This window comes from Euzebyales bacterium (genome assembly GCA_035461305.1).
Classification (GTDB): domain Bacteria; phylum Actinomycetota; class Nitriliruptoria; order Euzebyales; family JAHELV01; genus JAHELV01.
Genome location: DATHVN010000050.1, coordinates 1 through 56,634, shown reverse-complemented (window position 1 = coordinate 56,634; position 56,634 = coordinate 1). Strand labels below are relative to the sequence as shown.

58 protein-coding genes, 1 tRNA gene and 1 pseudogene (1 of these 60 only partly in view) are annotated in these 56,634 nt (G+C 71.9%); 25 read left to right on the top strand and 35 right to left on the bottom strand.

Annotated elements, in window-relative coordinates; translation table 11 throughout:
* The 5 genes and pseudogenes from VK923_04840 to VK923_04820 all read right to left on the bottom strand — a co-directional run.
* Positions 1–432 carry the beginning of a thiamine pyrophosphate-dependent dehydrogenase E1 component subunit alpha gene (locus VK923_04840; GenBank protein HSJ43994.1) on the bottom strand. 606 nt of this gene lie to the left of the window's left edge, so only the first 432 of its 1,038 coding nucleotides appear in the window; it begins with the start codon at positions 430–432; its stop codon lies beyond the left edge, outside the window.
* Positions 433–522: 90 nt separating this feature from the next.
* Complete coding sequence (locus tag VK923_04835; protein ID HSJ43993.1) at positions 523–1,773, bottom strand: Xaa-Pro peptidase family protein; 1,251 nt, start codon at positions 1,771–1,773, stop codon at positions 523–525.
* A 60-nt stretch (positions 1,774–1,833) separates the two neighbouring features.
* On the bottom strand, positions 1,834–2,844 hold the full coding sequence (locus tag VK923_04830) for a LacI family DNA-binding transcriptional regulator (GenBank protein HSJ43992.1): 1,011 nt from the start codon (positions 2,842–2,844) through the stop codon (positions 1,834–1,836).
* Between the two features lie 120 nt (positions 2,845–2,964).
* A complete protein-coding gene (locus tag VK923_04825; GenBank protein HSJ43991.1) occupies positions 2,965–3,972 on the bottom strand; it encodes an aminotransferase class I/II-fold pyridoxal phosphate-dependent enzyme in 1,008 nt (335 codons plus the stop codon).
* Positions 3,973–4,068: 96 nt separating this feature from the next.
* A pseudogene (locus VK923_04820) lies at positions 4,069–4,284 on the bottom strand (GntR family transcriptional regulator).
* Between the two features lie 29 nt (positions 4,285–4,313).
* Here VK923_04820 and VK923_04815 point away from each other — a divergent pair.
* Positions 4,314–4,991, top strand: a complete 678-nt coding sequence (locus VK923_04815) for a pyridoxamine 5'-phosphate oxidase family protein (GenBank protein ID HSJ43990.1) — start codon at positions 4,314–4,316, stop codon at positions 4,989–4,991.
* On the opposite strand, the gene VK923_04810 is transcribed toward VK923_04815, so the two are convergent.
* From VK923_04810 to VK923_04765, 10 genes are all read right to left on the bottom strand, one after another.
* Complete coding sequence (locus VK923_04810; protein HSJ43989.1) at positions 4,952–5,755, bottom strand: phytanoyl-CoA dioxygenase family protein; 804 nt, start codon at positions 5,753–5,755, stop codon at positions 4,952–4,954. The genes VK923_04815 and VK923_04810 overlap by 40 nt on opposite strands.
* A 129-nt stretch (positions 5,756–5,884) precedes the next feature.
* Entirely contained in the window at positions 5,885–6,349 is a 465-nt protein-coding gene (locus VK923_04805; GenBank protein HSJ43988.1) for a hypothetical protein, read from the bottom strand.
* 265 nt (positions 6,350–6,614) lie between these two features.
* The gene (locus tag VK923_04800; protein ID HSJ43987.1) at positions 6,615–6,863 is read right to left on the bottom strand and encodes a hypothetical protein; all 249 of its coding nucleotides are present in this window, start codon (positions 6,861–6,863) and stop codon (positions 6,615–6,617) included.
* Between the two features lie 115 nt (positions 6,864–6,978).
* Positions 6,979–8,115: an alpha/beta fold hydrolase gene (locus VK923_04795; protein HSJ43986.1), complete on the bottom strand. Its 1,137-nt coding sequence runs from the start codon at positions 8,113–8,115 to the stop codon at positions 6,979–6,981.
* Positions 8,115–9,287 carry a hypothetical protein gene (locus VK923_04790; protein ID HSJ43985.1) on the bottom strand — a complete coding sequence of 391 codons (1,173 nt, stop codon included), beginning with the start codon at positions 9,285–9,287 and terminating at the stop codon, positions 8,115–8,117. Before VK923_04790 ends, VK923_04795 begins: the two co-directional genes overlap by 1 nt.
* Positions 9,288–9,484: 197 nt before the next feature.
* Positions 9,485–10,840, bottom strand: a complete 1,356-nt coding sequence (locus VK923_04785; GenBank protein ID HSJ43984.1) for an oligopeptide/dipeptide ABC transporter ATP-binding protein — start codon at positions 10,838–10,840, stop codon at positions 9,485–9,487.
* A 25-nt stretch (positions 10,841–10,865) separates the two neighbouring features.
* A complete protein-coding gene (locus tag VK923_04780) occupies positions 10,866–12,068 on the bottom strand; it encodes an ABC transporter ATP-binding protein (protein HSJ43983.1) in 1,203 nt (400 codons plus the stop codon).
* Complete coding sequence (locus VK923_04775; GenBank protein ID HSJ43982.1) at positions 12,065–12,994, bottom strand: ABC transporter permease; 930 nt, start codon at positions 12,992–12,994, stop codon at positions 12,065–12,067. Before VK923_04775 ends, VK923_04780 begins: the two co-directional genes overlap by 4 nt.
* A 2-nt stretch (positions 12,995–12,996) precedes the next feature.
* Positions 12,997–14,010, bottom strand: coding sequence for an ABC transporter permease (locus VK923_04770; GenBank protein ID HSJ43981.1), 1,014 nt, complete (start codon positions 14,008–14,010; stop codon positions 12,997–12,999).
* A 73-nt stretch (positions 14,011–14,083) separates the two neighbouring features.
* A complete protein-coding gene (locus VK923_04765; protein HSJ43980.1) occupies positions 14,084–15,805 on the bottom strand; it encodes an ABC transporter substrate-binding protein in 1,722 nt (573 codons plus the stop codon).
* 114 nt (positions 15,806–15,919) lie between these two features.
* Between VK923_04765 and VK923_04760 the strand changes: the two genes are divergently transcribed.
* From VK923_04760 to VK923_04740, 5 genes are read left to right on the top strand one after another with little or no spacing between them, the layout of a single operon-like run.
* The gene (locus tag VK923_04760; GenBank protein ID HSJ43979.1) at positions 15,920–16,402 is read left to right on the top strand and encodes a hypothetical protein; all 483 of its coding nucleotides are present in this window, start codon (positions 15,920–15,922) and stop codon (positions 16,400–16,402) included.
* Complete coding sequence (locus VK923_04755) at positions 16,396–16,941, top strand: NAD(P)-dependent oxidoreductase (protein HSJ43978.1); 546 nt, start codon at positions 16,396–16,398, stop codon at positions 16,939–16,941. The genes VK923_04760 and VK923_04755 overlap by 7 nt, the downstream gene beginning before the upstream one ends.
* Before the next feature lie 17 nt (positions 16,942–16,958).
* A complete protein-coding gene (locus tag VK923_04750) occupies positions 16,959–17,708 on the top strand; it encodes a creatininase family protein (protein HSJ43977.1) in 750 nt (249 codons plus the stop codon).
* Entirely contained in the window at positions 17,705–18,097 is a 393-nt protein-coding gene (locus tag VK923_04745) for a cupin domain-containing protein (GenBank protein ID HSJ43976.1), read from the top strand. The genes VK923_04750 and VK923_04745 overlap by 4 nt, the downstream gene beginning before the upstream one ends.
* Positions 18,094–19,158 (top strand): Gfo/Idh/MocA family oxidoreductase, encoded by a 1,065-nt coding sequence (locus VK923_04740; GenBank protein ID HSJ43975.1) that lies wholly within the window; start codon positions 18,094–18,096, stop codon positions 19,156–19,158. Before VK923_04745 ends, VK923_04740 begins: the two co-directional genes overlap by 4 nt.
* On the opposite strand, the gene VK923_04735 is transcribed toward VK923_04740, so the two are convergent.
* A complete protein-coding gene (locus VK923_04735; protein HSJ43974.1) occupies positions 19,155–19,400 on the bottom strand; it encodes a hypothetical protein in 246 nt (81 codons plus the stop codon). The two genes, VK923_04740 and VK923_04735, sit on opposite strands and share 4 nt — an antisense overlap.
* A gap of 666 nt (positions 19,401–20,066) precedes the next feature.
* On the opposite strand from VK923_04735, the gene VK923_04730 reads away from it, so the two are divergent.
* Entirely contained in the window at positions 20,067–20,369 is a 303-nt protein-coding gene (locus VK923_04730) for a hypothetical protein (GenBank protein HSJ43973.1), read from the top strand.
* Positions 20,366–21,949, top strand: a complete 1,584-nt coding sequence (locus tag VK923_04725) for an NAD(P)/FAD-dependent oxidoreductase (GenBank protein HSJ43972.1) — start codon at positions 20,366–20,368, stop codon at positions 21,947–21,949. The genes VK923_04730 and VK923_04725 overlap by 4 nt, the downstream gene beginning before the upstream one ends.
* On the opposite strand, the gene VK923_04720 is transcribed toward VK923_04725, so the two are convergent.
* Both VK923_04720 and VK923_04715 read right to left on the bottom strand, forming a co-directional pair.
* Positions 21,930–22,682, bottom strand: a complete 753-nt coding sequence (locus VK923_04720; GenBank protein ID HSJ43971.1) for a hypothetical protein — start codon at positions 22,680–22,682, stop codon at positions 21,930–21,932. The two genes, VK923_04725 and VK923_04720, sit on opposite strands and share 20 nt — an antisense overlap.
* A 535-nt stretch (positions 22,683–23,217) precedes the next feature.
* Positions 23,218–24,201 carry an aldo/keto reductase gene (locus tag VK923_04715; protein ID HSJ43970.1) on the bottom strand — a complete coding sequence of 328 codons (984 nt, stop codon included), beginning with the start codon at positions 24,199–24,201 and terminating at the stop codon, positions 23,218–23,220.
* 30 nt (positions 24,202–24,231) lie between these two features.
* Between VK923_04715 and VK923_04710 the strand changes: the two genes are divergently transcribed.
* Positions 24,232–25,245: an NAD(P)-dependent oxidoreductase gene (locus VK923_04710; GenBank protein ID HSJ43969.1), complete on the top strand. Its 1,014-nt coding sequence runs from the start codon at positions 24,232–24,234 to the stop codon at positions 25,243–25,245.
* Between the two features lie 158 nt (positions 25,246–25,403).
* Here the strand turns inward: VK923_04710 and VK923_04705 are convergent, their stop codons facing one another.
* Positions 25,404–26,540: a M14 family zinc carboxypeptidase gene (locus tag VK923_04705; protein HSJ43968.1), complete on the bottom strand. Its 1,137-nt coding sequence runs from the start codon at positions 26,538–26,540 to the stop codon at positions 25,404–25,406.
* Positions 26,541–26,937: 397 nt separating this feature from the next.
* Between VK923_04705 and VK923_04700 the strand changes: the two genes are divergently transcribed.
* Positions 26,938–27,951, top strand: coding sequence for an NAD(P)-dependent alcohol dehydrogenase (locus tag VK923_04700; protein HSJ43967.1), 1,014 nt, complete (start codon positions 26,938–26,940; stop codon positions 27,949–27,951).
* Between the two features lie 103 nt (positions 27,952–28,054).
* Here VK923_04700 and VK923_04695 read toward each other — a convergent pair whose 3' ends face one another.
* Positions 28,055–29,059 carry an amidohydrolase family protein gene (locus VK923_04695; protein HSJ43966.1) on the bottom strand — a complete coding sequence of 335 codons (1,005 nt, stop codon included), beginning with the start codon at positions 29,057–29,059 and terminating at the stop codon, positions 28,055–28,057.
* A 70-nt stretch (positions 29,060–29,129) separates the two neighbouring features.
* Here VK923_04695 and VK923_04690 point away from each other — a divergent pair, with 70 nt between their 5' ends.
* Positions 29,130–30,353: an MFS transporter gene (locus VK923_04690; GenBank protein HSJ43965.1), complete on the top strand. Its 1,224-nt coding sequence runs from the start codon at positions 29,130–29,132 to the stop codon at positions 30,351–30,353.
* Here the strand turns inward: VK923_04690 and VK923_04685 are convergent, their stop codons facing one another.
* On the bottom strand, positions 30,354–31,361 hold the full coding sequence (locus VK923_04685; GenBank protein HSJ43964.1) for a LacI family DNA-binding transcriptional regulator: 1,008 nt from the start codon (positions 31,359–31,361) through the stop codon (positions 30,354–30,356).
* Positions 31,362–31,479: 118 nt separating this feature from the next.
* On the opposite strand from VK923_04685, the gene VK923_04680 reads away from it, so the two are divergent.
* The 3 genes from VK923_04680 to VK923_04670 all read left to right on the top strand — a co-directional run bounded on the left by VK923_04680 (position 31,480) and on the right by VK923_04670 (position 35,790).
* Positions 31,480–32,688, top strand: a complete 1,209-nt coding sequence (locus VK923_04680; protein ID HSJ43963.1) for a M24 family metallopeptidase — start codon at positions 31,480–31,482, stop codon at positions 32,686–32,688.
* Positions 32,685–34,910 (top strand): xanthine dehydrogenase family protein molybdopterin-binding subunit, encoded by a 2,226-nt coding sequence (locus VK923_04675; protein HSJ43962.1) that lies wholly within the window; start codon positions 32,685–32,687, stop codon positions 34,908–34,910. Before VK923_04680 ends, VK923_04675 begins: the two co-directional genes overlap by 4 nt.
* Positions 34,911–35,274: 364 nt before the next feature.
* Positions 35,275–35,790, top strand: coding sequence for a DinB family protein (locus VK923_04670; protein HSJ43961.1), 516 nt, complete (start codon positions 35,275–35,277; stop codon positions 35,788–35,790).
* A gap of 33 nt (positions 35,791–35,823) precedes the next feature.
* Here the strand turns inward: VK923_04670 and VK923_04665 are convergent, their stop codons facing one another.
* Both VK923_04665 and VK923_04660 read right to left on the bottom strand, forming a co-directional pair.
* Positions 35,824–37,380 carry an AMP-binding protein gene (locus VK923_04665; protein ID HSJ43960.1) on the bottom strand — a complete coding sequence of 519 codons (1,557 nt, stop codon included), beginning with the start codon at positions 37,378–37,380 and terminating at the stop codon, positions 35,824–35,826.
* Entirely contained in the window at positions 37,377–38,138 is a 762-nt protein-coding gene (locus VK923_04660) for an enoyl-CoA hydratase/isomerase family protein (protein ID HSJ43959.1), read from the bottom strand. Before VK923_04660 ends, VK923_04665 begins: the two co-directional genes overlap by 4 nt.
* Before the next feature lie 74 nt (positions 38,139–38,212).
* On the opposite strand from VK923_04660, the gene VK923_04655 reads away from it, so the two are divergent.
* The 7 genes from VK923_04655 to VK923_04625 all read left to right on the top strand — a co-directional run bounded on the left by VK923_04655 (position 38,213) and on the right by VK923_04625 (position 47,389).
* Entirely contained in the window at positions 38,213–40,273 is a 2,061-nt protein-coding gene (locus VK923_04655; GenBank protein ID HSJ43958.1) for an AAA family ATPase, read from the top strand.
* Positions 40,274–40,342: 69 nt separating this feature from the next.
* Positions 40,343–41,719 (top strand): FAD-dependent monooxygenase, encoded by a 1,377-nt coding sequence (locus tag VK923_04650; GenBank protein HSJ43957.1) that lies wholly within the window; start codon positions 40,343–40,345, stop codon positions 41,717–41,719.
* A gap of 48 nt (positions 41,720–41,767) precedes the next feature.
* A complete protein-coding gene (gene allB / locus VK923_04645; protein ID HSJ43956.1) occupies positions 41,768–43,126 on the top strand; it encodes an allantoinase AllB in 1,359 nt (452 codons plus the stop codon).
* The gene (gene alc, locus VK923_04640; GenBank protein HSJ43955.1) at positions 43,123–44,658 is read left to right on the top strand and encodes an allantoicase; all 1,536 of its coding nucleotides are present in this window, start codon (positions 43,123–43,125) and stop codon (positions 44,656–44,658) included. Before allB ends, alc begins: the two co-directional genes overlap by 4 nt.
* Entirely contained in the window at positions 44,655–44,996 is a 342-nt protein-coding gene (uraH, locus tag VK923_04635) for a hydroxyisourate hydrolase (GenBank protein ID HSJ43954.1), read from the top strand. Before alc ends, uraH begins: the two co-directional genes overlap by 4 nt.
* Before the next feature lie 41 nt (positions 44,997–45,037).
* Complete coding sequence (locus tag VK923_04630) at positions 45,038–46,312, top strand: hypothetical protein (protein ID HSJ43953.1); 1,275 nt, start codon at positions 45,038–45,040, stop codon at positions 46,310–46,312.
* A gap of 201 nt (positions 46,313–46,513) precedes the next feature.
* Entirely contained in the window at positions 46,514–47,389 is an 876-nt protein-coding gene (locus VK923_04625) for a cyclase family protein (GenBank protein ID HSJ43952.1), read from the top strand.
* A 49-nt stretch (positions 47,390–47,438) separates the two neighbouring features.
* On the opposite strand, the gene VK923_04620 is transcribed toward VK923_04625, so the two are convergent.
* Positions 47,439–48,236: an SDR family NAD(P)-dependent oxidoreductase gene (locus tag VK923_04620; GenBank protein HSJ43951.1), complete on the bottom strand. Its 798-nt coding sequence runs from the start codon at positions 48,234–48,236 to the stop codon at positions 47,439–47,441.
* 153 nt (positions 48,237–48,389) lie between these two features.
* Here VK923_04620 and VK923_04615 point away from each other — a divergent pair, with 153 nt between their 5' ends.
* Both VK923_04615 and VK923_04610 read left to right on the top strand, forming a co-directional pair.
* Positions 48,390–48,959 (top strand): DUF2203 domain-containing protein, encoded by a 570-nt coding sequence (locus VK923_04615; GenBank protein ID HSJ43950.1) that lies wholly within the window; start codon positions 48,390–48,392, stop codon positions 48,957–48,959.
* A gap of 211 nt (positions 48,960–49,170) precedes the next feature.
* Positions 49,171–49,404: a peptidoglycan-binding domain-containing protein gene (locus VK923_04610; protein ID HSJ43949.1), complete on the top strand. Its 234-nt coding sequence runs from the start codon at positions 49,171–49,173 to the stop codon at positions 49,402–49,404.
* Here VK923_04610 and VK923_04605 read toward each other — a convergent pair.
* The 10 genes from VK923_04605 to VK923_04560 form a co-directional block, all read right to left on the bottom strand.
* Positions 49,397–49,792: a cupin domain-containing protein gene (locus VK923_04605; protein HSJ43948.1), complete on the bottom strand. Its 396-nt coding sequence runs from the start codon at positions 49,790–49,792 to the stop codon at positions 49,397–49,399. The genes VK923_04610 and VK923_04605 overlap by 8 nt on opposite strands.
* 167 nt (positions 49,793–49,959) lie before the next feature.
* Positions 49,960–50,169, bottom strand: coding sequence for a cold-shock protein (locus VK923_04600; protein ID HSJ43947.1), 210 nt, complete (start codon positions 50,167–50,169; stop codon positions 49,960–49,962).
* A gap of 80 nt (positions 50,170–50,249) precedes the next feature.
* Positions 50,250–51,218, bottom strand: a complete 969-nt coding sequence (locus VK923_04595) for an alpha/beta hydrolase (protein HSJ43946.1) — start codon at positions 51,216–51,218, stop codon at positions 50,250–50,252.
* 75 nt (positions 51,219–51,293) lie between these two features.
* Positions 51,294–51,893 (bottom strand): response regulator transcription factor, encoded by a 600-nt coding sequence (locus tag VK923_04590; GenBank protein ID HSJ43945.1) that lies wholly within the window; start codon positions 51,891–51,893, stop codon positions 51,294–51,296.
* Between the two features lie 75 nt (positions 51,894–51,968).
* On the bottom strand, positions 51,969–52,274 hold the full coding sequence (locus VK923_04585; protein ID HSJ43944.1) for a sensor histidine kinase: 306 nt from the start codon (positions 52,272–52,274) through the stop codon (positions 51,969–51,971).
* On the bottom strand, positions 52,252–53,499 hold the full coding sequence (locus VK923_04580; GenBank protein HSJ43943.1) for a HAMP domain-containing protein: 1,248 nt from the start codon (positions 53,497–53,499) through the stop codon (positions 52,252–52,254). The genes VK923_04585 and VK923_04580 overlap by 23 nt, the downstream gene beginning before the upstream one ends.
* Complete coding sequence (locus VK923_04575; protein ID HSJ43942.1) at positions 53,486–53,890, bottom strand: hypothetical protein; 405 nt, start codon at positions 53,888–53,890, stop codon at positions 53,486–53,488. Before VK923_04575 ends, VK923_04580 begins: the two co-directional genes overlap by 14 nt.
* An 88-nt stretch (positions 53,891–53,978) precedes the next feature.
* Positions 53,979–54,143 (bottom strand): hypothetical protein, encoded by a 165-nt coding sequence (locus VK923_04570; protein HSJ43941.1) that lies wholly within the window; start codon positions 54,141–54,143, stop codon positions 53,979–53,981.
* Entirely contained in the window at positions 54,125–54,856 is a 732-nt protein-coding gene (locus tag VK923_04565) for a protein kinase (GenBank protein HSJ43940.1), read from the bottom strand. Before VK923_04565 ends, VK923_04570 begins: the two co-directional genes overlap by 19 nt.
* A 71-nt stretch (positions 54,857–54,927) precedes the next feature.
* Complete coding sequence (locus VK923_04560) at positions 54,928–55,269, bottom strand: hypothetical protein (protein ID HSJ43939.1); 342 nt, start codon at positions 55,267–55,269, stop codon at positions 54,928–54,930.
* A 156-nt stretch (positions 55,270–55,425) separates the two neighbouring features.
* On the opposite strand from VK923_04560, the gene VK923_04555 reads away from it, so the two are divergent.
* The gene (locus VK923_04555; protein HSJ43938.1) at positions 55,426–55,998 is read left to right on the top strand and encodes a peroxiredoxin; all 573 of its coding nucleotides are present in this window, start codon (positions 55,426–55,428) and stop codon (positions 55,996–55,998) included.
* A gap of 2 nt (positions 55,999–56,000) precedes the next feature.
* Here the strand turns inward: VK923_04555 and VK923_04550 are convergent, their stop codons facing one another.
* Positions 56,001–56,354, bottom strand: coding sequence for a cupin domain-containing protein (locus tag VK923_04550; GenBank protein HSJ43937.1), 354 nt, complete (start codon positions 56,352–56,354; stop codon positions 56,001–56,003).
* Positions 56,355–56,462: 108 nt separating this feature from the next.
* On the opposite strand from VK923_04550, the gene VK923_04545 reads away from it, so the two are divergent.
* Positions 56,463–56,536: transfer RNA gene (locus tag VK923_04545), tRNA-Thr, on the top strand.
* Positions 56,537–56,634: the final 98 nt, after the last annotated feature.

The window sequence follows — 56,634 nt, the reverse complement described above, 5'->3', positions numbered from 1 at the left end:
CGCGCCCGCCGCGATCGGCAGGTGGGCGCCTACGATCGCGTAGGACCCCATCGCGCCGTGCTCGACACTGGTCAGGTGCATCGACCCGCCTTTGCCGCCGCAGATACCGTTGCTGCGGCCCATCAGCTCGCCGAGCAGCGCGGCCATCGAGGCGCCGCGCGCGAGCGTGTGGTTGTGCCCGCGGTAGGTGCAGAACGTCCAGTCGTCCGCCCGCATGGCGATGGCGGCACCGGCCGCGATGGCCTCCATGCCGATGCCCAGGTGCGAGGTGCCCTTGACCAGCCCGCGCATGAACAGCTTGTACGCGCGTTCCTCGAAGGCGCGCATCCGCACCATCAGCCGGTACAAGGCCAGACGCATCGTCTTGTCGGGGCGCTGTCCGACCTCGGTGATCATCCGTTCCTGGGGTGGTGTCGTGTCCGTGAACGTCATCGTCTCGCTCCGCTCGACCGCTGCATCCGCCGCGCCGCGCGGCTCCCTCGGGGGCGGGGAGCCGTCGGCGCAGGTCCTGTCCTGGCGTGCTCAGTACCTGTTGGTGATCACGAGCTCCTCGGCGGGGAACAGCGTCAGCAGCTTGGCCCCGTCGGCGGTGCAGACGACCTCCTCCTCGATCCGCGCGGCCGAATGGCCGTCGGTGGCCGGGCAGAAGGTCTCGAGCGCGAAGACCATGCCCTCCTGTAGCTCGATCGGGTGGTCCAGCGAGTTGAGCCGGCTGATGATTGGCGGCTCGTGGAGGCCGACGCCCACGCCGTGGCCGAACTGCAGGCCGAACGCCTCCATCTCGTCGGGGAACCCGAACTCGGGTGCCTCGGGCCAGGCCCTCGCGATCTCGTCGGTGGTGACGCCGGGCTTGACCAGCTCGATCGCGGCGTCGATCCATTCGCGCGCCTTCCGGTAGGCGTCGTGGTGGGCCGACGTCGCCCGCCCCACGGCGAACGTGCGGTAGTAGCAGGTCCGATAGCCGTTGAAGACATGGATGATGTCGAAGTAGGCCTGGTCGCCGGGGCGGATCAGCCGGTCGGAGTAGACGTGCGGGTGCGGGCTGCAGCGCTCGCCGGCGATCGAGTTGATCGCCTCGACGTGCTCGGACCCCATCTCGATCAGGCGCTTGGTGGCCAGCGCCACGATGTCGCTCTCGCGCAGGCCCGGCTTGAGCGCCTCGTAGATGTCCTGGTAGACGCCGTCGACCATCGCGCACGCCTGGCTGAGCAGCAGGATCTCGTCCGGGCTCTTGATCTGCCTTGCCGCCAGCATGGTCTGCTGGCCGTCGCGGACCGTGATCCCCTGGTCCTGGAGGGCCGCGAGGATCGGCATCTCGACGATGTCGACCCCCAGCGCCTCGTCGGCGACACCCTCGTCGACGAGCACCTGCTTGATCTCGCGTGCGGCGCGCTCCGGCAGGCCCGACCTCGGCGCGATCGCACCCTGCAGGCCCGTGTTGCCGCCGCGGCTGTGCTCGGGGTCGAGCCAGGGGCACTGCAGGCGGTGCGCCTTGGCGGCGGATCCGAAGTCCCAGATCCACGGTTCACCAGTGCGGGTCAGCAGCGAGTAGCGCTCCGCCTTGTTCCATGCCCAGTAGCCGATGTGCGTCCCGGTCAGATACCGGATGTTGGACGTCTCGAAGCACAGGACCGCCCCGAGGTCCGAGTTGTCCAGCGCCTCCCGGGCCCGTTCCAGGCGGTAGGAGCGGAGTCGATCGAAGTTGACCCGCTCCTCCCAGTCGACCGCCATGACCCCCGGGGCAGCGATGTCTGTCTGTGCGAACTCCGACATCCCAGTACCTCTGCAATCGATTGCTCCCTGTCCGCAGCCTAGGCCAGCGGGCCGTCCGCGTCAACGTTCGGGCGGCGGTCCCGCGGACTCCCGGACCAGCAGGACGGGCGCAGTCGACACCGACGTCTCCGCGCCGCTGGGCGCACGGATGTGCTCCATGGCCATCGCCCCGGCGAGCTGACCGATGTCATAGCCGGGAAGCCGGATCGCGGTCATCGCCGGCCGCGCGTGCGCCGCGTAGAAGTTGTCGTTGTAGCCGACCATCGACACGTCGTCGGGACACCACAGGCCGCGGTCGCGCAGCACCTCCAGCGCGCCGAGCGCGAGCAGGTCGTTCTGGGCGAACATGCCGGTGGGCAGCGGTCCGGGGAGGGCCAGCACGGCCCGCATCAGCCGCCGACCCTCGCCGACCGTCGGGTGGGTCGCCGTGACCGGTGGCTCGACCTCCTCGCACCGGGCCGCCGCCACCGCGGTCGAGAACCCGTGCCCACGGTGCAGGAACGGCGTGACGTCCGGTGGGCCCTTCAGCTGCAGCACGCGCCGGTGGCCGAGCTCGATCAGGTGCTGCGCCGCCAATCGCCCGCCTTCGGTGTCATCGTGGTCGACGGTCGGCAGGCCGCTGCCCGGCAGCGTGCGGACCGCGAGCACGATCGGCAGGCCCTGGTCGGCGAGCTCGCACACGGCCTCGCGGTCGGAGATGCGGGCCGCCGTCGTGATGACCGCGTCGACGCGGCGGCTCCACAGGTGGCGCAGCGTCCGTCGGAATCGGTCGTGGTCATCCTGGGTGTCGGCGACGAGGGGGAGGTAGCCGTGCTCGTCGAGCGCGTGCGCGACACCGCGCACGAACGGCGCGTACAGCGGGTTGCCGAGGTCGGGCACCACCACCCCGACCGTCTGGGTCTGACCGCGGCGCAGCTGGCTCGCGATGAGGTGCGGGCGGTAGCCGAGCTCCTCGGCGACCTGCACCACGCGTGTGCGCGTCGCCTCGCTGACGAGCGACGCCTTCGCCGGATCCAACGCGCGAGACACCGTCGAGACGTGCACCTGGGCGGCCTCGGCGACCTCCTGCAACGTCGGTGTCCTCTTGATGGCTCCGCCTTGCGTCTGGTGGGCTCACCGGTCACCCGGGTGCCCAACCTTTGTAGGCTAACGTCTCGGCTATCGGCCGCGACAGGGCGACGTCGGTGGTCGTCATCCCAGGCGCGTGCGCTCGGGGCCATGCAGAAGTGCCGCCAGGTCGCCGGCGACCCGTGCCGCGTCACGCGGATCCAGCGATGCGCTCGTGATCCGCAGGCCCGGCCCGGCGTCCAGCCGGAACGGCTCGCCCGCGCGCACCGCCCAGCCGGCGCGTTCCATCCCGGCCACCAGTGGTGCCTCCTGCGGCACCGGCACCCAGACGTTGAACCCGGACCGACCCATGGCGTCCACCCCGACGTCGCGCAGGGCGTCGAGCAGCGCGGCGCGACGCCGCGTGTAGGTCCGCGCCGCGTCGGCAAGCAGGGCCACCACGTCCGGGTCGGTGAGCATCGTCGCGGCGAGCCGCTGGAGGATGGTGCTGACCCACCCCGGGCCGAGTCGCAGGCGGCCCGCGACCCGCGCGACGGTTTGGCGATCCCCCGCCATCACAGCGACGCGAAGGTCGGGGCCCAGCGCCTTGGCCATCGACCGCATCACCGCCCAGCGCGGCCGGCCTGACGACAGCGTGTGGTAAGCCGCACCGCTGACGACGGCGGAGTGGTCGTCCTCGATGACCACCACCTCCGGTGCGTCGACGAGCAGGTCGCGCAACGCCGTTGCCCGCTCGGGGTCCAGTGCAGCACCGGCCGGGTTGTGCGCGCGAGGTGTGAGCAACATGGCCGCGACACCGTCGCGCAGCGCCGCCTCCAGCGCCTCGGGCGTCATGCCGCGGTCGTCGACCGCGACGGGGACGGCCTCCAGCCCCCGCAGCCGCAGCAGGTCGCGCGTGCCCGTCCAGCACGGATCCTCGACCGCGACCCGGTCGCCGCGGCGCACGTGCACATCGAGCAGGCGGTCGATGCCGTCGAGCGCCCCGCTCGTGACCACGAGGTGGCCGGTCCGCACCCCGTCGGCCTCGAGGTCGTCGCCGACGGCATCGAGCAGCGCCGGCAGGTCCGGTGGCTCGCCGTACAGCCGCGGTCGGTCGGGTGGCGCGATCGCGGGCAGCGGCGGCAGCAGCATCGGATCGGGATTGCCCGTCGCGAGATCGACCACGCCGTCGGGCACCGACGGCACCAAGGGGGCCTCCAGCGGTGGGCGGTGGGCAACCTGCACGCCGCTGCGGGGCCGGCTGGTCACGATGCCACGACCACGCAGATCGCGGTACGCCGCGGCGACCGTCGCCGGGCTGACCCCCAGATCGCCGGCGAGGGTCCGCACCGAGGGCAGCACCAGGCCGGCCGCGAGCGCTCCCGACTCCACACCGGTCTCGACGGTAGCCACGATCTCCTGGCGTGTGTGACCGGTGATCCTATACTGTTCACGTACAGTCATTCATCTGTACTATAACAGATGGGATCACGATGGTCGGGCTGTCTCAGACCCAGCGGACTCGGGTGCGCCGCAGCCCGCAGCGTGCCGCACACGACCCGGCGACGCTGTACGAGGTGCTCGACGAGGGGTTGGTCTGCCATGTCGGTTTCGTCGACGCCGGCAGCCCCGTGGTCATCCCGACCGCCTATGGTCGCGACGGCGACGTGCTGTACCTCCACGGCGCGACCGGCAGCCGCATGATGCGCCACCTCGCCACCGGCGCGCCGGTGTGCGTCACGGTCACCCTGCTCGACGGCCTGGTGCTCGCACGCTCGGTGATGCACCACTCGATGAACTATCGCTCGGCCGTCGTGCTCGGTACGGCCCGCCCGGTGACCGGTGCTGACGAGCGCCGGCACGCGTTCGAGGTGATCGTCGACCACCTGGTGCCGGGGCGGTGGGTCGACGTCCGCCACCCCAACCGCAAGGAGGCCGCGGCCACGGCGATCGTCGCGGTCGACCTGTCGGAGGCATCGGTGAAGCTGCGGACCGGACCACCCGTCGACGACGAGATCGACCTCAACGCCGGCTCGTGGGCGGGCGTGCTGCCGGTCGCGACGACGATCGGGCCGCCCGTCGCCGACGAGCACACGCCCGCCGGCGTCGACGCGCCGGCCTACGCGGTGGACTACCGGCGCCCCGTCCACAGCAACGGGAACAGCGGGTGATCCATCGGCGCCCCCGCCCGCAGCTCCTCGTCGAGGCCGTGAAAGGGCGGCGACGTGGTCCATGGGCGCGGCGCGTGCGTCGCGTCGTCACCCAGGAACCGCAGCGAGAGCGCGCGGCGAGGGTGGCGCATGTCATTGCCCGCGGCGGCGTGCAGGGTGAGCATGTGGAACAGCACCACGTCGCCCGGCTCCAGAGCCCAGCCCAGCACCCGGTCGGTAGCGGGGTCGACGTCGGGCACGGGCGCCAGGCTGCCCTCCGGGAACCACTGGGCCTGCCGGTCCAGGAACGTGGTCGGCAGGTACCAGGTGCCGTCGTGCGAGCCGGCGACGAACTCCAACGTCGTGGTCCGGGTCACCGGGTCGACGGGGATCCACGCGCTGATGTTCTGCCGACCGGCGACGTTGTAGAACGGCTGGTCCTGGTGCCACGGCGTCGCCTGGCGCGCGCCCGGCTCCTTGACCAGCACGTGGTCGTGGTACAGGCGCACCTCGTCGGACCCCATCAGCCGGCCGCACAGCGCCGGCAGCCCCGCGCGATCGATCACATCGCGCAGGTCGGGGTGTCGCTGCCAGTTGCAGAAGTCCTCGAAGAACGCCGGCTCGCCCGGCCGGCTCGCGGTCTGGCCATGCGGGCCGGGGTCGGCCAGCACGGCATCGACGATCCGACGCACGACCGTGATCTGGTCGCCGTCGAACACGCCACGCACGCAGATCGCCCCGTCGCGCCGGTACCGCGCGACGTCCTCACCGCTCACCTCGCCCATGCGGGAAGTCCTCTGTCCGGCGGAGCCGTCCCTGGGCCGTTGAGGTCGAGCGCCAGCGAGACGACCAAGCTCGCGGAACCAGGCCCGTGAAGTCTCGCACGTGGCGACCCACTCCATGGCCGGCAGCGGTCACAGCCCGGTGTCGTCGTCCCGTGCGGGTCGAACCGACATCGTGTTCCGCGCAGCCGTGGCGCGGTTGAGCCACAGCGACACCGCCGCGGGATGCACCGTCGTGCGCACCGCGTCGACGAGCACGGCAGCCACGTGGTCCAGGGTCACCTCGTTCCGCAGCCGCAGGCGCAGTGCATCGACCGTGTGCTGCGCGTCGTACCGGGCGCGGTTGAACCGCCGGTCAACCGCCGACTGCAGGCGGGCGCGGGCGGGACCGAACGCCACGGCCACGGTCAGCGTCGCCCCAGCGACCGCCAGCTCGGACCGGCCCGTGACCGGCGCCAGGAAGTGCTGGAGCGCGACCACGACGACGACGTACACGGCGGCCAGGACACCCGTCAGCAACACGTACGACGCAGTCCGGCTGATGATGCGGTCGATCTCGTACAGCCGGTACCGGGTGATCGCGATCCCGATCGACACCGATCAGGCCCATGAGGCCGACGAGCAGGGCCTGCCCCGTGGCCGAGCTGAACACCACCTGCGCCGGTGACGTGAGGGAGCTGCCGACCACCAGACAGACCACGGCGAACGCGAACGACACCCACCGCAGCTGCCGCCGCTCGACGTCGCCCGCCCAGTGGTAGCGGAACACGACGGACGACATGGCACCCACCACCCCCCGCGATCAGCAGGGCGAGCAGGACGATCCACGATCGGCCGTAGAGGATCTCATCCGCCGGCCTGGTCACCGCATCGATCCCCACGGCGACGAGCCACATGCCCAGCGCTGCCACGCCGAGCGCTCCGGCCAGCCACCAGCGCCATCCCGGCGGCCGACCCGATGGAACACGCGCGGCAGGAACACTGTCATGAGGATGAGCGCCGGCACCCACGCGAACCCGCACCACGCGACGAGCACGCGCCCGGTCGCGCTCAGGTTCAGGCCTCCCGCCCCGTCGAGCACGTAGAACACCCTGGCGAAGTCGGCGACCACGAAGCACAACCCGACCGTTACGGGATCGTGAGGACGTGCTGTTCCGCGTCCGGCGCATCCGTCCTGTGCCGGTGGACGTCCGGGCCCAGCGCAGGCGTCCGGCGCACGCGGCGCGTCAGGCCAGGTGACCGGCCAGCCACGCGAACGACGCCGGCGCCCACTCGGCGAAGTGCTTGAACGCGCAGTGCCCCGCGTCGGAGTAGACGCGGGCCTGGCGTCCCGTGGGTGGACCGCTCTCGAGCATGAAGTAGATGTTGCCGATGGGCGCCAGGTGGTCCTGCTTACCGTTGATCATCAGCACCGGCTGCGTGATGCGGTCGACCAGACCGAGCTCCGACAGCGCCCACCGGCTGAAGTCCTCGCGCTCCTGCTGGACCGACGTCGCTTCGAACGACGGTGGCCCGTCGGGTTCGCCGAACCGCCACGCCGACCGCTGGTTGCGGACCTCCACGAAGCGCTCGAGCTCGTCGTCGTCCATGCGGTACCCGAACGGGTGGCCGGCGCTCGCGACGACGGCCCGCACCCTGTCCGGCACCGTCCCTGCGAGCTGCAGCACCGAGTAGCCACCGCGGCTGATGCCGAACGCGCCGATGCGGGACGCGTCTACCTCAGGACGCGCCGCCAGGTGGTCGAGCGCCGCGATCCACGCCGACACCGACTCGGGTGCCCACGGGAACGGGTTCTGGCCGGTGCCCGGCCCGTCCATGACCAGCGACGCCATGCCGTGGTCCAGCGCGTACTCCGAGGCCCAGCCCCGGTCCTCCTTGAACACGTCGGCGCCGCACATGATCAGCAGGGCTGCGACCGGGTGCTCGGGCGACGCGTGGTGGGGCACGCGGAGGTGGCAGGTGATCGGCCGCCCCTGGTGCCTGACGTCGACGACCTCGAGCGGCGGGTCGAGGAAGCCGCTGGCCTTGCAGTAGGCGCGGGCGCAGTCGTCGCTGACGGCGCGCTTGACCGGGGTGATCTCGCCCGGGAAGCGCCCGATTGCGTAGTAGGTCTTGGCCTGCAGGTAGGCGCGGCGGGCGTCGTCGGACCGCCCCTCGTCGGTCAGGCGGTCGCCCTCGGCCTCGTGGCGCTGTCCGACCTCACGCCACACCGGCACCCAGCGGTCCTCGGTGGTCCCGTCGAGCCGAGCGACGGTCGCCTGCAGCTCGTCGAGGTCGTCGATCATCGACAGCCAGCGACGGTAGAAGCCGCCGTGCTCGACGACGAACGGGTCCTCCGAAGGCGCGAAGCCGAGCGTGGCCATCAGGTGCCCTCCCGTAGCCGTGCCCCGTCGAGGGACGCCGCCAGGTCGTCGGTCGGCTCCAGCACGTACACCCCGCCGTGGACGCGGTCGGTGACGTAGGTCAGCAGGTCCTCGCCCACCCACACATCGTTGATCTGCACGGCCTGCTGCCCCGCCGGGCAGTCCGGGATCCAGTGCCCGATCTCGCGCGGCGCGTCAGGCTCGGCCAGGTCGTAGACACGCAGCCCCGCGTTGAAGTAGGTGACGACCACGACCTCCGAGCTGCGATAGCTGCCCGGCCGGTTCTCGTGGGTGCAGTGCGCGCCGAAGCGCAGCCCGCGTTCGCAGAAGTCGCCCTCGGGCACCGGACAGACGGCACGCGCCACCGGTGCGGTCTCGTCGGCCACGTCGACCACGCGGACCATCCGCGGGTCGTCGTCACAGCCGTCGCTGGTCGCCTCGTCGGTGACCACCACGAGGTCCCGACCCGGCAGCGGCATCGCGGTATGCGTGTTGCCGCCGACGTCCCACGACAGCCGCGAGACGATGCGGATGTCGTCGAGGTCGGTGATGTCGAGCACCGCCATCCCGGAGTCCCACAGGCCCACGTAGGCCCGGTCACCGTCGATCAGTGCGTGGTGCACCGAGCGGCTCTCGTCGTCGGGCCAGTCACGGCCTTCGCCCGGGCCCATGCCCGGCCACCACCAGCGCGCACGCTCCACGGGCGCGGTGGGGTCCGAGACGTCGACCACGACCCAGATGCGCTCGCTGAAGCCGTCAGGGGTCGCCGAGACGTGGGCCAGGTCGCCGCCCTCGTACACGATGCGGTGCACGCCCCTACCCGTCGAGTCCCAGAACCCGATCTCGGCCGGTGCAAACGGGTCGGTGAGGTCGTAGATCGTCATGCCTGCGCGCGCCGGCCGCCCACCACGGAACGCCTCCTCGTTGACCAGCAGGAGCCCGTCGGCCACCTGCACCTTGTGGGTGTGCGCGCCCTCGGGTGCCCGCCACTGGCGGACCAGCCGCAGATCCTTCGGATCGGAGGCATCCAGCACGCTGGTGCCCATGCTCGACGGCCCGAAGTGCCCGACGTACAACGCGTCGCCGGCCCGCATGACCTGCATGCCGTCGCCGTGCCCGTCCAGATCGTGGCGCGCGAGCTGACGGAACCCGTGCGACTCTCCACCATGCATGCAAACGGTTGTATCAGATGTCGACCGCCTCCCGCGACCCCAGAGCCACTCCGTTGGGGACGCCCCCCAACGCATACGCGGCACCACGTCCCCAAACCACGGCGAGCCGGTCACGTGGGGACGTCCCCCAACGCATACGCGGCACGACGTCCCCAGATTGGTGGGCGGTCACGTAGCGCACGCTCCGAAGGAGTTGGTCAGGGTGCGGCGAGGTCGTCAAGGACGCAGGCGGCGTGGTGGTCCGTGCCACGGGGGGTCAGCTCGACATCGCCGACCGGGCGGAACGCCACGTCGACGCGGGTGCCGGTGGCGTCGGTCCGCTCGAGCGCGTCGCGCATGGCCTTCGGCACCGCGTCGGACCGCAGTGCTGCCGTCAGCCGCCGTGCCGCTTCGTCGGACCCGAACCTCAGCGCCGCGTCGAAGGTGGACCTCCGCTCGACCCCGGCGAGCTCGTCGAACATGCCCGGCTCCTCCTCGAGCCAGCGGACGACGTCGTCGACCTCCCACCCGCAGTCGGCGGTCACCAGCGGGCACCTGGTGTGGAACCGGCACCCCGCCGGCGGCCGCGCGGGGTCCGGCACCGTGCCCTCCAGCCCGCGGAAGCCGGTGCTGTCGTCGAACAGATCCGGGCTCGCCTGCAGGAGGGCGCGGGTGTACGGGTGCGCGGGCGACGCGAAGAGCTGCTCGGTTGGTCCCGCCTCGGCCACCCGGCCCAGGTACATGACCACGATCCGGTCGGCCACGTGGCGCACGACAGACAGGTCGTGGGTGATGAACAGGTACGTCAGGCCGCGCTCCTGCTGCAGGTGGTGCAGCAGGTTCAGGATCTGCGCCTGCACCGACACGTCGAGCGCGCTGGTCGGCTCGTCGAGGACCACCAGCTCGGGGTCGAGCGCCAGGGCCCGGGCGATCGATATGCGCTGCCGCTGGCCGCCGGAGAACTGGTGGGGGTAACGGTTGAGGTGCTGGCGCCCCAGGCCGACCTGGTCGAGCAGCTCCACGACCCGCTCGCGCAGCGCCGAGCCCGACGCCTCGCGGTGCACCCGCAGGGGCCGACCGACGATGTCCTTGACCAGCTGGCGCGGGTTCAGCGAGGAGAAGGAATCCTGGAACACGACCTGGGTGTTGCGCCGGAACCGGCGCCACGCCTGTCGCTTGAGCAGGTCGACGCGGTGCGCCGCCCCCAGCGCCTGGAGCTCGGCGCGCTGGGCGTCGGTCCGTTCGCCGCCCTCCGGCACGGCATGCAGCCGGTCGAGCTGCGCCGCCTGGTCGGCCGTCAGGTCGAAGTAGACGCCGCCGCCAGTGGGCGTGGACAGCCCGGAGACGCAGCGGCCGAGCGTCGTCTTGCCGCAGCCGCTCTCCCCCACCAGCCCCAGTGTCTGCCCACGTCGCAGGTCGAAACTGACGCCGTCGACGGCCTTGACGTGCCCGACGACGCGCTGCAGCGCTCCCTCGCGGATCGGGAAGTACCGGCGGAGGTCACGGACGCCGACGACGATGTCGCCCCGGGGCGCGACGGCGGCGCCGCCGGACCGTTCGGTCACCGTGGTCACACCCTCCTCCGATCCACGCGCGCCGTCACCGGACGACCCAGTCCGCGCTGGGCAGGTCGGCGTCGGCATCGTCGGGCGGGCGGTGCAGGAAGCACGCGACCTCGTGGCCGTCGGCGACGGGGGCGAGGACCGGGTCGACGCGCTCGCACGCCGGCGCGGCGTGGGGGCAGCGGCCCGCGAAGCGGCACGACGGCGGCGGGTCGATCAGCTCGGGCACGGTGCCCTCGATCGCGACGAGCTCGCCACGGCGGTGGGTCGCCGACGGCACGGCCGCCAGCAGGCCGCGCGTGTAGGGGTGCAGCGGCTCCGCGAGCACCTGCTCGGTCGGCCCGATCTCGACGATCCGTCCCGCGTACATGACCGCGACCCGGTCGCAGACCCTGCGCACCAGCGACAGGTCGTGGCTGATGTAGAGCACCGCGGTGTCGTGGCGCTGCTGCAGGTCGCGGACGAGCTCGATGATCCGGGCCTGCACCGTCACGTCCAGCGCCGTCGTGGGCTCGTCCGCGATCAGCAGCGCGGGGTTGCAGGCCAGCGCCTGCGAGATCATCACACGCTGGCGCATGCCGCCCGACAGCTCGTGGGGATAGCGGTCCATGACCTTGCGTGGGTTGGCGATCTGGGTCTCGGCCAGCGCGTCGGCGATCATGTCGTCGAGCGCGCGCTCGATGGCTGCGGACCGGGACCGCAGCGGTGGGAGCGCCAGCGCGATCCGCTCCGGCACGCGCGTCCGGCGGGCGGCCCGTCGGCGCAGCAGCCAGCCGCCGGCGGCCGCTGGGTCGACGCCGGCGCGTGCCAGCACGTCGGCGACCCTGTGCTCGCTGAAGACCTCGGCGATCTGGTTGCGGACCGTCAGCGCCGGGTTCAGGGCCTTGGCGGGGTCCTGGAAGATCATGGCGATGCGGTCGCCGCGGATGCGGCGCATGGTCCGACCGTCGGCGGTGGTCAGGTCGACGCCCTCGGGGCCGAACGTGATCGAGCCACCGGCGGCGATGCCGGGCGGCATCGGCACGAGGCGCAGGAACGACCGGGCGGTCACACTCTTGCCGCAGCCCGTCTCGCCCACCAGCCCGAGGGTCTCGCCGTCGCGGATGTCGAAGCTGACCCCGTCGACCGCGTGCACCGTGCCGGCCTTGGCTCGGAAGTGCACCCTCAGGTCGGTCACGGTCGCGATGACGTCCGACGCCGGCGCCTGCGGTGACGTCGTCGCCTGTCGCGGCACCGTCACCGCGCGCTCTCGGTGCGCGGGTCCAGCACGTCGCGCAGGCCGTCGCCGACCAAGTTGAACGCGAGCGCCCACAGGAAGACCATCAGCCCCGGGAAGGTCGACGCCCACCAGCGGCCGGCGGAGATGCCCGCCTGGCCTTCGGACACCAGCACACCCCACTCTGCGAGGCCGGCCTCGGCGAGGCCGATGAACGACAGCGTGGCGCCGACCAGCACGATGTGGCCCATGTCCAGCGTCGCCTGCACGATGGCGGGCGTGATCGAGTTCGGCAGCACGTCGGTCGCATAGATCCGCCAGCCGGCGTCGCCGATGACACGCGCGGCGTCGACGTAGTCGTTCTCCTTGATGTGGATGATCTGCGCCCGCATGATCCGCGCGTACTTCACCCAGAACACGACGGCCAGCGCGAGGATGATGTTGCGGAACGACGGTCCGAGCACCGCCGCGATCGCCAGCGCGAAGATCAGTTCGGGGATCGACAGGAACACGTCGACGACGCGCATCAGGATCTCGTCGATGCGCCCGCCGGCGAACCCGGCGAGGCTGCCGATCGCCACGCCGACCACCACGGCGATCGACACGACGATCAGCGACAGCCGCAGCGACGTGCGTGCGCCCCAGATGATGCCGTACAGCACGTCGCCGCCGGTGTTCGTCGTGCCCAGCAGGTGTCCCGGCGAGCCGGGCGGCTCGTTGAGCGCACCCCAGTCACGCGGCATCTGGTACGGGTCGGGCGTGTTGGGCTCGGTCAGCACCGGTGCGAGCACGGCGACCGCGAGCATCCCGATGATCAGCACCAGGCCGACGACGGTCGTGGGGTTGGAGAGCGTCGCGGTGAGCAGCTCACGCCAGCGGCGGGCCCGCACCCGCCACGCCGACTCGGCGAGCGGCGCGGCCACCGGAACACGGCGCGGGATGTCCGCCATCGCTACTCCCCGAGCACGACGCGACGGTCGAGGTAGGCGTACACGACGTCGACGGCGAGGTTGACGACCAGGAACAGCACGCTGGTGAACATCACGTAGGCCATGATCGTGGCCTGGTCGCCACGCAGAACCGCATCGGCCATCCAGCGGCCCAGACCCGGCCACTGGAAGATGATCTCGGCGACGACGGCACCCTGCAGCAGGAAGCCGAACGTCAGGCCGATGACGGTCACGGTCGGGATCAGCGCGTTGCGGCGGGCGTGGCGCCTGAGCACGAGCCGCTCTGGCAGGCCCTTGGCGCGCGCCGCGTCGACGTAGTCCTCCTGCAGCTCCTCGACCAGCGACGACCGCATCATCCGAGCGATGATCGCGGTGGCGCCGTATCCCAGCGTGATGGCGGGCAGCGCCAGGTGCCACAGCGCGTCCCGCAGCGCCGTCGGGTCGAGCGCCAGCAGCGCGTCGACCGTGTACATACCGGTGGGGTGCGGGATGCTGTGGAAGATCTCGGCGTTGGAGCGTCCCACCGGGAACCAACCCAGGTTCACCCAGAACACGATGAGCAGCAGGATCGCGAACCAGAACAGCGGCATGCTCGCGCCGCTGATCGCGAAGATCCGCGTGACGTGGTCGGGCAGGCGGTTGCGTCTGGCTCCGGCGTACGTGCCGAGCGCGAGCCCGAGGACGACCGCCACGATCGCCGACGCGATCGCGAGCTCCATCGAGGCGGTCAGCTTCGCCGGGAAGACCTGGGTGACCGGGGCGGCGGCGACCCCCGACCAACCCAGGTCCCCGCGCAGCACGCCCGAGGCCCAGTAGACGTACTGCACCGGCAGCGGATCGTCGAGGTGGAAGCGCTCCTCGAGCTGGGCGACCTCCTCGGCGTCCATCTCGTGGGACAGATAGATGCCTATCGGTGAGCCGCCGATCCGCGTCAGCGAGAAGACGATGAGCGACGTGCCCACGACCAGCAGGGGCAGGATCAGCAGGCGTCGCAGCACGTAGTCTCGGATCTGCACGCGTCAGCGGCCCGTGGCTGGGACGGGCCGGCTCACCTCCTCCACCGCATCCCGGTCCTTCCAGCCTGCCTGGTCACGACTTGTCGAACAGCGCGAACTTGACGTTCGGTCGCGGCCACAGCGTGTTGAGCACGAAGCCCTCCACGCTGTCGCGGTGCGCGTTGGCGATGCCCTCCTGCGCGGCGATCAGCCACATCGGGTCGTCGTAGAGCAGGTTCTGCAGCTCGCTGTACAGCTCGGCGCGCCGCTCCTCGTCGAGCTCGACGGCGGCCTCGTCGATGAGGCTGGCGATCTGGTCGGGGTTCTGGTAGCCCTGCCGGAACCCGTGGATCTCGCCCCACTCACCGTCGGGATGCTCATACGCCTGCATGTAGGCGTCGGGGTCGGCGAACGGGTCGGCGTTCTTGACCCACATCGCGTAGGGCACGGGGTCCGAGGCGTGCGCCTCGTCGAACTGCGCTTCGGCGACGGCCAGCACGCGCACCTCGAAGTTCGGGTTGAGCGCCTCGAGCGAGTCCTTGAGCACCAGCGCGGCGATCTCGAACAGGTTCGCCTCCTCGGTGATCACCGAGATCGTGAAGCCCTCGTCCCACACGCCGGCCTCGCGGAACAGCCGCTCGGCCTCCGCGGTGTCCTGCTGGTCGTAGACCGGGGCCTCGGGGTCGTAGCCGAACACGCCCTGCGGGATGTGGTGCGGGTTGAAGTCGCCGAACCCGCCGAGCGCACCTTGAAGGAACGCGTCGTAGTCGAAGGCGTGGTTGAACGCGCGACGGATCCGTGGGTCGTGGAAGAAGTCCGCCGGGATCGTGTCCTCCGGGGGCAGCTCGTCGGTGGGGATGTTGAGGTTGAACCCGATGTGGATCGGCTCGACCAGCAGCCCCTCGCTGTAGATGGTCACGCTTTCCGCGCCCTCGATGTCGCCGACGAACGACGGGTCGGTCTCGATCATGTCGTACTCGCCGGCGCGCAGGCCGAGCACGCGCACGTCGGGGTCGGGCACGACCTCGATGCGCAGGTCGAGGTTGGCCGGCTCGCCCCAGTACTCGTCGTTGATCTCGAACTGCAGGTTCTCACCTCGGTTCCAGGCGATCAAGCGGTACGGGCCGGTCCCGACCATGTTGGTGGCCATGAACTCGTTGGGCTCGCCGGCGGTCACCCCGCCGTTCTCCTCGACCGCGTCAGGGCTGACCACCGACGCAACCATCGCGGTCGCGACCGAGCGCAGGAACGACGCGCTCGGCGTCGTCAGCGTGACCTGGAACGCGCCGTCGTCGGTGACGGACGTCTCGGCGACGTTGTCGATGAGCAGGTCGGCCGCGCTCTCGGGCAGGTCCATCTCGATGACGCGGTCCCATGAATACTTGACGTCGTCGGCGGTCAGCTCGGTCCCGTCGTGGAAGGTCACGCCCTCGCGGATCGGAAAGGTGTAGGTCAGGCCGTCCTCGGAGACCAGGCCGTTGTCGCGACTCGGCACCTCGGTGGACAGCCCGGCGACGAGATCGGGACCGTCGGGGGCGATCTCGACGAGGCGCTCGTAGACCTGCAGGACCATGGTCTCGCCGCCCTCACCGGGCTCGACCTGCGCGGGATCCAGCGACAGCGGCTCGTCGTCCGCTGCGTGCACGAACGTGCCGGTCGGTGCGGCCTCACCTCCACCACCCGCTGCGGCCGTCGCGGTGGCGCCGCCTCCGGCAGATCCCTCGGGCGCGTCGGCGTCACCGGCCTCGCTCGCACCCGTGCACGCCGCGGCGAGCAGCATCATGGCAGCCAGCAGCGCCAGCAGCCGCCTGTCCAACCCCCGTCGTCCGGAACCGCGATCGACCCTGAGCACAACCGCACCTCTCTCGTACAAACGATTGTATGGTCTGAAGATATGCAACTCGACGATGGGGATCAACAGCACATCGGGATGGAACCTCCGACGGCCGGCCCGCCCGGTGGCCGCACCACGCCGACCGACCGGGCCGTCGTCGCGCTCCTCGGCACCCGCCATCCCGACCTCGACATCGAGCGCGGCATCCTCGAACCGGCGGGTGCGCGCCTGGTCACCGGACGCGGCGACGACGCCGACGCGATCGTCGACGTCGCGGGCAGTGCGGACGTGATCATCACCGGCTCCCGACCCCGGTTCGACGCAGCGGTGATCGCGCGGCTGCGGTGCTCGCGGATCGTACGCGCCGGCGCCGGCGTCGACACCATCGACCTGGCCGCCGCACGCGCCCACGGCATCGAGGTGGCCTACGTGCCCGGCTACGGGACGGAGGCAGTCGCGCAGCACACGCTGGCGCTGGTGCTGGCCGCAACCCGCCGGCTGACCGTCGCGGACCGGACGGTACGCGCCGGCGGCTGGGACTCGATGCCATCCGCCCCCTGCACCTGCCGGACGTGCTGACCGCGGGCGTGGTCGGGCACGGCCGCATCGGTGCGAGAGTCGCACAGCTGCTGCACGCCGTCGGGTTCGGCCGGGTGCTCGCCCACGACCCGCACGCTCCACCCGACGCAGCGGGTGTCGAGCCCTCCGGCTTGCACGACCTGCTGGCCACGGCGGACGTCGTCACCCTGCACGTGCCGGCCACGGACGGCACGCCGCTGCTCGACGCGACCCGGCTCGCGCTGCTGCGGCCGGGCAGCGTGCTGGTCAACACCGCCCGCGGGTCGCTCGTCGACGCACCCGCACTCGCGGCAGCCCTGCGCCGCGGCGCCCCCGCTGTCGCGGCGCTCGACGTCCACGCCACCGAACCGCCCGACCTCCGTGTGTTCGACGGCGTCACCGACCGCCTGCTGCTGACCCCGCACATGGCCTGGTACGCCGAGGAGTCGGCGACCGAGCTGCGCCGCCGCGCCGCCGAGGAGGCCTACCGCGCCCTGGTCGGCGACGCTCCGCTGCACGACGCCATGGCCACCATGGACCCGCACCCCGGAGAGGCATGATGAACGAGCGATCGATCATGCGGCTGAGCACCACGCAGATCGCCGAGCTGGCACGCCGGACCGCCACAGCCGTGCTGCCCCTCGGCAGTGTCGAGCAACATGGCCCCCACCTGCCGTGCGGCACCGACACGTTCGCGGCGGAACTGGTCGCCGAGGCGCTCGCCGAGCGCCTCGACGCGCTGCTCGTGCCTGTCGGGCCGTACGGCGTCACGCCGATCCACGCCGGCCACCCGGGTACCGTCAGCCTGCGCCGCACCACCTTCGAGGCGCTCCTCCACGACGTCGCGGAGGCACTCGTCGAGGACAGCGCGATGGACCGGCTGGTGCTGTGCAACTGGCACGAGGGCAACAACGCGTCGCTCGACGCGGTCGCCACCGAGCTGCAGGACGACCACCCCGGCGTCGTCGTGGTCACCGCGCACGCCTGCTACACCGCTGAGCGGATCTACGCCGCAGAGGGCGGCGAGCTGACGCACGGCGGCGGCATCGAGACGATGGCCGTGCTGGCACACGACCCGGCGCTGGTGCGCGGTGACCTGGCCGACACCCCCGCGCGGACGGATCACGCCGCGGCGATGGACACCATGCGGCGCGACCGCGAGGTGCACGGCTACATCACCGACGTCACCGAGATCGACCGCGACGGCTGGTACGGGCGCCCGGGCTGGGCGACCGGCGAGCGCGCTGCGGCGTTCGCCGAGCGCGTGGCCGCCGAGATCGCGGCGCAGGTGACGCGGATCTTCGTGCTGCGCGAGGGGACGTCATGACGGTGGTGCCCCACGCCACGTGGGAGGTCGCACAGCTCGAGGGACGCCGGTCTGCCGACCCGCTGGCCGGCCTGCCGACCGCCTCGAGCCTGCGCGTGGTGCGGCTGCGCCGGACCACGGGTCGCCAGGCCCATGTGCATCCGCACTCGGAGGAGGTCGTGTACGTCGTGGCGGGCACGGGGCACGTGTGGATCGAGGAGAGGCGCAGCCCCGTGACGCCCGGCGACGTCGTGCACGTGCCGGCAGGCGTGGCGCACGCCACCGTGCCCGATCCCGGATCCGACATGGAGCTCGTCTGCTTCTTTCCGCACCCCGACCTCGCCGCCAACCTGAGCGAGACGACGTACGTCGTCGATCCTGACGCCAACGGACCGGAGCCGACCGCATGAGCGACCCCACCCACCGTCCGCCGTTCGACCCGGTGCGCCTCGCCCCGGTGGGCCTCGGCCGCTGGGCGAAGGTGCTGGCCCGCGGCGCGCAGCGCGGCGGGGTGATCGAGCTGGCGTCGTGCTTCTCGCGCTCGGCGGACAACCGTGTGGCGTTCTGCGCCGAGTTCGGCGTGCCGCGTGCGGCGTCGTCCTACGACGAGCTGCTGGCCGACGACGAGATCGAGGGTGTGATCATCACCACACCCAATGACACCCACCGGCCACTGATCGTCGAGGCGCTCGACGCCGGCAAGGCGGTCTACGTCGACAAGCCGATCGCCCACACGCTCGACGACGCCCTGGCCGTCCGCACCGCCGTCGAGCGCTCGGGTCTGGTGTTCTCGGTCGGCCACTCAGCGCGCCGCCTGGCCGGCAGTCGTGTGATGCGGCGCTGGATCGACGACGGGACGCTGGGCGCCGTCTCGCTCGCGGAGGCCAACTTCTCGAACGAGCGCGGTCTCGAGCTGACGCCCGAGACCTGGCGCTGGTACGCCGACAGGTCGCCCGGCGGCACGCTGATCCAACTCGGGGTGCACCACGCCGACAACCTGCAGTACCTGCTGGGCTCGGTCTCGTCGGTATCCGCCCACGCCCGCCGGCTGCACACGGCGTCGGAGGTGCCCGACGCGGTGATGTGCATCCTCGAGTTCGCCTCCGGCGCGCTCGGCTACCTCGGCTGCGGCTGGGCGTCGCCCGGCATCTACCAGATCCGCCTGCAGGGCACGAAGCAGAACCTGCTGTACGACCTCGACTTCACGCACTGGGACGCGTCCGACCAGGCCGACGACTGGTCGACGCTGCAGTCCCAGGCCTACCGCCAGTCGGTGCGTACGGAGGTGCCGCTGCCCCGCACCGACATGTTCCGCGAGCAGCTCGACGAGTTCGCGCTGGCCATCAGGGACGAGGCCACCGTGGAGGTCGGCGCCGACGAGGCGATCCGCGCGCTGGCGATCGTCCACGCGGCGCTCGAGTCGTCACGTCGCGACGGCGCCTCGGTGGAGGTGGCGCCGCTGCTCACCTAGCCCCGCTCACGGGACGGGCCGCCCAGCGTCACGCGGCACAGCTCCTTGGTCTCGTGGTCCACGACCCCGCCGTAGAACGACGCGTCCCACGTCTCGCAGAACGTGCGCAGGATCTCGGGGACGTGCACACGCACGGCGAGGCTCTCGGGGCGTCGGGTCCCCCGCGTCGCGCCGCGCTCGAGGTGCGCGCGCAGCCCGGGGTCGGTCACGGTGGCGGGATCGACATAACTGGTCCGGGGCATCCGTGCTCCTGGCAATCGTTTGCGTAGGAGTGCTCCCAGCCTACCCGTGCCCAGAGGGACCCTGTCCCCCGGATCCCTTGACAGGTCTGACAACGATCGGATACAAACGATTGCAACGCTGGACCAGGCAGGCGTCGCACGGGGGTACACGAGAGGAGTCCGCACGTGGTGGCACGATCGACACGGATGAGCGCCCTGCTGGTCGCACTGCTGCTCTGCTCGCCGCGTGCGGCGGAGCGGCGGAGTCGGCTCGGAGACCTCGCGAGAGTGAGAGCGGTGGGAGCGAGAGTGCCGATGGCGGCGGCGAGCGTCGGGCGACCCCATCGTCATCGGGATCTCGCTACCGCTGACCGGTGAGTTCGCCGAGCCGGGCTCGGCCGCACAGACCGGATACGGATCTGGCCCAGGACGTCAACAGCAGTGGCGGACTGCCCGGCCGGCCCGTCCAGCTGATCGTCCGCGACGACGCCTCGGACGTCAACACCGCGGTCAGCGACTACGAACGGCTGATCACCACCGAGAACGTCGACCTGGTCTTCGGCCCGTTCTCGTCCAAGCTCGTGATTCCCACGTCCGAGGTCGCCGAGCGCTACGAGATGTTGTTCGTCGAGCCCGCAGGTCGACTTCGCGCCGCTGGCCAACGCGATCGCCGACTCCGACGCCGACATGGTCGTGGGCGGCACGATCTTCGAGGACTCGGTCGGCCCGGTGCGTGCGACGCAGGAGATCGGCTACCAGCCCGACGCCGCGTTCTTCACGACCGGGCCCAGCCTGCCGACGTTCGGCGAGGCGCTGGGTGACGCCGCCAACGGCGTGTTCGCGGCCGGCTGGGGTCGCTCTACCTTGGCGGCGGGCTGCAGGCCACCGAGGGTGATGGCGACGAGGCCACCGGAGCCGCGCGACGCGCCACGTCGCCGAGCCGGGAGGCCGACGCCACATGACACATCCGACACCAGGGGGGTGACGTGAGCACGACCGCGGATGTCGTCGTCGCCGGCGCCGGGCACAACAGCCTGATCGCCGCCGCGTACCTCGCGCGGTCCGGCCGCGAAGTGCTGATCCTCGAGGAGCAGGACGTCCTCGGCGGTGGCGCCGTGACCGAAGAGCTGCTCGGACCCGGCTACCTGATCGACTCGTGCTCGACGGGCCACACGCTGATCCAGGGCAACCCGCTGCTGGCCGACGACGAGCTGGGGCTGCGGTCCGAGCAGGGCCTGACCTACGTCGACCCGGATCCCGTCGCCCACGTCGTGTTCCCCGACGGCGAGTCGTTCACGATGTGGCTCGACGTCGAGCGGACCGTCGCCGGGTTCGCGCGCTTCTGCCCCGCCGACGCCGAGGCCTACCGCCGCATGCAGCGGGAGTGGGCCGAGGTCCGCGGGGTGTTCAGGTCGAACCTGTTCACCCCGGTCGGCACGGGCCCGTCGGTCGACGACACGCTGCGCGCCACGCCGTCCGGCCGAGTGTGGCTGCGCCGCAAGGCCCTGAGCGCGTGGCAGGTCATCAGCCACGAGTTCACCGACCCGCACGTGCAGGCCTTCGTGTGCTGGCAGGCGTCCCAGACGCTGGTGGCGCTCGACGCACCGGGCTCGGGCGTGCTCGCCTACTCGATCATGGCCGGTCGCCAGGCCCGCAGCTGGTCGATCCCGCGTGGTGGTTCGGGCCAGCTCACCGACGCGCTGGTGCGGGTGATCGAGGCGGCGGGTGGCACCGCGCTGACCGGGCGGCGGGTCACCGAGCTGATCGTCGACGCCGGACGCTGCGTCGGTGTGCGAACCGGCGACGGCGAGGAGTTCCGCGCCCGCGAGGCCGTCCTGTCGACGATCCACGTCAGGCACCTGCTCGACATGGCGCCCCGCGAGCTGTGGGGCGAGGACTTCGTGTACGGTGTCGAGACCCTCGACGTCGGCCTGCCCGCCTACGTCGTGTACCTCGGCACGACCGCGGCCCCCGCGTTCACGACCACCGACGGGACCGGGTCGGCGGTGTCAGCGGGCTGGGCGGGCTGGCCCGAGGACGTCATCGACGCGACCACCAGGATCCGCCGTGGTCACGCCGACCCCGACTTCCCCTGGGCGCTCGTCGCGACGCCCAGCCTGGTCGACGACCGGCGGGCGCCTGCGGGGCACCACACCGTCAAGATCCTGCACCCACAGTCACACCTGCCACCGAAGGGCGAGACCTGGGACGAGGCCAAGCCCCGGTTCACGGCGGGCCTGCTGGACCGGCTGCGGGCCATCGCGCCCAACATGACCGCCGACGTGATCACCGCCGAGCTCGCCCGTAGCCCCGACGACATCGCCGCCGCCAACGCCCACATGATCGACGGCACGTTCCACGGCGGCGACCGGGCCACGCCGTTTGCGGATGCGCTGCGGCCAGCGCCGGGCTGGGCCCAGCACCGGATGCCGATCCCCGGGCTCTACCAGACCGGCGGCACCACCCACCCAGGCGGGTCGATCACCGGTGCACCAGGCCGCAACGCGGCCCAGGTCATGCTGCGTGACCTCGGTACGTCGATCGGGGAGGTCATCGCCGCCGGTCGCTGACGCGAGCCCCAGGTGTCAGGACGTCGGCGCCGCAAGGTCGGCGGTGCAGCGCACGATGTGCAGCCCGTGGTTCTTGTCGGTCACGTACGCGTAGCCGCACGCGTCGACCAACACGTCCTCGGACTGCGTCACCAGCGCGGTCCGCCGGCAGCAGCCCGCGCCGCTGCGTCGCGTCGTCGGGCAGGATGTGGGCGATCTCGCGCGGCACCCACGGGTCGCGGACGTCGTAGACCCGCAGGCCGGCGTTGAACCAGGTCAGATGGACGACCGTGTCGGACTGGAACAGGTGCGGGTTGCCCTGGTGATGGTGCTGGTTGTGGGGACCGAAGCGGCCGCCGCGTGTCTGGAAGTTCGGGTAGGGGGCGCCGTCGTGCGGCACGGGTGGGGGCAGTAGCGAGATCAGCCGGGGTCTGGACTCGTCGGACAGGTCCACGATGCCGGCGAAGTTGTACGGCTCGGCGGACAGCTCGGCGATCGCCTCGGTGTTGACGACCGCGAGGCGCCGCGGCAGCGGGATCACCGTGTGCATCGCGATGACGCTCGAGAACGCCGCACCGATGTCGAGGCGGGAGATCAGGCGCGGCGTCGTCGGATCGGCGATGTCGAGGATCACGACCCCGGCGGCGCCGTACGGGAGGTAGCAACGGTCCCCCAGCGCATACGGCGGTCCGTGGAGCGACAGGCGGCGGTCCGGACGCGCGCCGCCCGCGACGTACTGCTCGCGAGGAACCACCGGCCGACCTCGCGCGGCGCGGCCGGGTCGCCGACGTCGAGGACCGAGTAGATGTTGCCGTCGTGGCCGGGCACCGCGGCCGTCGCGTGGACGTACCGGCCGCCGTCGTAGAAGTTGCGGTGCGTTCCGCTCGCGCCGTACCGATGGCAACCGAGCTCGACCGGAGCCCGTGGTTCGCGCACGTCGTAGAGCACGATCCCCTCGTCGGTGGCGTGCTGCGGGTCGCCACCCCACGCCGGCGGGCGGTGCTCAAGCGAGCCGACCAGCAGGCCATGGGCCACCTGGACCTGCCAGGTGGCGACCAGTGGGCCGTCGGTCGCGACGATCACACCGATGATCTCCGGTCGCCGCGGCTCGGTGACGTCGAGGATCCAGATGCCCGGCTCCCAGAACCGCGTCGCATACAGGACCCAGCGCTCGTCGACCACCTGCAGCGCGAGCTTGAACGACGGCCTGGCCTCGAGGTCGTGGTAGGCGATCAGCTCGACGTCGGCGGAGGCCCGGCCGTCCACGTGGGCTCCTGGCGTAGGGTCGATCAAGTCTCCAGCGCGTGCATCATCGCGGCCGGGTAGCGGTCGCCGGCGACCGTGTGCGCGTCGAGCAGCCGCCGCAGGTCGTCCAGGTCGGCGTCGGCGAGGGTCATCGCCGCGGCGGCGAGGTTCTCGTCGAGGTGAGCGCGCCGCGTCGTGCCCGGGATGGGCACGATGTCGTCGCCCTGGGCGAGCACCCACGCCAGCGCGGCCTGGCCCGGCGTCGCGCCGACGCGTGCGGCGACGGCCTCGACGGCCTCGAGCAGCGCCAGGTTGTGCTCGAGGTTGCCGTCGGCGAACCGCGGCTGACGACGGCGCGAGTCGTCCTCCGCCAGTGCGGCCCGCTCGCGGATGGCACCGGCGAGGAAGCCGCGGCCCAGCGGGCTGTAGGCCACCAGGCCGATGCCCAACTCCCGCAGCGTCGGCAGCACCTCCGCCTCGACGTCGCGCGTCCACAGCGAGTACTCCGTCTGCACCGCGGTGATCGGATGGGTGTCGTGCGCCCGGCGGATCGTGTCCGGACCCGCCTCGGACAACCCCAGGAACCGGACCTTGCCGGCGTCGACCAGCTCGCGGATCGCGCCGACGGTCTCCTCGATCGGGACCTGCGGGTCGACGCGATGCTGGTAGTACAGATCGATGTGGTCCATGCCCAGCCGGCGCAGCGACGCGTCACACGCGCGATGCACCTGGGCCGGGCTGCTGTCGAGGCCACGGCTACCGTCGGGGTGACGCACCTGGCCGAACTTGGTCGCGACCGCCACCCGGTCGCGCATCGGTCGCAGCGCCGCGCCGATCAGCTCCTCGTTCGTCCCAGGGCCGTAGATGTCGGCGGTGTCGAACAGCGTCACGCCCGCCTCGACCGCCCGCTGGATCGTCGCGTGTGAATCCTCCTCGTCCGCACCGCGGTACGCGAACGTCATGCCCATGCAACCCAGGCCGACCGCGCCCACCGCCAGACCCTGGCTCCCGACGTCGCGCTGTTGCATCGCCTCGTCCCTTGGCCTCGCTGATCCTCACTGATACAATCGTTTGCACCCTACACCATCGGGGCGCGACCGCCCGAAGATCGACCTGAGGAGACCGCCGCGATGTCGCTGGAAGACACAACGATCGGGTGGATCGGCGCCGGAAGGATGGGCGTCGCGTTGATCCGGCGGCTGCTCGACGCGGGGTGCGACGTCGCGGCGTGGAACCGGACCCGGTCCAAGCTCGACGAGCTGGCCACGGCGGGGGTCAAGGTGGTCGACCGTGCCGTCGACCTGGCCGACCGCGACCTCGTCGTCACCATGGTGTCGTCGTCGGATGTGTTCGACGCGGTCACCCTGGGCGCCGACGGGCTGCTCACCGGCGGCTCCGGCCCTGCCGTGCTGATCGACTCGTCGACGGTCTCCGTCGAAGCCTCCGAGCGCGTCCGCCGCAAAGCGGCGCAGGTCGGCACCTCGGTGCTCGCGGCTCCGGTGAGCGGGAACCCGAAGGTCGTCTCGTCCGGCCGGCTGACCGTCGTGGTGTCGGGCCCGCGGGAGGCCTACGAGCGGTCCTCCGCGCTGCTGGACCTGTTCGGGCAGAAGGTCACCTACGTCGGGCAGGGCGAGCGCGCCCGCCTGGTCAAGATCTGCCACAACCTGCTGCTGGGGATCGTCACGCAGTCACTGGCCGAGATCACCGTGCTGGCCGAGCGCGCCGGCGTGCCCCGCCACGACTTCCTCGAGTTCCTCAACAACAGCGTCATGGGGTCGACGTTCAGCCGCTACAAGACCCCGGCGTTGGTGAACCTGGACTTCACCCCGACCTTCACCGGCGACCTGCTGCGCAAGGACTTCGAGCTCGGGCTCGAGGCGGGACGCCAGTTCGACGTGCCGCTGCCCGTGTCGGCGCTGGTGCACCAGATGGTCGTCCAGCTGATTGGCTCGGGGCGCGGCGACGTCGACTTCGCCGCGCTGCTCGAGCTGCAGGCCGAGCTGTCCGGCATGGACCTGGTGTCCGAGGACGTCGATGTGTCCGACGGGCTCACCCCGCCCGAGGGCGGCTGATCCACGCCGACAACCTTCGACCGCGCCCAGGACCGTCGCACCGAACAGCACGCCGTCCGCATTCGAGCACCGCGGTAGCCTCCGGGCCCGATGGCCCTGGCGCACGGCTGCCCGTGTTCCCGGAGGCTCGTGGCTTCGGGGACACGGGCGGACCATGCTCAGCCCGAGTGCTCCTCGTCGTTCGGCGCACCGATGCCAGGACCGCGGTCAGGCAGCGCGTCGGCGACGGCCGTGTCCGCGGTGAACAAGGAGCCGTCCGCCAGCGCCGCCACGACCGAGATGGCAGCGTTGTACGCGGTACGGGTGATGTAGCCGTTCGACTTCTGGCCGATGCCGCCCCGCATCTCGAACAGGACCGATCCGGCGCCCAGCAGCCCGTAGGCGTTGCGTGCGATGCCCGGTGTGGTCGTCCCCGGGTATCGCGTGATGTTGGCGAAGCCGTACTGGTCGAGCTCGGTCACCATGACCGACACGACGCGCTTCGACAGCTCCACGGCCTCCGCGAACTGCTCCTCGACGCCGAGCTCCTCAGCAGCAGCGGTCGCATTGGGCCACATCGTCGACCCGGTGATCAGATCGCCGTCCTCGTCGACGTACGAGCCCTGGTGATGGAAATCAATGACCACCAGCGGGTCGCGTTCGTCGAACAGCAGCCGCATCGCCAGCGACTCGGGGACCGGGTTCGGCCCACCCGTGTAAGGGTCGACGTCCGCCTCGGGCAGGTAGGAGTGGTAGCGGTTGATGTCATAGCCGCGTCCACGCTGATAGAAGGGCGGGCACGGGCCGGTCACGCAGAACGGGTCGTAGTTCTGCCGCCACGGCGTGGTGTTGCCGAACGCGTCGGTGACCGGTGCGTCGAACCCGTCGACGTTGACCCGTGGGACCACGGTCAGCGTGACCGCGTCGCGGATGGCGCGCGACTGGGCCGAACCGTTCGACAGCGTGCGGACCAGGTCGATCATCGCCTCGCTCACGACGTATTCGTCGCCGTGCTGCTGTGCGATGATCATGATGCCGGCAGGCCCGTCGCCGATGGTCACGACTGGAATCTCGCGGCCTGTGTTGCTCTCACGCGGCGCCGCGGTCAGCTCGAGCGCCCCCTTTGCCGAGGATTCGGCCTGCTCGAGGGTCGACCACAGCTGTTCATAGCTGCGTAGGCCCGCCAACGACTCCGTCTGCTCGTCGGTAGGCCACGGCCCGTTGGGAACGCTCTGCGGTTGCGCGACAGCCGGTGCGGCGACCAGCAGCACGGCCGCTGCGCACAGCCCGAGTGCGTAGGAACGTAGTCGGATCATCACGGTAGCCCCCTTGCCGTCATGTGCCTAGCCGCAGCGCCCCCGGACACGCACCAGGCCGTCGGTCGCGGTCCGCCGGGCGTACGCGACGCTCCGGCGTCAAGGTGTAACAGACCGCAGTGCACCGCGAAAGGGGCACATCGGCGCGAGGACTCGAAGGATGGCGCGGCCTCAGGGTGTTGAGAGGTGCTGGGGCGTTCCCCGATTGCGGTCACGCGCACCGGCGTGGACAGTGAAGGCAGTGGCCGGGACGACGCCGCCCGAGCATTCTGTGGAGAGCGAGCAGGAGCGCAGACGATGAAGGCGATCGGGCACGACGGCTACGGGACGAGACCGCATCACCAGCTGAGGCGTCGGTGACCAGGCACATGACAGCGGCGACAGCGCGGAGCGCACGATGAAGGCAGTGGTCCAGCAGCAGTACGGCTCACCCGACGCGCTCGAGGTCCGCGAGATCGCCATGCCGACGATCGCCGACGACGAGGTCCTGGTGCGGGTCCGCGCGGCGTCGGTCCACCCCGACGTCTGGCACGTCGTGCAGGGGGTGCCCTACGTGCTGCGTCTCATGGGTGCCGGCCTGCGCCACCCGACGAACCCGGTGCCGGGTACGGATGTGGCCGGAAAGGTCGACGCGGTCGGTGCCAAGGTCACACGGCTCCGCCCCGGCGACGAGGTGTTCGGCGAGACCGTCAGGGGTCACCAGTGGCGCAACGGCGGTGCCTACGCCGAGTACGTCGCCGTTCCGGCGGACCAGTTGGAGATGAAGCCGGCGAATGTGACGTTCGAGCAGGCCGCCGCCGTCCCGACCTCGGGCATCATCGCGCTGCAGAACGTCCGCGACGTGGGACGGGTGCGCCCCGGTGACGTGGTGCTGGTCAACGGGGCCGGCGGCGGCGTCGGCTTGCTCGCCGTGCAGCTCGCGAAGGCGTACGGCGCCGAGGTGACCGGCGTCGACCGCGCCGACAGGCTCGACCTTGTGCAGTTGGCTGGCGCCGACCACGTCATCGACTACACCACCGACGACTTCACCCGAGGCGACGAGCGCTACGACCTCATCGTCGACATTCCCGGCAACCACCCGTTCGCCGAGTGCCGGCGGGTGCTCACACCGGGCGGCAGGTACGTGCTGATCGGCCACGACCGCTTCGGCGACGAGGGCGCACGGTGGATCGGCCGGGGACTGCGTGCGATGCTGCCGCTGATGGCGAGGTCACCGTTCGTGCCCGAGCTGCCCCCACCGAACATGAAGATGTCGACCAAGCACGAAGCGCTCGCCGCACTGCGGGCACTGCTGGAGGCAGGCGCGATCTCGCCGGTCGTCGGCCGGACGTTCCCGCTGCACGAGGTGCCGGAGGCGATCCGCTGCCTCGCGCGCGGCGACACCCCGGGAAAGATCGTCATCACCGTGTGACCCACCTTGCAATCGTACGAGCAACGCAAGGTGGTTGATCTTCCGTACGGTCTGCCGCGCGAGCGACCAACCACCGTGCCCTCAGGCCAGAGACGCAGGGTGGTCACGCGATGGTCAGGTCGTTGATCAGGCGTTCGACGTTGCCGCGGAGGATCAGGGTGCGTTCGGCCTCGGTCAGGCCCGGGACCTTGGCGATCGTGCCGACCGGGTCGGGATCGCCCATCTCGAACGGGTAGTCGCTGCCCATGACGACGTGCTCGACGCCGGCGAACGCCACCAGGGCCGCCACGGCCTGCGGGTCGTGGAGCACGGTGTCGAAGTACAGGCGCCGCAGCGACGCCTCAGGCGGCTCTGACAGCACGGTCGCGGTCAGGTCCGGACGCGCGACGTACCCCCGCGCGATCCGACCGGCCTGGTACGGCACGAAGCCGCCGCCGTGCACGACGCAAATGCGCAGCTCCGGGTAGCGCTGCAGCACACCCCCGTAGACCACGTGTCCGACGGCGATGGTGGTCTCCGCCGGGTTGCCGACCATGTTCGACAGGAAGTGGCGGCGCACGCCGCGACCCGCCAGCGAGTCCAGCGGATGCAGCAGGACGAGGCATCGCAGCTCGGCGGCGGCCGCCCAGAAGGGGTCAAGGCCGGGGTCGTCGAGCTCCCGTCCGTCGACGGTCGTGGCGATCTCGACGCCGACCATGCTTAGCTCCGTCACGGCCTGGCGCAACACGGCGGCAGCGCGCTCCGGAGCCTGCAGCGGCACGGTGCACAGCCCGCGGAACCGGTCGGGCGTCACCATCACCATCTCGGCGACCGCCGCGTTGAACAGGCGCGCGAGTCGCTCGCCCTGGTCCGGCGGCAACGCGTAGGCCGTCAGGTCGATCCAGCTCGACAGCAGCTGCACGGTGACGCCGGCGGTGTCCATGGCCGCGATGCGGGCGTCGAGGTCGGCCAACCCGGGGTGCAGCGGCATGCGTCCCGGAGTCCCCGCCACGAAGAGGCGTCCGCGCCCGCCGTCGTCGCCAATCTCCACGCCGAGATCGTCCTCACCCGCGCGGATCGCCTCGATCACCCGCGGTGGGATGCAGTGCGCGTGCACGTCGTAGGTCATGTCGTTCCTTGCATCTGCGTGGGACCTCCCGTGGAGCGTGGCGGCGCAATCGTTTGTAGCGTAGAGGGAGATGCCGCGGCCCACCACGACCGACCCGTCCCGTTCCCCCACCGCATCGCGGTACCCGCTGCTGGCCGGCGTCGGCGCAGCGGTGCTGGTGCTGTCGACGGCGGCATTCTTCCGCGTGCCCCTGCTCCCCGAGATCGGTCGGGACCTGTCGATGTCGGCGACCCAACTCGGGATCATCACGAGCATGTATGCCGCGGGGCGGTTGCTGACCGACCTGCCGGCGGGGAGGCTGCTCGAGCGCGTGCACCCCGCGGCGCTGTTGTCGGCGTCGGCAACACTGATGGTCGTGGGTAGTCTGGCGCTGGCAGCCGCGGGGCTGCCCGTGGCGGCCTACGTCGCGGCCTTCACGCTGGGCATCTCGTCGGCGGTGACCAACGCCACGGGCATGCACGCGTTCTCCGTCACGGTGCCGACGCGGCGGCGCGGGACCGCGCTGGCAGTGTTCTCGACCGCGCTGCTTGGGGGGCAGGCGTTGGGGCCGTTGGCCGCCGGCGGCATCGCAGCCGCGTCGTCGTGGCGGGTGGCCGAGGTCGTCGCGGCCGGCGCCTGTGCGGTCCTGGCCCTGGCGCTGCTCGTACTGCGGCGCCGCAACCGGAGCCGACCCCGGGTGCGCATCCCACCCGATCCCGACACCGCCGAGCCGTCGGATGCGGTGCGCATCCACACCGGTCCGGGAGCGCACCGGGCACTGCTGGCGGTGTCGTTCGCGATGTTCTTCACGCTCGGCGCGATGCCGCAGACATTGATCCCGCTGATCGGTGCGGACCAGTTGCAGCTCGGCGTGTCGACGATCGGCGTGGCTCTGGGGGTTGGCGGTGCCTGCCGCCTGGTCGGCGGGTTCGTCGGTGGCACGCTGGCCGACCGCGTCTCGCGACGTGCGGCGCTGCTGCCCGGCCTGCTGCTGCAGGCCGTCGGCGTCGCGCTGGTCATCGGTCCTGGCGTGCCGTGGTGGCTGGCCGGCATCGTCGTGATGTCCCTGGCGTCATGGAGCATCTCCGTCGGCGCGACCGTCCTCGCCGACCTCGCCGCCGAGGGCGAGCTGGGACCGCAGCTTGGGCGCTTCCGCTTCACCGGCGACGTCGGGCTGATCGTCGGGCCGCTGGTGGCCACCCAGCTGTTCGAGCGCCTCGGGCCCGCGCCGACGATGATGGCCATCGCTGGCCTGCTGGTCTCGGCGGCAGTGTGGTGTGCGGTCAGCGTCCCCGAGACACGCGCCCGCGCGTGATCACACCGGACCAGTCGACGCGCGCCGCACGAGCGTCGGCGTCAGCCGTACCTGCTCGGGCTCAGCGTGGGCGTCGTTGATCAGGTTCAGGATCAGCTGCGCCGCACGCAGGCCGAGCTGGTAATGCGGGATCCGGATGGTCGTCAGCGGCGGGCACAGTTTGTCTGCGAACAGCATGTCGTTGTAGCCGACCACCGACATGTCGACCCCGATCTGCAGGTCGCGCTCGTTGGCCACGTCGTAGCAGCCGATCGCGATCAGGTCGTTGGCGGCGACGATCGCCGTGGTGTCGGGGCAACGGTCCAGCAGGGTCCGGCACGCCGTGGCGCCGGGCGCCTCGCGGAACCAGTCGGCGAACACGATGCGGTCGCGGTTGACCGGCAGGCCGGCGCGTTGCATCGACGCGACGAAGCTGTCGTGGCGCAGCAGGCCGGTCGAGGTCCGCTGCGGTCCCGCGACGTGCGCGATGCGGGTGTGGCCGAGGTCGACCAGATGATCGACGGCCAACTCGATGCCGACGCGGTCGTCGCCGAGCACCGACGGCACCCTCGGGTCGTCGATCGTGCGGTTGACGAGCACCGTCGGCAGGCCGCCGTCCATGAGCTTGGCGATGATCGGTGACGGCTCGCGCTCGGTCGTGGCCAGGATCAGCCCGTCGATCCGACGGCCGAGCAGCGCCGAGATGACCGTGCGCTCCTTGGCGGGATCGTTGTCGGTGTTGCCGAGGATGACGGTGTAGTGCGCGCCGCCAAGTCCGTCCTCGATGCCACGCACGATCGGCGGGAACAGCGGGTTGGTCAGGTCGGGCAGCAGCATGCCGACCGTGTGCGTCCGGTTGGTCTTGAGCGCGCGGGCGAGCGAATCGGGCTGGTACCCCAGGTCGTTGGCCGCCTGCAGCACACGCTCGACCGTCTTGTCGTCGACGAGCGAGCGCGTGTGCTCGTTGATCGCACGCGACGCCGTGGACGGGTGCACCCCGGCCCGATCGGCGACATCGCGCAAGGTCACCCGACGTCCCAGCATTGCGACGCATCGTACCAAGTAGCCGTCTCCACCTGGTGGTTCGCGAGGCGCGGTTGCCTGCTATAACGGGGGAACAAACGTTTGCATCAACGAAACGGTCGCCATGGGTCGCACACAGCAGGCACCGGCCGGTGTGGCGGCGCTGTTGGGCACCTCGACTCCGCGCTTCTCCGACGCCGAGCGTCGGCGTCGCCGCGACGCCATCGCCGGCCTGCTCGACGCGTACGACCTGCGCGCCGTCGTGGTGTACGGGGCCCACCGTGCCGGCACGGCCATCGGGTGGCTGACCGGGTGGCCGACGACCCGCGAGGCGGCGCTGGTCCTCGACCACTCCGGTCACGACGTGCTGTACGTCCAGTTCCGCAACCACGTCCCGCAGGCCCGTACCCTCGCGCACACCGAGCTCGACGTCCGCTGGGCCGGCGGGTCGACGATCGACACGGTGCTCGCCGAGCTGGCCACGCGCGGCCCGGCTGGGCGGGTCGGCATCATCGGTCCGCTCCCCCACACAGCCGCAGACCGCCTGGACGCCGCGGGCGTGACCCGCGTCGGCCTCGACCGCGCCTACACCGCCATGCGGCTGGTCAAGTCCGATGAGGAGGTCGCCTGGCTACGCGCCGGGGCCTGGCTGAGTGACCTCGGCATCTCCGCCCTGACCGACGGTCTGCGGCCGGGGATCACCGAGCAGGAAGCCGTCGCGCTCGCCGAGCACCCGTGCGCGACCCACGGCGGGTCGATGCACATCTGCTACCTGGCCAGCACCGCCATGGACGACCCCCATCGCTGCGTTCCGGGCCAGTTTCCCACCGCCAGGAGGCTGGCCCGAGGCGACGTGGTCGTCGTCGAGCTGTCCGCCGCGTTCCACGGCTACGCCGGGCAGGTCCTACGGACGTTCACGGTCGATGCCCCGCTGTCGCCGCTGCACCGCCGGCTGCACGGCATCGCAGAGGCGGCACGCGACGCCCTGCTGGGGATCATCCGCGACGGGACGACGCCGGCGCAGCTGCGTGACGCTGCGGGTGTGATCGAGGACGCAGGCCTGACCACCTGCGACGACGTGGTCCACGGCTTCGGTGGCGGGTACCTGCCACCGGTGGTCGCCTCACGCAGCCACACCGACGCCCCGCTGCCCGACCAGCCGCTGGCGGCGGGCATGACCGTCGTGGTGCAGCCCAACGTGGTGACGCTCGACGGCCGTGCGGGCGTGCAGACCGGCGAGCTGGTCCTGGTCACGCCGACCGGGTACGAGCGGCTGCACACCGCCACGCCCGGGGTCATCGCCACCGGCCCGGCTGGGGCGGTACCCCGGTGACCGCGATCGGGCGCCGCGAGGACCCACGACTGGTCACCGGGCGCGGACGCTACGTGTCGGGTCTGCGCCGTGACGGGATGCTCCACTGCGCGTTCGCCCGCAGTTCGATCGCGCACGGCGTGGTCGAGGCCGTCGTGGCCGAGAAGGCGACGCCGGGAGTCTCGGTGCTGACCGCCGCCGACCTGGATCTGCGCCCGTTGCGCGGGCGCGTGCCTCACCTGGACAACCCCGCGATGGCGCGACCGCCGCTGGCGACCGATCGCGTGCGCTACGTCGGCGAGCCCGTCGCGGTCGCGCTGAGCGAGGACCCCGCCGCCGCCGTCGACGCCGCCGGGCTCGTGCGCATGGACATCGCCCCGCTGCCGACGGTCGTCGGGGTCGACGCCGCGCTGGCGGGCACCACGCTGCTGTTCGACGCCGCAGGTGACAACGTCGTCGGCACGACCGAGACGGGCGACCACGTCGACCTCGACCGCTGGCCGGTGTGCGTCGGCCTGACCGTCGAGAACCAGCGCCTGGCGCCGCTGGCGATCGAGCCGCTGGCCATCGTGGCCGAGCCCGACGGCGAGGGCGGGCTGACCGTGTGGTGCGGGCACCAGGCGCCTCACCGCCTGAAGGCGCAGCTGTCGCAGCTGCTCGGCCTCGACCGCCTGCGGGTGATCGTGCCTGACGTCGGCGGTGCCTTCGGCATGAAGGGCATGCTGTTCCCCGAGTACGTCGTGGTCGCCGCCTGCGCGCTGCGCACCAGTCGGCCGGTCGGCTGGACCGAGTCGCGCACCGAGCACTTCCTCGGCGGCACCCACGGGCGGTCGATGCGCCACCGGATCCGGCTCGCCGGTGAGCGGTCCGGCCGTCTGCGTGCCGCCGAGATCGACATCACCGCCAACGTCGGCGCCTACCCCCACAACGGCGCGTTGATCCCGACGCTGTCGGCATGGGTCGCGCAGGGTCCCTACGACCTCGAGCAGCTGCGGGTCCGCACGACGAGCGTCGTGACCAACGGCGCACCCACCGGCAGCTACCGCGGTGCGGGCAGGCCCGAGGCCGCCTACGCCCTCGAGCGGGCCGTCGACGCCTTCGCCCACGCCGCCGGGGTCGACCCCGTGGCCGTGCGGCACGCCAGCCTCATCCGGTCCACGCAGCTGCCCTACCGCACTCGGACGGGAGCGCTGTACGACAGCGGCGACTACGCCGGCGCGCTGGACCGCGCGCTCGAGCTCATCGGCGCCGACGACGTCCGTGCGGCGCAGCGGGACGGCCCGACCGGCGGCATCGCGCTCGGCCTCGGGGTCGCCGTCTTCATCGAGCGCGCCGGCGGCAGTCCCGACTCCAGCGAGTACGCCAGGGTCGAGCTGACCGCCGACGGCCCCGAGGCGCGTGTGGGCACCGCCGACAGCGGGCAGGGCCACGCGACCGTGTGGAGCGGCATCGTCGCGGACGTCCTGGGCGGCGACCCCGATGACGTCACGGTGATCGCCGGCGACACCGCGGCGGTCGCCGAGGGCACGGGCACGTTCGCCAGCCGCTCGGCACAGTTGGCCGGCTCGGCGCTGCACCGCACGGCCGGCGCGGTCCGTGAGCGCGTCACCCTGGTCGCCGGCGCCATGCTCGAGGTCAACGCGCGTGACCTCGTCGTCAACGGTGACGCGGTGCGCGTGGCCGGCGACCCCACCGGCGGCGTCACGTTGGCGCAGGTCATCGAACGCGCCGCCGCCGACGGCGTGTCGCTGGCCGCCGACGAGGCGTGGTCGGCCAAGGCGCAGACCTTCCCGTACGGCGCGTACGCGGCGGTCGTCGCCGTCGACCTGGCCACTGGCCTCGTCACGCTGCGGCGGATCGTGGCGGTCGACGACTGCGGGCGGGTGCTGCACCCGGCGATCGTCGAGGGCCAGACGCACGGCTCGCTGGCGCAGGGCATCGGCCAGGCGCTGTACGAGCAGGTGCACTACGGCCCCGACGGCCAGCCGCAGGTGTCCAGCCTGGTCGACTACAACGCGCCGTGTGCACCCGACCTGCCGCACTTCACGACCGACCGGCTCGTCAGCCCCGCGCCGTCGAATCCACTGGGTGTGAAGGGCGCTGGAGAGGCCGGCTGCATCGGCGCGCCGCCGGCGATCGTCAACGCCACGCTCGACGCGCTGCGCCCCCATGGCGTCACCCACCTCGACATGCCGCTGCACCCTGAGCGGGTGTGGCGGGCGCTGCAGTCCGCCAGCGCCTGAGCACGCCGGCCGCCCGCGATGGGCGTCTGGGACGCAGGCAGTTGAACCACCGGCCGCATGACCCGATGTGCCCCCCCCCGGTGCGCATGGGCGGACCGTGAGGACGCAACCGTCCCGACCGACGGGCGCAACCGGCTGCACCTCGCGGCAGCAGCGACGCGGCCGCGACGGCCAGCCGGATCGTCGAGCTCGGCGGCCAGGAGCTGGAACGGCACGAGATCCAGGGTTCGAGTGGACCGTCTTCGCCGACCCCGAGGGCAACGAGTTCTGCATCGCGCGGGCCGACCCGGACGCCCACGTCTGACGATGCGGCGCGTCGGCACTCGACGGACCGCGACGATGTGACGATGTGTACGGTGCTGTCATGCACCGACGGGCCCCCGACGAGACAGCCGACGAGCGCACGCAGCTGACCCAGTTCCTCGACCACCAGCGCGCGACCATCCTCATGAAGGTCGAGGGCGTCGACCGCGAGCAGATGAACGCCACGACGGCGGCGTCAGACCTGACGCTCGCCGCGCTGCTCAAGCACCTCGCCGTCGTCGAGTACGGCTGGTGCCGCGTCACGCTGCTCGGTGACGAGCCGGCGCCGTGGTACGCCCACGTCGATGGCGAAGCCGATCCCGACTGGGACTTCCGGACGGCGGCCGACGACGATCCCGCGGAGCTGGTCGCGCTGTACGAGCGGACCTGCGAGCGCAGCCGGGAGGCCGTGGCGTCGGTCGGCTCGCTCGACGACCTGTCGGTCAACCTCCGGCCGCGCACGGGTCAGCGGGTCAACGTGCGATGGATCCTGCTGAACGTGATCGAGGAGACCGCCCGCCACGCCGGTCACGCAGACCTGCTGCGCGAGGCGATCGACGGCGCGAAGGGCAGCTGACGCTGGGCCGCACCCGAGCGGCGGCGGCACGGGTCAGGCGCTGTCGCGTCGGGACATGTCGATCAGGTCGCCGTTCGGCGGACCGACGCGGTGCTTGGCCACGCGCTCGGACGGCGTGTGCGGGAGCGCACCGCGGAACTCCCAGTAGCGCGGCACCTTGAAGCAGGCGAGCCGGTCGGCGAGGTAGGCATGCAGCTCCCGGGCCGTCGTCGAGCCGTCGGCAGCCGTGACCACCACGGCACGCAGCTCCTCGCCGACCACGTCGTCGGGCACGCCCAGCACCGCGCACTCCAGCACGGCGGGATGGGTCACCAGCGTCGTCTCGACCTCCGCCGCGGCGACGTTCTCCCCCGCCCGCCGGATCGTGTCCTTGTGCCGGCCACGCAGGGTGAGCCGGCCCGCGGGGTCACGGACGACCAGGTCGCCGGTGTGTGCCCAGCCATCGGCGAAGAACGCCGCGCTTGCCTCGGGATCGTCGACGTAGCCGTCCATCATCCCGAGCCCGCGCAGCAGCAGCTGCCCCTCGTCCCCGTCCACCACGTCGATGCCGTCGGCGTCGACGACGCGGGCCTCGCAGTGGGCCAGCACCCGGCCCAGGCTGCCCGTGCCCACCAACTCATCGTGCTCGTCGTCGAGCACCGCGATGTTCAGCCCGGTCTCGGTCATGCCGAACACCTCGTGCCAGGGCACGCCCCAGCGCCGCTCCAGCTCGGCGTGCAGGTCCGGCGGGATCGCCGAGCATGACACGCGCCGCAGGCGGTGCGCGCGGTCGTGCGCCGCGGGCGGCTGACGCAGCAGCAGCACCGGCATCGTCGCCAGGCAGTAGAAGACCGTCACGCCGAAGCTGGCGACGTCGCGTATGAAGGTCGAGGGATGGAAGCCGTCAAGGACGACGAGTTCGGCCCCCACCCGCAGCGCCGCCACGGTGTTCCACAGCGGGTCGATGTAGGAGAACGGTTGGGCCGTCAGCAGGACGTCGTCTCCGCTGAGGCCGAGCAGGTCGACGGCGCCCTGCCCGATCTGCTGCCAGTAGCGGTGGCTGAGCATGCAGCCCTTGGGGAGCCCGGTCGTGCCCGAGGTGTACTGGATGTTGGCCAGCGCGGCCGCGCTGATGGCCGTCGGTGGTGGCGTCCCGGCGGCGTCGGGCCAGGTGTCGCAATCGACCTCCTCGATCGCGATCGACTGCTCGATGCCGTCGGTGGCCGCCGCGACGAGGTGCCGCGTCGACTCGTCGGCCAGCACGAGGCGGGTGCGGCTGTGGTCCAGCAGGTAGCGCGCGTCGACCGGACCGGAGCGCTTGTTGACCGGGACGGCTGTCATGCCCGCCGACACCACACCCAACCAGGCGATCGGAAACGCCAGGGTGTTGGCCATCACCAGGCCGACACGATCGCCGACCCGCATCCCCTGATCGGCGAGCAGGGTGCGGACGCCAGCCACACGGCTGGACAGCGAGGCGAACGACACGACCGCATCGTCACCTGACCGCAGCGCCACTCGATCGCCGTGCTCGGCCGCGCGGTGGTCGACCAGATCGCCCAGCGCCCAATCGAGGTTGACCGGTCGCCGCAGCCTGGCCTGGCCGTTCATCGGGCGCGGTCGCGGAACGCCGCGGCACCCGTCGTCGCGATGCCGGCGCCGAACACCTCAAGGGCGATCTCGGTCTCGCGCCGCATCGCGGCCTCGACGGCGGCCCGGTCCGGACGCAGCATGCGCAGGTGCCAGCGCGTCGCGGCGGTCGATGCGGTCCACCGTCTCATACGCGCGATCGCGGCGGCCAGCGGGTCGTCGGCGACGTCGGTGAGCAAGCCGAGGCGCAGCGCCTCGTCGGCCTCGATCCGGCCGCCGTCGAGGATCAGCGGGAGCGCCCCCGCACGCAGGGCGCGCGGCAGCAGGTACGTCGAGCCGTTCGAGATCGTCAGCCCGAGACTGTTCTCGGGAAACAGGAGGAAGGCGTCCGGCGCGCCGATGCGCGCGTCGCACGCCAGCGTGAGCTCGGCGGCACCGCCCACGGCCAGGCCGTTGACCGCGGCGATCACCGGCACGTCGGTCTCGAGCACCGCGCGCGTGAGGTCCTGGAACCCGGCGATCAGTGCCTCGAACCCGTCGCGGTCGAGGTCGGCCGTCGCGTCCAGGTCGTCACCTGCCGAGAACGCCCGGCCGGTCCCGGTGAGCACCAGTCCGTCGGCTGTGGCCGCGTGACCGCGGATCGCCACCGCGAGGTCGGGCAGCATGGCCGGCGACAGAGCGTTGAGCTTGTCGGCTCGGTCGATGCGCACCACGGCGAGGGTGCCCACTCGAGCCGCGACGAGGTGCTCGCCCGCTGGCTGCCACGTCAGCTCGTCCATACGCGGGAGTCTACGGACCCCGGCAATGGACCGGCACCGTGCTGTGGTCCCCGGCCACCCGATAGGGTGAGGGCATGGCTGCTGCCGACGCATCGGACACGCTCGGCGACGTGTTGGCGAGCCGCAGACGCCAAGTGTTCGTCGGTCGGACGGCGCATCGCGAGCTGTTCCGCGCGGTGCTCGCGGGGGCGTCACCGTTCGCCGTCCTGTACGTGCACGGTCCCGGCGGCATCGGCAAGACCCAGCTGCTCGACGCGTTGGCCGACGACGCGCACGACGCCGGTGTGACCGTCGTGCGCCACGACGGACGCGAGCTGACGCCGACGGTCGCCGCGGTGCGTGCAGCGCTCGTCGGCATCACCGACGTCGACGGACCCATCGTGCTGCTGATCGACTCCTACGACCTCCTCGAGGCCGTCGACGGGTGGATCCGGGACGACCTGCTGCCGACAATGCCCGCTGGCACGGTGACCGTGCTCGCCGGACGGAACCCACCGGGTGCGGGATGGCGCGCGGACCCCGGGTGGCGGGACCTGCTGCGGATCGTGTCGCTGCGCAACCTGACGCCCGACGAGAGCCGCACGTACCTGCAGCGCTGCGGCGTCGATCCGGCCGTGCACGACGAGTTGGCCGGCATCTCCCACGGGCACCCGCTCACGTTGTCGCTGCTCGCCGACACCGCCGCCGACGGTGACGCCGGGCCGGACGCCGACCCGATGACGCCCGACATCGTCGGCGTGCTGGTCCGCCGCTTCGTCGATGTCGTGCCGACCGGCCTGCAGCGCCGGGCGCTTGAGGCCAGCGCGCTGGCACGCGTCACCACCGAGGCGCTGCTGCGCGACGCGCTGGACCTCGACGACGCGACCGACGTGTTCGCCTGGCTACGGCAGCTGTCGTTCGTCGAGAGCGGATCGGACGGCGCGTTCCCCCACGACCTCGCGCGGGACGTGCTGGACCGCGACCTGCGGTGGCGTGACCCGCAGGGCTACGCGACCGTCTTCCGTCGCGTGCGCGCACACATCCACGATCGGCTCGCCACGTTGCGCGGCCACGAGCAGCAGCGCGCGCTGTTCGACGAGAAGTTCGTGTTCCGCAACCTGCCGAGCATCCTGTCGCCCGTCGACTGGGACGCCTGGGGACGGCGGTACGCCGAGCCCGCCCGCCCGGAGGACCGCGACGCGATCGTCACATTGGTGGGCGGCGCCGAGGGCGAGGCGTCGGCGGCGATCGCACAGCGCTGGTGGGAGCTGCAGCCCGAGGCGTTCCACGTGCTGCGACGTCCCAACGGCGACGTCCGAGGCGTGCTGGGGCTCGTCGAGCTCGCCGCGGTCGCTGACGACGGCCTGGCGTGGGATCCTGGCGCCGCGGCGGCGATGGCCCACGCCGGCGCGACCGCGCCACCACGCCCGGGCGAGTTGGTCACCCTCACGCGGTTCGTCGTCGACGCCGAGTGCTACCAGGACCCCTCGCCGACGCTGAACGCGACGCCGATCCTGACGCTGCAGCGGTACCTGCAGCAGTCGAACCTCAGCTGGGACTTCCTCGCGCTCGCCGAGCCCGACCGCTGGGACGCCTACTTCGCGGTCGCCGACCTGGCACGGGTCGAGGGCGGGGATTTCACGGTCGGCGGACGCTGCTACGGGCTGTTCGCGCACGACTTCCGGCGGGTCGGTGTCGACGGCTGGCTTGAGCTGATCACCGAGCGCGCGCTCGCACAGGACCCGACGCTGCCGCCGCCAACGGCGCCGGAGGTGCTGGTCCTGTCACAGCCCGACTTCACGGATGCCGTGCGCCAGGCGCTGCGTGACCTGCGCCGCCCCGACCTGCTGCAGCGCAACCCGCTGCTGCGCACCCGCCTGCTCCGCGAGCGGATCGCCGCCGAGCCCGACGTCGATGCCCTGCGCGCCTGCCTCGACGAGGCCATCGACACCCTGCGCGACCACCCACGCGACGACAAGCTGCTGCGCGCCGTCGACCGGACCTACCTACGGCCCGCCGCAACGCAAGAAGCGGCGGCCGAGGTGCTCGGGCTGCCGTGGAGCACCTACCGGCGCCATCTGACGAAGGGCGTCGAACGCATCGTGTCGTGGCTGTGGGAGCGCGAGGTCTACGCAGTCCGGACCGAGCAGAAGTGAACACGTTCTGGTCTGGAGACCGGACAACCGCGCACGCCACCTTCGCATGGACTGTGAAGGAGGCACACGATGATCCCGCACGACATGAACCACGCACTGGTGCTCGGCGGCGGCATGGCGGGACTGCTGACCGCACGCGTGCTCGCCGACGCCTACTGCCGGGTCACGGTTGTCGACCGCGACGACCTGTCGACCGGTCCGCAGCCGCGACGGGGAACGCCGCAGGCACGTCACGTCCACGCACTGCTCGCCGGGGGGCAGCAGGCGGTCGAGGAGCTGTTCCCCGGGATCACCGACGCGCTGCGGGCCGCGGGAGCCCCGGTGGGCGACGTGCTCGACGACACCAGGCTGTACTTCTCAGGACACCGGCTGCGCCAGGCGCCCAGCGACCTGACGCTGATCCACGTCAGCCGCGGCCTGCTCGAGTCGGCGGTTCGTGCCCGCGTCGCAGCCCGGCCCGACGTCACGATGCTCGACCGTTGCGACGTCGTCGGAGTTGCGATGTCACGCGGGGGCGATCGCGTCCGCGGCGTCCGGCTGCTCCGCCGCGCGGACGGCAGCGCCGAGGAGGAACTCGCCGCCGACCTGGTGGTCGACGCCTCTGGCCGCGGCTCGCGACTCGGAGCATGGTTGGAGCAGCTGGGGCGGACACGACCCTGCGACGAGCAGCTACCGATCGGCGTGGGCTACGCGACGCGACGCTACCGCCTCGGTCGCGACGCGCTCGGTGGCGACCTCGGCGTTCTGCACGGGCTCACGCCGCAGCAGGCGCGCGGCGGTGCCCTCGCGCTGGTCGAGGACGGACAGGCCATGGTGACGCTGGCGGGCATGCTCGGCGACCAGCCACCCACCGACCCCGAGGGCTTCACCGACTTCGCCCGCTCGCTGCACTTCTCCGACATCGCGGACGCGATGTCTGACGCCGAGCCGCTGGACGACGCCGTCGCCTACCGCTTCCCTGCCGCCACCCGCCGCCGCTACGACCGTCTCGCGGACATGCCGGCACGCGTCGTGGCCGTCGGTGACAGCGTGTGCAGCCTCAACCCGATCTACGGCCAGGGCATGACGGTCGCGGCGCAACAGGCGCTCACGCTGCGGCGGCACCTGCGTCGCCACGGACGGCCGCGGCATCCGGACCTCCAGCGCGATCTCGTGCGCGCGACCGACGTCGCTTGGAGCATGTCGCGCGGAGCCGACCTCGCCTTCCCGGGGGTCGACGGTGCCCGCACGGCCGGCACGCGGATCGTCGGCGCCTATGTCACCCGGGTGCACGCCGCCGCGGCGGTCGACGCCGCGGTCGGACGGGCGTTCATGCGCGTGTCAGGGATGGTGGCACCTCCCTCGGCGCTGCTGCGTCCCGACGTGGCGGCACGGGTCCTGTGGCGCGGCGCAGGGCGGAGCAGGCCCTGGACGAGCGACGACCGGTCACCCGTGTCCACCGCATAGCCGGCGTGGCGGTTGCGTTCGCCACCGTCTCCCGGCAGGGTGCCTGCGATGACAGCCACCCTGCTGACGATCCGCGGTGAGCGGGTCGTCAGACCCGACGGGACGCGGCCAGCGGCGGTACACGTCAGAAACGGCACGATCGTCGCGGTCACAGACCGCGACGCCGCGCCCACGGGCGACGTGGTTGACGCGGGTGACCTGGTCGTGGGGCCGGGACTGGTGGACGTCCACGTGCACGTCAACGAACCGGGCCGGACCGAGTGGGAGGGGTTCGCGACCGCCACGCGGGCCGCGGCCGCGGGCGGCGTGACGACGGTGCTGGACATGCCGCTCAACAGCGTGCCGTCGACCGTGACCGTGGGGGCGCTGGAGGCCAAGCGCGCGGCGGCCGAGGGCACGTGCCACGTGGACGTGGGGTTCTGGGGCGGGATCGTACCGGGCAACGCCGCCGACCTGGCTGCCCTGCACGACGCCGGGGTCTTCGGGTTCAAGGCGTTCCTGGCCGACTCGGGCGTCGACGAGTTCGAGCGCGTCACTCCGCGACAGCTCGAACAGGCGATGCAACGCCTGGCCGACCTGGATGCGCTGACCCTGGTCCACGCCGAGGACGACGAGGTGCTCGCCCACGCGGCGTACGTGCTCGACCAGGGCGATCGCCGCGCACATGCGACCTGGCTGGCGTCCCGACCAGACGACGCCGAGGTCCGGGCGGTCACGACCGTCGGACGGCTGGCGGCCGGGACCGGCGCGCGCGCCCACGTCCTGCACCTGTCGTCGGCCGACGCGCTCGCACCACTGCACCACGCAGCGCGGGCCGGGGCGCGCCTGACCGCCGAGACCTGCCCCCACTACCTGGCGCTGACCGCCGAGGACGTGCCCGACGGCGCGACCGCGTTCAAGTGCGCGCCACCGATCCGCGAGGCGGCCAACCGCGACCGGCTGTGGACCGCGCTCGCCGACGGGACCCTGACACTGGTCGCCAGCGACCACTCACCCACGACCCCGGAGCGCAAGCTGCTCGACACCGGCGACATCGCGCGGGCGTGGGGCGGCATCGCGTCGCTGCAGCTGGGCCTGGCCGTGGTGTGGACGCACGCGCGGTCCCGCGGGCACATCCCCGACGATGTGGTCCACTGGATGAGCGCGGCACCGGCGCGGCTGGTGGGCCTGCAGCACAAGGGCGCGCTCGCACCCGGGTTCGACGCCGACGTCGTGGCCTGGGATCCCGAGCACACGTGGGTCGTCGACGGCGCGGCCCTGGAGCACCGCCACCCGGTGACCCCCTACGACGGCGCGCAGCTGCAGGGTCGTGTGGTGACCACGTGGGTGCGGGGACACATGGTTTACGACCGTGGTGCGGTGACCGGACCGCCGCGGGGACGACTGCTGCGCAGGGAGGCACGGTGAGGACGTGGATCGATCTGGCCGATCGCCGGCTCGGCGGCCTGGTGCTGGACGCCAGCGACGAGTGGTTCGCGCCGAAGGAGCACCTGCTCGATACCGGGCCGCCCGCGTTCGATCCCACGCGCTACGGGACGCGCGGCAAGCAGATGGACGGCTGGGAGACCCGCCGGCACTCCCCCACCGGTGATGACTGGGCGGTCGTCCGCCTCGGCGCGCCCGGCGTCGTGCGCAGGGTGATCGTCGACACCACCCACTTCCGCGGCAACGCGCCGGCACGGTGGGCGCTGGACGGCCACACGGCCGCCACGCCGGTGCTCGACGACGCGCGGGGGATCTCGTGGGTGCCGCTGGTCGACTGGACCGACCTCCGGGCCGACCACATCAACCACCTCGACGTCAGGGCCGGTCCGCGGGTCACCCATGTCCGCCTGCGCATCGCTCCCGACGGCGGTGTCGCCCGTCTGCGGGTGCTCGGCGACGCCGTAACCGACCTGCGGCTCGCCGCCGACCGCCATGGTGCGCTCGACCTGGCAGCGGTCGTCAACGGCGGCGCCGTCGAGGCGGTCAGCGAGGAGTTTTTCTCCCCGGCCCACCGGATCCTGCAGGTCGGCGATGCCCGCGACATGAGCGACGGCTGGGAGACCCGCCGCCGGCGTGACGACGGCCACGACTGGGTCGTCGTGCGGTTGGCCACCGTCGGCCTGGTCGACCGGGTGGAGGTCGACACGACGCACTTCCTGGGCAACCACCCGCAGTCGTGCGCACTCGACGCGTGCCACCGTCCCGCCGCGAGTGGCGAACAGCTCGCGATCGCCGCCGACATCTGGCACGAGGTGGTGCCGACGTCGCCGCTGGGACCCCACGCGCGCCACGTGTTCGACATCGCCGAGCCCCGGGCCGCGTCGCACGTGCGACTGCGCATCCACCCCGACGGGGGCGTCGCACGGCTGCGCGTGCTCGGCCGCGTCACCGACGACGGCTGGCGCCGCGCCGGGGTCCGATGGCTCGACGCAGCGACCCTCGGCGGTGCGCGCGACGCGCTGACCCACTGCTGCGCCTCGTCGCGGTGGGTCGAGCAGATGCTGGCGCGGCGGCCGTTGGGCGGGTTCGACGACCTGTGCGCGACCGCCGATGAGGCGTGGTGGAAGCTCGATCCCGACGACTGGCGCGAGGCGTTCGCGGCCCATCCGCGCATCGGCGACCGCTCCGGTCCAGCGCACACGCGCGACGAGCAGTCCGGGACCGCCGGGGCGGACCCCGAGGTGCTCCACGCGCTCGCCGAGGGCAACCACACCTACGAGCAGCGGTTCGGCCACGTGTTCCTGATCGACGCCTCGGGCCGGCCCGCCGATGAGATGCTCGCCGAGCTGCAGGAGCGGCTGGGCAACGACCCCGCCACCGAGCTGGAGGTGGCCGCCGAGCAGCAGCGCCGGATCACGCGCCGCCGGCTCGACGCGATGACGCGCCCCGAACGGAGGACGGCAATGAGCAGCGCAGCGCACCCCGCGACGGGCATCGGCCGGTGGTCGCGGTGAGCGTGTCGACCCACGTGCTCGACACCGCGCGCGGTCGTCCCGCCGAGGGCCTGAGGATCCTGTGCGAGACTGCGAACACCGAGGGCGGCTGGGACCGGGTCGGTGCGGCCACGACCGACGACGACGGCCGGGCGCCCGATCTGATCCCCGACGACACCGTGATCGACGCCGGCGTCTACCGGATGACGTTCGAGACCGGCGACTGGTTCGCGCAGCGTGGGGTGCCGGCGTTCTACCCACGGGTGCGCGTCGAATTCGAGATCACCGACGCCGGTCAGCACCACCATGTCCCACTGCTGCTCAGCCCGTTCGGCTACAGCACCTACCGCGGGAGCTGACCGATGCCATCACGCGCAGAGATCCGGCTCTGGAGGGGGCCGTGACCCTGCGCACCACGCTCGGACCGGGAGCGGTCGACGACCTGGTCGCGGTCGTCGAGGCCACGCTCGATGCGCACGCGGCGCGGCGCAGGTGGGGAGCGTGGTCGGGCCGCCAGCCCGTGCACACAGTGTACGTGCCGGCCGACCGGGTCGACGGCGGCACGGTCACGGCGTGGGGCCGGGAGGCGGTCCGCCTGCTCGACGCCCACGCGGCGGATCCCGCCGACCTCGCAGGCACGGTCGGCATCGATCCCGGCATCGCCGGACAGGTGCGAGACCGTGTCGCCATGAAGCTGTCCAGCGAACCGGTCGAGGACCTGCGCATCGACTTCGAGGACGGCTACGGTGTCCGCGACGACGCCGAGGAGGACGCGGACGCCGCGCGGGCCGCGGGGGTCGCGGCAGCGCGGGACGGACCCGCGTTCATCGGGCTGCGGGTCAAGTCGTTCGCCGACGGCCACCACCGGCGGGCGATCCGCACCCTCGACGGCTTCGTCACGGACGTGCTCGACGCCACCGGGGGCACCCTGCCCGACGGGCTCGTCGTCACGCTCCCCAAGGTGGTCGCCGTCGCGCACGTCGAGGCGTTCGCGGGCCTGCTCGGACGGCTCGAACGGGCGCTGGGCCTGCCCGAACGACGGCTGGTGTTCGAGATCCAGGTCGAGACGCCCGAGTCGGTCATCGGTCACGCCGGCCGGGTGGCGCTGCCGGCGCTGGTCGACGCCGCCGGTGGACGTCTGGTCGGTGCCCATTTCGGCGTGTTCGACTACACCGCGGCGTGCGGGCTGCCGGGCGACCAACAGCGCCTGGACCACCCGGCGTGCGACTTCGCGCGCCACGTCATGCAGGTCACGCTGGCCGGGACCGGGATCAGGCTGTCGGACGGGTCGACGAACCGCGCGCCGTCCGACGTCACCGGCGAGGCCGTGCACGCGGTGTGGTCGCACCACGCCGCCCTGGTGCGCCACAGCCTCGTCCACGGCTTCTACCAGGGCTGGGACATGCACCCGTCGCACCTGGTCAGCCGGTTCGCGACGGTGCACGCGTTCCACCTGGCCCACCTCGACGACACGATCGCGCGGCTCGCGGCGTGGTCGGCGACGCGCGACGGCGCCACAGGCGGAGGGGACGGCGGCGTCGTCGACGAACCCGCCACGATCCGCGCCCTCCTCGCGTCGCTGCGGCGTGCGGTCGACTGCGGGGCAGCCGAGGCCGACGACGCCTACCCCGCCGCGGGCATCGACCCCGCTGCGGGGAGCGACGTCAACGCATAGCGCAGGTTGGCTCCCCAGCGCCGCCGGACCGGCGCGCGGTGCGGAGGCGTACGGCCGTATGTGGGCGGGTGACTCCCGGAGCGGCCATGCCACGTCGTTCGTCCTCCAGGATCGTGCCACCCGCGCCAGCGCCGAGGGTATGCGCACCGCCGTGTCGCCGCTGTAGGTTCACTGCGACCAACGACGCCAGGGGGCCCACCGATGTGCCTGCGTGAGACGACCGCGTCCGCACCGCACCAGCACCACCAGACGATCACCGCCGATGCCCAACCACTCGACCGCCGGGCGTTCCTCCGCGCCGGGGGCGTGGCTGCCGCCGGCGCTGCCGTGACGACCGTCGGGGCGGTCACGCCAGCAGCGGGATCGGACGGCGGACTCCGACGTGGGCACGGTGGTCGACGTGATGTCGTCGACCTGACGCACCGGTTCACAACCGACTTCCCGACCTTCACCGGCGTCCAGCCGACCCGCCAGACCGCGACGACGATCGCCGCCGATGGCTTCTACTCCCAGAACTGGACGTTCGCCGAGCACACCGCGACGCACGTCGACGCTCCGGGGCACTTCGCCGCGGGCATGCCGCTGGTCGACGAACTGGAACCCGACGACCTGGTCGCGCCGCTGGTCGTGATCGACATCCGCCGGCGTGCGCGCCGCGCCCCGAACGCAGAGGTGACCGTCGACGACCTGCGCCGCCACGAGCGCGGGCACGGCCGCATCCCGCGCGGGGCGCTGGTGTGCATGTGGTCGGGCTGGGCGCGCAAGGCCGACGACCCAGCGGCGTTCCTCGGTGGGCCCGCGTTTCCGGACTACAACTTCCCGGGCTTCGGCATCGAGGCGGCCATGTGGCTCGCCGACCGGCGCGACATCGCCGCCATCGGCGTCGACACCACCAGCCTGGACCCCGGCAACTCGACGACCTTCGCGGTCCACAGCGAGTTCCTGGCGACCGGGCGCTACGGCGTCGAGAACCTCACCAACCTCGGCCGGGTGCGCCACCGCCCCTGGCGTGCCGTGGTCGGCGTCGTGCCGTGGGAGGACGGCTCGGGCGGTCCGTGCCGCGTCCTCGCACTCTAGCAGCCACCAGGGATCGCGTCCCTCCACCGTGCGTGACCGCCGGCGGCCGTCACCACGGCAGTGGCCTGCCGTCGCGGAAGAAGCCGCCCGTCGGGCCGTCGTCGGACAGATCGACCGCCCACATGACCGACGCCGCGCCGTCGGCGACCGGGCGGCCGCCCCGCCCGCCCATGTCGGTCGCGGTCCACCCCGGGCACACGGCGTTGACCAGCACCCCGTCGGAGCGCAGTTCGTCGGCCAGCACGCGGGTGAGGGCGTTGAGCGCCGCCTTGCTGACCGAGTAGGCGGGCGTGCCGCCGCCCATCGACGCAAGCGACCCGCTCTGGCTCGAGACGTTGACGATCCTGGGATGCGTGCTGCGCCGCAACAGCGGCAGGAACGCCTGGATCACCCGCCATGCACCCAGCAGGTTGGTCTGCAGCGCCTCCTCGACGATCCGCAGGTCGGCGTCGACGCCACGCTGGTGGGTATCGTAGTGGATCGCGGCGTTGTTGATCAGCACGTCCAGGCGGCCGTGGGCGTTGGTGACGTGCCTGGCGGCGCGGTTGATGCCGGCCGGGTCGGCGACGTCGAGCGGCACGATCTCGCAGCGACCGGCACCGTCGGCGAGCGCGGTCGCGACCTCGCGGGACTGGACGACGTTACGTGCGCCCAACAGCGCGGTGTCGCCGGCCGCGACGACCTGGCGGACGACCTCACGGCCGATGCCACGGTTGCCGCCGGTCACCAACACGATCCGCACCATGTGGGAGCTCCCCTCGGCTCGACCCACCCGCTGCGCACCGTACAGGGCTAGGTCGCTGGACACGAACGTGCCAGCGCGCACCGTGGCCACCCGGACGGCCATCGCAGAAGCTTCGTCCCGTCGTGACGCCGTCGACACGCTCCGGTCAACGGTCTGCCCAAGCCGGACCGACCAGTGCGGCGAAGACACGACGCGGGCCATGCGCATGACGCGCGCAACTGCGCGCGGCCCGATGACGCGGGGAGTCACCGACCGATGAGCGGCTACCTGACCGACGAACGAACCGACATCTACGAGGGCGTGGACGCCGCCCACCACCGGCCTGTGGCCTTGGACCACCCGCGGCTGACCACACCCGCGGCCACTGTCAGCGCCGGACGACACCGCAGGTCGAGTGCGTCCCGCCAGGCGTGCGGAACCGGCATCGGGCGACGGCACCCGGTCACGCCGACATACTGGTTGGTCGTGGAGCGCCTGTTCACCGTCGACGAGGCACGTGCCGTGCTGGCCGATGCCGAGCAGTCGATCGCGGCGTTCATCGACCTGCGTGCCGAGTTCGCCGAGCTGCGGTGGGCGCTCGAGCACGAACGCGCGTCCGCGGCCGGCGGCATCGCCGAGCTGAAGGCGCTCGAGGCACGCCTGGACACGTACCTCAGCCCCTTCCGCGACCAGGGCGTGCAGGTCAAGGGCTTCGCGCCGCTGCTGCTGGACTTCCCGGCGACCCGCGACGGGCAGTCGGTGCTGCTGTGCTGGCTGGAGGGAGAACCCGAGCTCGCCTGGTGGCACCCCGTGGACCTCGGACTGATGGGGCGCCGCCGACTCTGATGTACGCGGTATCACGCGTGCGTGCGTCGCCTCTGTGCAGCAGTGACGGGCGGTGCGGGGCCATCCAGCACGACGAGGAACTGGCGGTCGACGGCATCGTCGGCCCTCTGACGTGGGTGGCACTGGTGTCCGGCATGCTCGCCGGGTAGCGGACGACAGGACGACACGACACTGCGACGGCCCTGTCGACCGTGGCGATGGAGGTCGCACCGTGACACAACCCCAGTCGCGCCGGGATCCCGCGGGAGGGCCGTCCGGGATCTGCAGGGGGCCCCTCACCCGGCTCGGCTTCGATCCCGGGCCCGTGGACGGCATCGTCGGGGCGAGGACGGAGGCCGCCGTCAAGCAGTTGCAGCGTCAGGCCGACCTCGTCGTCGACGACATCGTCGGACCGAAGGCGTGGGCGGTCGTCAACGCGCCCGAGGACGAGGGCGGCGTCAGCTGAGCGCGGTGCGGTAGGCGTCGTCGTCGACCGGTCCATGCCACACCGTGCCGCCAGTGGCGGTGACCGCGAGGTGCACGAACGTCTCGTCGGGGACCGCACCGTGCCAGTGGGCGACGCCGGGGCTGACGTGCACCCAGTCCCCCGGTCCGAGCGTCTCGGCGACGTCGAGGCCCTCCCACATGATCAGGCCGCGACCGCACAGCACGACCAGCGCCTGCTCACCTTCGTGGACGTGCCAGTTGGACCGGTGGCCCGGCGCGTAGGTGAACCGGTTGCTGCGCAGCCCACCGGTCGACGTCGTCAGGATGTCGGCACGCCACACCTGCGAGGTCCACTTGGCGGGATCCGCTGCGCGTGCCGTCACCTGTGCCGCCCGGACGATGTGCATGCTGCTCCCCTCGTCGACCGCTTCACCGTAGCGGCCTCGCGAGCCGGCGTGGGCAGGGACCGACGGTCGTGCGGCCGGACAGCGGAGAACCCCGCCGGAGCGGGGCTCTCGTGTGCTTTCGGGCGGCCCGACGCGTGGGCCGGACCGCACGTCCTGTGGTCGCGGCGCTACAAGGCCTGGACGTCGCTGGCCTGCGGGCCCTTCTGGCCCTCGGTGACGGTGAAGCTCACGCGCTGGCCGTCGTCGAGGCTCTTGTAGCCCGAGCCCACGATCGAGGAGAAGTGCACGAACAGGTCATTGCCGCCGTCCTCGGGGCTGATGAACCCGTAGCCCTTGTCGGCGTTGAACCACTTGACGGTACCTTCTGGCATGCTCATTCCAATCGAGAACGCACGCATGCCGGGTTACTCCGTTTGAGAAATTTGATGCCCGACGTGGGGCGCGCGTGACCACCACGCTAGCGGTTGCGGCGCGACCTCGTGCGCACCATCCACAGCCGCCGGGTCAGCGTCCGCCGTCGGGGGTCCGCCGGCAGCGCGTCGATGAACCCGGTCACGACGTCGATGAAGTGATCGAACCGGTCGGCCGGGATGGCGTGCCCGCTGTCGGCGAAGTGGACGTGCCGGCCATGGCGCCAGTGCGCGGTGAGCGGGGCGACGTCGGCATCGATGTCCGCGCCCGGCAGTATCGGCCCGGCGGTCAGCAGGAGGATCGGGCAGGCGATCGCCGCGATGACCTCCGGCGAGGCGGCCAGCGGTGGCGCGTCGGGATCGAGGTGGCGGTACAGGCCCAGGTCGAACCGCGACTGGCCTTCGACGTAGCTGACGTAGTCGGCCTCGTGCCAGTCGACCTCGCCGCCGGGTGGCAGCGTGTCCAGGCCCGTCACCATCCGCTCGGCGTGCGGCTGCGTGCCCAGCGCGCACAGGCTGTCGAAGAGCGCCGCCATCCAGCGTGGCGGATCATCCACCTCGAATGCCGCCGGCGGCATCGGACGCAGAGCCGGGTCGGCCAGCACCACCCCCCGCACCTCCTCCTGTGCCGCGAGGCGGCCCGCGACGTCGGCGCCCATGGAGTGGCCGACCAGGACGGGGCGGTGCACCCCGGCCGCTGCGAGGACCGTGCGGACGTCATCGACGAGTGTCGTCGCGTCCACGGTGCCGCGCACACGTCCCGACCGTCCGTGACCACGCAGGTCGGGCATGACCACGCGGTGCCGTCCCTCGAGCGCCTGTGCCGTGCGCTGCCAGCTGAGGCCGTCGACCTGCACGCCGTGCAGCAGGACGACCGGCGGGCCGTCACGGCCCGTGTCCGTCCAGTGCAGGTGGCTGCCGTCGGCGGCGGTCGTCGATCCTGTCGTCCACCACTCGGGCACGAGCTCGGCGAGCGGACGGAACTGCGCCACGGTCTCGGGTCGCAGCGTCGGCATGTGACGTTCCTCCAGGGGGTCTGGCAGGGCATCGTGCAACGGGCCCGCTGACCGACTACTCGCAGACGAGGCAGGCTACACGTCGCCCCGCTGAACGTCGATCAGGCGGTAACCCATCCCGCGGACGGTGGCGATGCGGTCACGTCCGACCTTGCGGCGCAGGTAGCCGACGTACACGTCGACGACGTTGGACTCCGGGTCGTAGTCGTAGCCCCAGACGTTGCTCAGCAGCTGCTCGCGCGACAGCACCTGGCCCGGGTGCCGAAAGAACACCTCGGCCAGCGCATACTCCCTGGCGGTCAGCTCGAAGGTCTCGTCGTCGCGGACGATCTGGCGGCTGCGCATGTCGAGCTCGATGTCACCGCAGCGCAGCACGGTCGAGTCGCCGGTCCGGTCGTCCCGCAGGCACACCCGGATGCGCGCGAGCAGCTCGTCGAACGCGAACGGCTTGGACAGGTAGTCGTCGGCACCCGCGTCGAGCGCCGCAACGGTGTCGGCGACCTCGTCCCTGGCGGTCAGCACGATCACCGGCAACCGTGTCGCGAACCGCCGCAGCGAGGTGAGCACGTCGAGCCCGTCGATGTCGGGCAGGCCGAGGTCCAGCAGGACCAGGTCGGGCTCGCTGGCACGTGCCCTGCTGAGCGCCTCGACGCCCGTAGGTGACGCTGGCGCTATGGCCCTGCGCGCCGAGGCCCTTGACCAGGAACGATGCGATGCGCGCCTCGTCCTCGACCACCAGGATCCGTGCCATCACGCGTCCCCGTGCCAGTCGCCGCCGGCGTCGCGGGGGTCACGGGCGACCGCGATGGTGACCAGCGCGCCACCGCCCGCGGCGTGGCGGGCGCTGGCGCTGCCGCCGTGGGCCTCGGCGATGGCTCGCACGATCGCCAGCCCAAGGCCGGTCCCGTCACTGCGCTCACCGAAGAACCGGTCGAACAGCCGCTCCGGGTCGGTCCCGCCGAACCCTGGGCCGGCGTCGCGGACAGAAAGCCGCGCTTCGCTACCGCGCAGCACCGCGTCGAGCGTGATCGGCTCACCCTCGCCAGTGTGGTCCACAGCGTTCTGCGCCAGCTGGATGACCGCCTGGGTCAGGCGCTGGCGGTCGGCGACGATCACGCCCTCGTCGGTGCGCCCGAGCCCCCACGACCTGTCGGCCGATGCGCTCGGCCTTGCGGAGGATCTCACCGACGAGCTCGGACACGTCGACGGGAGCAAGCTCCAGGAAGTCCGGCTGCTCCGCCCGCGCGAGCACCACGAGGTCGTCGACCAGGCGGCGCATCCGCTCGAGCTCGTCGACTACCAGCGCGACCGTCTCACGGCGCTCCTGCGGGTCGTCACCGAACACCTCGAGGTGACCACGCACGATCGTGATGGGCGTGCGCAGCTCGTGGCCGACGTCGTTGAGGAACTGGCGCTGGCTGGCGAAGGCGCCCTGCAGTCTGTCGAGCATCGCGTTGAACGTCCGGCCCAGGCGGGCGACGTCATCGTCGCCTTCGACCTCGATCCGCTGCGTCAGGTCGCGGTCGCTGATCGCCTGGGCGGTCTCGGTGAGCCGGCGGATCGGCGCCAGGATGCGCCCCGCCCCGAACCAGGCGATGCCGGCGGCGAGCAGGATGGCGATCACGCCGACGACGCTCATCGTCGTCACGACCTGGGCGATCTCGCGGCGCTCGACGTCGCCGTAGATGGCCACCACGAAGACGCCGCGCTGCTGCCCGACCTCCTGGAGCGGCACCGCGAGGTAGTCGACGACCCCGACCCCGGACGTGAAGCGGTCCCGCTCCGGCGCGTCGATCGCCGCCCAGCGCCGCTCGACGTCGGGCGGCGGCCGGTAGCCGACCGGCAGCGGCTCCGGACGGTGGGGCGCACCGTCGACGTAGAAGAACACGCGCTCCTGGCGGTAGGCGACGTTGCGCAGCACGTACAGATCGAAGATGCGCTCGACGTCGCCGGCGAACGGCTCGCCGGTGGCGGGGTCGTCGCCCGCGGCCAGCCGACGCAGCTCCTCGACCTCCTGGCGTAGCTCGGCGTCGATGCGCGCCTCGAGGCGGCCGAGCAGGACCTGCCGCCCCACGAGCACCGACCCGACGACGGCGATCGCCACGACCGCCACGAACCACGCGAGGACGCGGGTCCTTGCGTCGCCGGCGAGACGGGACCGCAGGGACCCCAGCGACCGCCGCGGGGGCCGCCCGGCCCGCGGCGGCTGGTCGGCGGCGGTGTCCGACGTCGGGACGGCCCGCGGCGACGACTCGACCCGATGGGCGTCAGTCGTCGTCATCGTCCTCGTCGTCGAGTCCGTCATCGTCGTCGCCACCGGCGTGGTCGGCGTCATCGTCCGCGACGCCGCCTCCACCGGTGGCCGGCACGTCCACCCGCCGCCCGCGCAGGTCCGCGCGCCTGGAGGTGCGTCCGTCGTCATCGGCGTCGTCGAGCCTGCCGTCGCTGTCGTCCGCGCCATCATCGTCGTTCGCAACGTCGTCGTCCACGGACGACGGTGGCGCCGGGTCAGGGGTCACGGTCGGCCCGATGGTGGGCATCGACCGCAGCTCGATCGGCTGCGGTGGCACGGTCGACCCGAAGCTGAACCCACGCGGCAGGAACCAGAGCCCGGCGACCATCCCCAGCACGATCGTCATGATGAGCAGCAGGCGGTAGATCTGTGCACTCATGGCACCTACGGTCGCGTCCCGTCGTGTCACAGCGATGAGACGGACATGAGAGTTCTCTCATGTTCGCCCGGAAGCGGTCCTGTTGCCGTCAGCGGCGGCCGGCACCGACCAGGCGGGGGCGCAACCGGCTGAGCACGGGACGCCGAGGAATCGCGGCCAGCAGCGGCTCGACCGCGTCGACCAGTTCGGCCGCCTCGGGACGCGCCGCCGGATCGCGGTCGAGGCACGCGAAGATCACCTCGACCAGCGGCATCGGCGTGTCCGGCGGCAGCATGCCCGGTCCGTCGACGGTCTGGGGGTAGCCGTCGACGTCGGGCCAGGCGCGGCGGCCGGCGACCGCCTCGAACAGCGTGGCACCGAGCCCCAGATGTCGGCCGGCGGGCCGACCGGCACTGCCGGTGTCGGCCGGCACTGCTCGGGTGCCATGTAGGCGTCGGTGCCGACGGGGTGGTCGAGCTGTGCCGCCCGCGCGGTCGTGTGCGCCACGCTGAGGTCGATCAGCCTCGGCGGCGCGCCCATGATGATGTTGCGCGGCTTGATGTCGAGGTGGACCAGGCCCTCGCGGCGCAGGTAGTGCAGGGCGGAGCCCAGCTGCACCGCGAGTGGCACCAGCTGCGCCAGCGGCAGCGGGCCGTGGCGTCGCAGCAGGCTCGACAGCGCCGGGCCCTCCAGGTGCTCGAGCAACAGGTGGGGCCACGGCCCGTCGCGACGCACGCCGAAGTCGCGGACGATGACGGGGTGGCGCACCGACGCGACGAGCTGTGCCTCGGCGGTGAGCCCGCGCCGCGCGCGGCGGTCATCACGCCGGTCGGCGCGCAGCACCTTGGCGACCACCTGTGTCAGGAGGTGGTCGTCAAAGGCCAGATAGGTCTGGTAGCGCTCGCCGCGCCCCAGCGGCTCGACGACGCGGCGGCCGGGGGCGATCTCGTCGCCGGGGGCGAGGTCCCAGCTGTCACTGTGCGACATGCACGTCCTCCTCGAATGGACCGGTGGGTGCCGGCCCGACGGGACAAGCCCGGCACCCACGGACCGGGGGCTCAGCCGGTGCGGTCGCGGGAGCGGTCCCGGCTGCGCGAGCGGTCAGGCGTGTTGTGGTCGCCGGTGCGGTCACGCGAGCGGTCGCGTGAGTAGGAGCGATCGCGGGTGGTCATGTCGCAGGAGCGGTCCCGGCTGCGCGAGCGGTCTTTGCTCCTCGATGCCTTCGACTTCGAGTTCGTGTCGCCATCGTCGGCTGCGGAGACCAGGACGACGCCGTCCTCGTCCTCGCGAAGTGTCGCGACCTCGTCGGTCGCGGTCGCGGTCCCTGACGAGGTCAGCCATGTGACACCGGTCACGGCGATTGCTGCCACCAGCAGGGTGATGGCGAGTCGAGCGATCATCTTCGAACCTCCGGTTGGTTGAACGTGACCCAAGGATCGGTCGCGCGCATTGCGCGACCATGAGACGCCCATGAGAGTCCTCTCAAGGGTCTGGCGCGGGTGCATCTCGGCGCGTCGGCCCTGTTGCCGCGACCGACGTCGTGCGATCGTTGGGCCATGACGCACGATCCGTTGCAGCTCCCGGCCGACCTGCCGCGCCCGGTCGACGACGGCGCGGCCGATCACCTTCGCGGTCGATGGCTGCCGTCGGTTGAGGTCCTCGCGACAGACGGGACCATGGTCGACCTGTCCGCGGTGTCGTCGGCGTGGACGGTCGTCTACATCTACCCGCGGACCGGCGTGCCGGGCGTCGACCCACCCATCGGCTGGGACGACATCCCGGGCGCGCGCGGCTGCACGCCGCAGTCGTGCAGCTTCCGGGACGAGCACGCCGAGTTCGCTGGCCTCGGCGCGGCCGTGTACGGTCTGAGCACCCAGTCCCACGACCAGCAGGTCCAGTTCAGCCGCCGGCAGCACCTGCCGTTCCTGCTGCTCAGCGACCCCGAACAGGTCATGGGAGAGGCGTTGCGGCTGCCGACGTTCGAGGCCGACGGCATCGTCGCCTACAAGCGGATGACGCTCATCGTCCGCGACGGCGCTATCGTCCACGTGCGCTACCCCGTGTTCCCGCCGGATCGAGACGCCGACGAGGTCCTGGCTTGGCTGCGGGACGCGACAGCCGTCGACTGACGTCAACCGTCGCCGAGCGGCTCCACGTCGAACGGGCCGTCGAAGATGATCACGAACAGGCACGACCCGTCATCGGCCGGAGCATGGTGCATCGGTTCGCCTGCCGGGAAGTGGCAGTAGCTGCCGGGGCCAATCTTCACGCCGTTGACGGCGAGGCGTCCCTCGAGGACCACGATGGTGTGGGCGGCCGAGTGACGGTGCCGCTGGGCCGCCAGTCCGGCGGGATAGCGGACGACGTAGTGCTCCGCGCCCGAGAGTGGATCCTGGTGGAGGAGCCGCACGCCGATCGGGCGGTCGTAGATCACGTGCCGGGAGCTGTCGAGCTCGACCGCGTGCAGATCGTCGATGGTGATCATTCGCAGCGCTCCTCCGTCCGTGAGCGATCCGACCCGCGCCCGCCCACGCCCGGTCTGGTCTCCGGTTCGCATGGGCATCATTCCGTACACTGGGGGCGCCGACTCCCCGCCGGGATAGCTCAGTAGGTCAGAGCAACGCTCTTGTAAAGCGAAGGTCGCCGGTTCGAATCCGGCTCCCGGCTCTGCGTTTCCGCTGGTGAGAGCGATTTTGTGGCCTCGTCGTGACGTTCCTGCTCGGCGGCAGGCCACGGATCGACGACACTGGACTGCGTAGGGTCGT

Coding starts and splice junctions, on each gene's coding strand:
- VK923_04735 (HSJ43974.1), bottom strand. CDS start 19,400: ATGCCCCGGACCAGTTATGTCGATCCCGCCACCGTGACCGACCCCGGG.
- VK923_04580 (HSJ43943.1), bottom strand. CDS start 53,499: ATGACGACGACTGACGCCCATCGGGTCGAGTCGTCGCCGCGGGCCGTC.
- VK923_04825 (HSJ43991.1), bottom strand. CDS start 3,972: ATGCTGCTGCCGCCGCTGCCCGCGATCGCGCCACCCGACCGACCGCGG.
- VK923_04835 (HSJ43993.1), bottom strand. CDS start 1,773: ATGTCGGAGTTCGCACAGACAGACATCGCTGCCCCGGGGGTCATGGCG.
- VK923_04560 (HSJ43939.1), bottom strand. CDS start 55,269: ATGATCGCTCGACTCGCCATCACCCTGCTGGTGGCAGCAATCGCCGTG.
- VK923_04690 (HSJ43965.1), top strand. CDS start 29,130: ATGCCGCGGCCCACCACGACCGACCCGTCCCGTTCCCCCACCGCATCG.
- VK923_04565 (HSJ43940.1), bottom strand. CDS start 54,856: ATGTCGCACAGTGACAGCTGGGACCTCGCCCCCGGCGACGAGATCGCC.
- VK923_04625 (HSJ43952.1), top strand. CDS start 46,514: ATGTGCCTGCGTGAGACGACCGCGTCCGCACCGCACCAGCACCACCAG.
- VK923_04745 (HSJ43976.1), top strand. CDS start 17,705: ATGACGGTGGTGCCCCACGCCACGTGGGAGGTCGCACAGCTCGAGGGA.
- VK923_04615 (HSJ43950.1), top strand. CDS start 48,390: ATGAGCGGCTACCTGACCGACGAACGAACCGACATCTACGAGGGCGTG.
- VK923_04670 (HSJ43961.1), top strand. CDS start 35,275: ATGCACCGACGGGCCCCCGACGAGACAGCCGACGAGCGCACGCAGCTG.
- VK923_04680 (HSJ43963.1), top strand. CDS start 31,480: ATGGGTCGCACACAGCAGGCACCGGCCGGTGTGGCGGCGCTGTTGGGC.
- VK923_04575 (HSJ43942.1), bottom strand. CDS start 53,890: ATGAGTGCACAGATCTACCGCCTGCTGCTCATCATGACGATCGTGCTG.
- VK923_04650 (HSJ43957.1), top strand. CDS start 40,343: ATGATCCCGCACGACATGAACCACGCACTGGTGCTCGGCGGCGGCATG.
- VK923_04555 (HSJ43938.1), top strand. CDS start 55,426: ATGACGCACGATCCGTTGCAGCTCCCGGCCGACCTGCCGCGCCCGGTC.
- VK923_04600 (HSJ43947.1), bottom strand. CDS start 50,169: ATGAGCATGCCAGAAGGTACCGTCAAGTGGTTCAACGCCGACAAGGGC.
- VK923_04550 (HSJ43937.1), bottom strand. CDS start 56,354: ATGATCACCATCGACGATCTGCACGCGGTCGAGCTCGACAGCTCCCGG.
- VK923_04750 (HSJ43977.1), top strand. CDS start 16,959: ATGCGGCTGAGCACCACGCAGATCGCCGAGCTGGCACGCCGGACCGCC.
- VK923_04715 (HSJ43970.1), bottom strand. CDS start 24,201: ATGCAACAGCGCGACGTCGGGAGCCAGGGTCTGGCGGTGGGCGCGGTC.
- VK923_04790 (HSJ43985.1), bottom strand. CDS start 9,287: ATGCATGGTGGAGAGTCGCACGGGTTCCGTCAGCTCGCGCGCCACGAT.
- VK923_04695 (HSJ43966.1), bottom strand. CDS start 29,059: ATGACCTACGACGTGCACGCGCACTGCATCCCACCGCGGGTGATCGAG.
- VK923_04775 (HSJ43982.1), bottom strand. CDS start 12,994: ATGGCGGACATCCCGCGCCGTGTTCCGGTGGCCGCGCCGCTCGCCGAG.
- VK923_04815 (HSJ43990.1), top strand. CDS start 4,314: ATGGTCGGGCTGTCTCAGACCCAGCGGACTCGGGTGCGCCGCAGCCCG.
- VK923_04810 (HSJ43989.1), bottom strand. CDS start 5,755: ATGGGCGAGGTGAGCGGTGAGGACGTCGCGCGGTACCGGCGCGACGGG.
- VK923_04705 (HSJ43968.1), bottom strand. CDS start 26,540: ATGATCCGACTACGTTCCTACGCACTCGGGCTGTGCGCAGCGGCCGTG.
- VK923_04665 (HSJ43960.1), bottom strand. CDS start 37,380: ATGAACGGCCAGGCCAGGCTGCGGCGACCGGTCAACCTCGATTGGGCG.
- VK923_04570 (HSJ43941.1), bottom strand. CDS start 54,143: ATGCCGCTGGTCGAGGTGATCTTCGCGTGCCTCGACCGCGATCCGGCG.
- allB (HSJ43956.1), top strand. CDS start 41,768: ATGACAGCCACCCTGCTGACGATCCGCGGTGAGCGGGTCGTCAGACCC.
- VK923_04760 (HSJ43979.1), top strand. CDS start 15,920: ATGGAACCTCCGACGGCCGGCCCGCCCGGTGGCCGCACCACGCCGACC.
- VK923_04795 (HSJ43986.1), bottom strand. CDS start 8,115: ATGGCCACGCTCGGCTTCGCGCCTTCGGAGGACCCGTTCGTCGTCGAG.
- VK923_04700 (HSJ43967.1), top strand. CDS start 26,938: ATGAAGGCAGTGGTCCAGCAGCAGTACGGCTCACCCGACGCGCTCGAG.
- VK923_04660 (HSJ43959.1), bottom strand. CDS start 38,138: ATGGACGAGCTGACGTGGCAGCCAGCGGGCGAGCACCTCGTCGCGGCT.
- VK923_04740 (HSJ43975.1), top strand. CDS start 18,094: ATGAGCGACCCCACCCACCGTCCGCCGTTCGACCCGGTGCGCCTCGCC.
- VK923_04730 (HSJ43973.1), top strand. CDS start 20,067: ATGGTCGTGGGCGGCACGATCTTCGAGGACTCGGTCGGCCCGGTGCGT.
- VK923_04595 (HSJ43946.1), bottom strand. CDS start 51,218: ATGCCGACGCTGCGACCCGAGACCGTGGCGCAGTTCCGTCCGCTCGCC.
- VK923_04620 (HSJ43951.1), bottom strand. CDS start 48,236: ATGGCCGTCCGGGTGGCCACGGTGCGCGCTGGCACGTTCGTGTCCAGC.
- VK923_04605 (HSJ43948.1), bottom strand. CDS start 49,792: ATGCACATCGTCCGGGCGGCACAGGTGACGGCACGCGCAGCGGATCCC.
- VK923_04655 (HSJ43958.1), top strand. CDS start 38,213: ATGGCTGCTGCCGACGCATCGGACACGCTCGGCGACGTGTTGGCGAGC.